The following is a 56,463-nucleotide window of genomic DNA, read 5'->3' as shown; positions in this document are numbered from 1 at the left end:
TCCGGGCCGCCACGGACACGTCCGGTTCCGCACACACCCGCGTTGGGGAAGAGCGTCCGACAATGGTTAAATTCATCGGCGGTCTTCCGTCACCAGCGACGACGCGCCGGGAACCGGCGGCCGGTGGTCGCCGGTGCCGAGGCCCACCGACTCCGACGAAGGGGATAGAAGCAGCGTGCTCCCGTCCAACAAGCGCACCCGCACCCAGCGCCGTCCCAGCACCCGCCGGGGCGCGGCCGCCTCGGCCGCGCTGGCCGGACTTCTGCTCGCGTCCACCGCCTGCGGCAGCGACGACGCCGTCCAGGGGGCGGGGCCCGAGGTCCCCGACGACCTGGAGTGCTTCTCGGGGAGCCTGCACGGTTCCGGGTCCAGTGCCCAGGAGAACGCGATGACGACGTGGATCGCGGGCTTCCAGTCGGCCTGTGAGGACGCTCGCATCTACTACGACTCGATCGGCTCGGGCGGCGGCCGCAACCAGTTCATCGACGGCGCGGTGACCTTCGCCGGGACCGACGCGGCGATGGACCCCGAGGAGAACGCGGACGCCGTGTCGCGCTGCGGGGGGTCCGACACCATCAACCTGCCCGCGTACGTGGTGGCGATCGCGGTGGTGTTCAACCTGGACGGGATCGAGCACCTCAACCTGTCCCCGGACACCCTGGCGATGATCTTCAACCAGGACATCACGCGCTGGGACGACCCGCGGATCGCTCAGGACAACCCCGACCTCGATCTGCCGGACCTGGCGATCACGCAGGTCAACCGGGCCGACGACTCCGGTACGACGGAGAACTTCACCCGTTACCTCGCCAAGGCGGCCCCCGACGCGTGGCCGCACGAGGCGGGCGGCCAGTGGCCGATCACCCCGCGCGAGTCCGCGCAGGGCAACAGCGGCATCGCCGACACGGTCTCGCGCGCGAACGGCGCGATCGGGTACGTGGAGATGTCCCACCTGCACGGACTCCCCGCCGCGAGCATCGGCGTGGGCGACGAGTTCGTGGACATCGCGCCGGAGGCGGCCGCCAAGGTCGTGGCGGACTCCCCGCGCCGCGAGGACAACACCAGTGAGTTCGACCTGGCCCTGGACCTGGACTACGGCACCACGGAACCGGGCAGCTACCCGTTGGTGCTGGTGAGCTACGAGACGGTGTGCCTGGACTACCCGGACGCGGGCGAGGCCGAGCGGGTCAGGGCGTTCCTGCGGTACGTGGTGAGCCCCGAGGGCCAGGAGGCGGCCTCGGAGGAGACGGACTCGACTCCGGTCAACGACGCGCTGCGCGAGGACCTGCTGGCGTCCATCGACGCGATCGGCTCCTAGCGGGGGCGGTGGCCCCCGGGCGCGTCACCGAGGTGGCGCGCCCGTCTACGTGCCCCCGTCCGGGTCGTCGTCGGGCATCTGGCGGCCGCACGCCCGGCAGGCGCGGTGCCAGAGCCCGCGCAGCCGGGCGCGTACCGACCCGCGCGGGCGGGGGCGGCGCCAGCGGCGTCGGGTACGCCCTGTCCCAGTGCCGTCGTCCCCCTCTTCGGCCGGTCCGTCGGGTTCGGGGTCGGCGGGCACGGGCAGGAGGGTGTCCGCGGCGGCCCGGGGCGGTGGCGGGACGGACCGGTGCAGGGTCAGATCGGTGAGCGTGCCCTCGCCTCCGTGGATGCGGTAACGGCCGTGGAGCTCGGCGACCACGTCGGCGAGGTCCTCGTCCTCGCCGCACACCCGCATGGCCCGGGCGAGCGCGCGGGTCCGCCAGAGCCGCACCCCCGCGTCGCGGGTGGGCGAGGCGGCCAGGAACAGTTCGGTGAGTCCGGCGCGGGCGCGCTCGGCGCTGGCCAGCAGCCGCGACAGGGCGAGCTCGCCCAGCCCCCACGCCACGGGTACCTGGAGCAGGAACGGCGAGGGGAATCCGGTCCTGGGAGCGGAGGCGGCGAAGGAGATGCGCGGCTCGCGCAGGTAGTTGGCCTGGATCAGGCGCAGGTCGAGCTGGGGCCCCTCGAAGGTGCCCGGGGCCGCCCCGACGCCCTCCCAGTCGGCGACCAGGGTGACCGCGAGGTCGGTCTCGGTACCGCCGAGCAGCCGGTCCACGCACCCCCGGACCAGGTCGTAGGGGGCGCCTGCGACGTCCACCACGGCGTGGACCAGCGGGGTGCGGCGTCGGGCCTCGGGGACCCGTTCCCGGTAGGCGTGCGGGTGGGGCATGAGCTCCGCGAGGACCTCGGTGCGGAAGCGCTCGGAGGGCAGGCGGGTGCGCGCGGTGGAGGCCGCGCCCACGTGCCAGGCGGTGGCGGCGCGTTCGGGGACCATGACGGCTCCGGCCTGCCAGAGCCGGTAGCCGAACTCGGTGTCCTGGCCGAGGTCGAGGTCGGGGTCGACCCCGCCCGCGGCTTCGTAGAGGCTGCGCCGGACCCCGGCGGCGGCACCCAGGTAGGCGTGGAATCCGAGGTGGTCGGCGTCGCGCAGGTCGTCGCTCTGGTCGAGCAGGTGCTCGATCCAGTCGTGGCGGCCGCCGGTGTCCGGGGCTCCTTGCGCGTCCGCGGCGCGTGCCGTGGCCAGGACCGCGTCGGGTTCGTGCGGGTCGGTGTCGCTGAAACGGACGCGGCCGAGGGTGACGCACTCCGCGTGGGCGTGGTGCCAGCGCGCCTGGGCCTCGACGAACTCGGGGCAGACGACCATGTCGGCGTCCATCCACATGAGGACGTCGCCGGTGCTGGCGTGGGCTCCGTAGGCGCGTGCGTATCCGGCGCCCCAGCCGCCGTCGGGCGCGGCCACCACGCGGCAGCGGCGGGGCCGGACGTCGGGGAGCGTGAGCGGTGGCGCGGAGTGGTCGTCCACGACCACGACCTCGAAGAGGTGTTCGGGATAGGTCTGGTCGGAGAGCGAGGCCAGTGCCAGGTCGAGCCGTTCCTGGCCGCCCCGCGCGGGGATGATGACACTGACGGTGAGTTCGGGTGTCCAGCGGCCGGTGGCGGGGGGTGTCAGCGCGCTCCAGTCGTTGCGGAACACACGGGTGGCGACCCGTTCCACCCGGCCGCGGTGGGACACCCCGTCAACATGAGACCCTACGTGCTTATTCAGTGACACAGAGTCACTATAGCGATGTTTCCCCACACAGAGTGAGTGTCACCCCGCGTCGCTGTGTCACCGGCCCTGTGCCTGGGACCTGAGCATCCGTACGCCCAACAGGACGACACCGGCGACCAGGGCGATCATGACGCCCCACACCAGCAGGCCGACGATCACCGACAGCAACCAGAAGAGGGCGACGACGACCGCGACACCGGCGGCGACCCTGAGAACGAGACGACCCATGCGCGGAAGAATACGCGGCCGCCGCCTCCGGCGGAACCCCGGTCCGCCCTCCGGGAGGGGGCGGACCGGGGAGCCAGCGCGGGAGCGCCCTAGCCGGGGCGGACGGCGCTGGTGAAGACACCGTCCCAGTAGGCGGCCAGGGAGACCTCCTCCAGAGGCTTCGACGGGTTCGATCCGTGGATCATCTTGCCGTTTCCGGAGTAGATGCCCACGTGGCTCGGCGCCGAGACGCTGTAGAAGAACATCAGGTCGCCCGGCTGGAGCTGGTCGCGCGAGACCGGGGTCCCCGCGTTGACCTGGTCGTAGGTGGTCCGCGGCAGGTTCACGCCCGCCTGGGCCCAGGCGGCCTGGGTCAGGCCGGAGCAGTCGTAGCCGTTGGGACCGGTACCGCCCCAGACGTAGGGCTTGCCGATCTGCGCGCGGGCGAAGTCGAGCACGGCCTGGACGTCGCCGGAGACGGCGACCGCGGCTCCGGCGGAACCGCCGTCCGTGCCCGTCCCGGAGTCCTCGCCCACGGTCGGGTCGACACCTCCCAGACTCTCCAGCACCTCGGCCTGCTCCTCCAGTGCGGCCTCCCCCTGGGCCACCGCCTCCTCGGCGGCCGCCAGGGACTGGGCCGCGGCCTCCTCGGTCGCCTCAGCCGCGTTGAACAGCTCCTCGGCGTTCTCGACCTCGGTCACGTAGTCGGCCAGGGTCGCCTGCTGCCCCTCGGACAGGTAGTCGAGGTCGGCGATGTTCTGGAGCGCGTTGTCGGCGTCGCCGCCGAACAGCACTCCCATGGAACTGTGGGTGGCGCCGGTGTAGGCGCCCTGCACGATCACCGAGACCTGGCCGGACTTGGCGTCCAGTTCCTCCTGGGCCTGGTCGAGCCGTTCCTGGAGGTCCTCCAGCTCGGCCTCGGTCGCGGCGTGGTCCTCCTTGGCCTCGTTGTAGTCCGCGTTCAGCCCGGAGAGCTCCTCCTGGAGTTCCTCGTAGCGTTCACGGGCCTCGGACTCGGTCTGGTCGGCCAGGGCCACGCCGGAGGACAGGACCACGGCGCCGAGGGCGACGAAGCCGACCGTCGTCAGGCGGCGGGTGGGTTCGGGGTTGCGAGTCACAGCACCGACTGCCTTTCTCCCACACCCGTTTACCGGCACGCGGGCATCCCGAAGGCGCGCCGAGGGACGGCGCGGGGATGCGTGGCGGAGGGGTACCGGCGGCGACGGGAAGGGTCGCGTGAAGACGCCGGGCGTCGTGACGGCCCCCGCTCCTGGGAAGAGGACAGCTGCTGAGCGGGGCGCAACGGCAGGCCGTACGCTGTCACCCTGGTGGTGACGAACCGGGGCGTTCCGACCTGGGGGAACACTAATTCATCCCTCGGACCGGACGCGACCCGTCCGTGACCTCCCGTTGGGCGACCCGCCCCCGCCGCCCCGGGGGCGGACCGGCCCGGAACCCCGCCGGGCGCGAGGGTGGCGTCGGGTCGATCCCGGATCGGGCGGTTCACGAACGGGTCGAGCGCGGACGTGACCGTGGCGCGTCTCACACCGCCAGCGGGAAGGGGTCGGACACCGGTGCCCGACCCCCGACGTCACAGGTGGCGGGCCCACCATTCGAGGATCGCCTCGAACCGGGCCACCCGGTGGCTGGGCAGCCCCGTACGCGACAGTTCGTGGCCCTCCCCCGGGAACAGCAGCATCTCGGTCTCGTGCCCGCGCCGCTTGAGCGACACGAACAGGCGCTGGGCCTGTTCCACCGGGCAGCGCCAGTCCTGCTCGGAGTGGATGATGAGAAACGGCCGGTCGATCCGGTCGGCGTGGCTGAGCGGGCTCTCCTTCGCCCAGGTCTCCGGCGGCCCGTACAGCGGCTCGGGGAAGTAGGGCCCGATGTCGGACGACCCGTGGAAGCTGTCGATCGCGTTGACGGCGCGCTCGCTGATGGCCGCCCGGAAGCGGTCGCCGTGGTGGGCCGCGATCCACGTGGTCATGAACCCGCCGTGCGAACCTCCCATGACGCCCACCCGTGAGGCGTCCAACCGCTCGTCGGTCAGTGCCTCGTCCAGGAGGGCGAGGACGTCGGTCGAGGTGACCGCGCCCACCGACCCGATGACCGCCCGCCCGTGTTCCTGGCCGTAGCCCGAGGAGCCGCGCGGGTTGCAGTAGACCACCGCGTACCCGGCCGCCGCGTACACCTGGGTCTCGTCGAAGAGCTGCCAACCGTACTGCGCGAAGGGTCCGCCGTGGATCATCAGCACCACGGGGTGCGGCCCCTCCCCCTCGGGCACCGCCACCCAGCCGTGCACCTCGGTGCCGTCGACGGTGCGGGCGGTCAGCTCGGTGACCGCGACGGGGTCCAGCTCGGGGTCGCCGAAGGAGGTCAGCCTCCGGGGCCCGTCGCCGGTGACCGCGTACAGTTCCCCGCTGTCGCGCTCCCCGGACGACGCCACCACCGTGACCCCGCCCGCGTGGTCGAAGGAGGTGACCTGGACGTGTCCGCCGTGGACCACGGAGCGCACGCCGCCGGGGGTGACCCGGTACAGCTCGACCGCGCCCCGGTTCTCTCCGGTGACCAGGACGCCCTCGTCGGTCACCCGGGGAGTCTGGACCATGCGGGGGTCCTCGGTCCCGGTCAGCCTCCGGGGAGGCTCGGTGCCGTCGAGCGGGACCGACCACAGGCCCGTCACCCGGCCCACGAAGTCGCCGAGGTCCGGGCCGAGCTCGTCGGCGAGGAAGTACACGGTGGCGCCGTCGTCGGCCAGGGCCGCCGCCCGCGCGCCCAGGTCGCCCCGGGTGATTCGGCGCGGCTCGGCGCCCGCCTCGGGGGCGCAGACCCACAGGTCGCGGACGAGGTCGGTGTCCCGGGTCGCGTGCAGGGCGGCGTCGAACACCAGCCCGGTACCGTCCGGGGTCCACAGCGGCCGTCCGTGGTCGGTGTCGCCGACCGTGACCTGGACCGGCTCGCCCGCCTCCCCCGCCGGGTCGACGGGGGCGCTCACGAACACCTGCTGGCGCCGGTCGTTGGTGAACCCGAAGTCGTCGTGACGGTACTTGAGCGCGGTCAGGCGCCGCGGCGGTTCCTTGTCGGGAGTGCCGTCCACGTACCGGCCCTCCTCGGGCACGCGCGCGTTGTAGGCCAGTCGGGTGGAGTCGGGGCTCCAGGTGAAGGCTCCGGCGCCGAGGGGGTGTCCGGTGATCCTCCACGGCTCTCCGCCGTCCGAGGGCAGCACGTGGATCTGCGGGCGCCGGTCCTCGTCGGGGCGCAGGAAGGCGATCCACCGGCCGTCGGGGGAGAAGAGCGGGGAGGCGTCGCGCTGCCCCCGGGTGAGTCTGCGGGCGGGCGCGGACCCGTCCGTGGGCACGGTCCACAGAGAGCCGAGGTAGGCGTCCTCCTCGAGGTCCGGGCGGGTCACGGCGAGGACCGCCCGGGCGCCGTCCGGGGACAGGGACGGTGCGCCGAGGGTGTGCAGGCGTGCGATGTCAACGGGTTTCATAGACGAGTGGCGGCCGCGCGGGGGCGCGATCCGCCGTCTCCTTCCCTTGGGTACGGGGATGCCGGTGACCGAAGGCGCCCCCCGGTCAGGGGGTCATCCCACCCCGGACCCTATCGACGCGCTATGGGTCGCATCCATAGGTCCTGTCCCCTTTGTGTGACGCGTTCGTCGGGGACGGCCCGCGACGCCGGGGCCGTACCGCGCCGCCCGGGCCCGGGGCCCACCGCCCAGCCCGCCGCTGGCGTGTGCGCTCCGTGCCCGGGGACGGCGGCCCTCACAGGGAGCCGTCGGTCTCCAGACGGGTGCAGACCCAGCGGGTCCCCTCCCGGCGCAGGCGGAAGGCGAAGACGCGGGAACGGCTGTCGCAGGAGATCACCGCGCTGGCCTCCACCCCGCCCGCCCCGAGCGGCTGGTGGAACACCCGGGTCAGCCGGGGCGCCATCGCGCAGTCCACCGTGCCGCGCAGTCGGCGCAGTTCCTCGCGGACGGGCACGGTCACGTGGTCGCGCAGCACCTCGGGGGCCCGCCTGCCCACCAGCACCTCGGCCATCTGCTGCGCCAACCTGCGGACGTCTCCCGGGGTGCGGTGACCGGCCAGGGGGGCCGACGCGCACCGTCCCGCGGTCATGCCCCGGCGCGGGGTCCGGGCGGGGGTGCGCACCGGCCGCCAGGGGTGGGCGGCGGCGCGGGCGCAGAGGTGGCGCCGACAGGGGTGACCGGGAGTGGCGTGCGACATGAACGATTCCCTTCCGGGGAGGAACGAGGACCCGACACCCTTCAAGGAGCACGGCCCCGGGTTCCCGTGCCACCTGGCATTCCAGCTTTCGCGCGACCGTCGACACGGCTCACCCTCGACGAGCGGCCCCCACCTGAGAACCGTCATACTTCAGGTGTGACTCACGCTTACCTTTCCTCCCCCGTGCCCGTCGCCCTCGCCCACCGGGGCGGTTGGCTCACCGACGACCAGGGCGTGCGCCGCACCGAGCTGGAGAACACGGCCATGGCCTTCCAACACGCCGTCGACCTGGGCTACGCGTACCTGGAGACGGACGTGCACGCCACCAGCGACGGCGTGCTCATGGCCTTCCACGACCGCACCCTGGACCGCACCACCGACCGGGCGGGCGCCATCGCCGCGCTGCCCCACCGCGAGGTGGCCCGGGCCCGGGTCGCGGGCAAGGAACCGGTCCCCCTGCTGGAGGACCTGCTCGGCGCCTGGCCCGGCACCCGCTTCAACATCGACCTCAAGGCGGACGGCGCCGTCGTGCCGCTCCTGGAGGTGATCCGCCGCACCAACGCCTGGGATCGCGTGTGCGTCGGTTCCTTCAACCAGAACCGCCTGGAGCGGGCCCGGCGGCTCTACGGCCCCCGGGTGGCCACCTCGTGCGGGCCCGCGGACGTGGCGCGGCTCCGCCTGGCGTCGCTGTCCCCGGTCCTGCGCCCCTTCGCCAGCCGCACCCCCGACTGCGCCCAGATCCCGTTGAGGCACGCCGGTTTCCCGGTCCTCAGCCGCGACGTGATCCGCACCGCCCACCGGATCGGCATGCAGGTCCACGTGTGGACCGTCAACGACACCGGGGTGATGGAGCGGCTGCTCGACGCGGGCGTGGACGGCATCATCACCGACAACACCGCCGGGCTGCGCGAGGTGCTCGTCCGGCGGGGCCGTTGGAACCCGCACGACCCCAGAACCGCGTAGAACGGATAGCCCCCTCCATGGCCACGACCACCGCGGACAACTCCCCCGCGTCCGACCCCGCGCAGCGCAGACGCGAACAGCGCGGCTGGTACACCTACGACTGGGCCAACCAGGTGTTCATCACCTCGGTGGTCACCGTCCTCATCGGCCCCTACCTGTCCGGGCTGGCCTGCTCGGAGGCGGGCGCGGCCGGGGACTGCTCCCAGCCCGGTCTCGTGCTGTACCCGCTCGGCGTCGAGTGGTTCGGCATGCACCCGAACTCGCTGCACCCGATGGTGACCACCCTCGCCGGGATCATCCTGCTGGTGATGCTGCCGGTCGTGGGAGCGCTCGCCGACCACACCCAGCACAAGAAGCGGTGGCTGTTCTGGCTGGCCGCCGCCGGGTCGCTGTGTGTCAGCGCGCTGTACCTCACCAGCGACTACCAGACGGCCGCGCTGCTGTTCGTCGCGGGCAACACCTTCTACGGCATGTCCCTGGTGGTGTTCAACGCCTTCCTGCCGGAGATCGCCACCGCCGACGAGCGCAACCGGGTGTCGGTGACGGGGTGGGCGCTGGCCTACCTGGGCGGCGGCCTGCTGCTCGCCGCGCACATGGGCCTGCTGGCCTCCGCCGAGTCCCTGGGGGTCTCCGAGGGGGACGCGGTCCGCATCGCCTTCGCGTCGGTGGGCCTGTGGTGGTTCCTCTTCTCCGTCATCGGCATTCGCCTGCTGCGCAACCGCTACGGCGGGCTCGCGGCGGAGCCCGGCCCGCCCAGGCTCGGCTCCTCGCTGCGACAGTACGGGCGCACCCTGCGGGAGATGCGCCACTTCCCGAACACGTTGACCTTCCTCCTCGCGTTCGTGCTGTTCAACAACGGCATCCAGGCGGTCATCTACTTCGCGGGCAGCTTCGCCAGCCAGGACCTCAACCTGTCCCTGGCGGTCCTGAGCGCCACCATCCTGCTCATCCAGTTCGTCGCCTTCGGGGGCGCGCTGCTCATGGGGTGGATCGGCCGCCGGTTCGGCACCAAGAACACGGTGCTGGCGAGCCTGGTCGCGTGGTGCGCCCTGGTCACCTGCGGCTACTTCCTGCCTCCCGACGACCCGGCGCTGTTCCTGCTGCTCGGGGCAGGCATCGGCCTGGTGCTGGGCGGCACCCAGTCGCTGGCCAGGGCCCTGTACTCGCTGCTCATCCCGCGCGGACGCGAAGCGGAGTACTTCAGCCTGTTCCAGCTGGCCGACCGGGGTTCGGTACTGCTGGGGGCGGCCTCGATCACGCTGGTCGTCAACCTCACCGGAGGCTTCCGCACCGCCATCTTCTCCTTGGTGGTGTTCTTCGTCATCGGCGGCGTGCTGCTGTGGCGCACGGACCTGAGGAAGGGCATCGAGGCGGTGGGCAACACCGTGCCGAACAACCTCTGACCCGTCACGGAACGTCGTCGGTCCCGGTGATACTGGGGGCCGACGACGTTCGTGTTCGGTACGGGGGGTGCGGTGCGGGTTCTGCACGGGGTGTGGTCCAGGGACGCGCTGGTGCTGTGGGGCGAGGGCGAGCCGCACGCCCGCCCCCGGGGCCCGCGGGCGGGGGCGCACCCCAGCGCGGCCGGGGTCGAGGAGCTGCGCGCGGTGGCCGCCAAGGCCGGGATCGACCCCGACGCGCCCGCCGCCGTCGCTCCGGTACTGCGGCTGCCGGGGAGCGCGGCGGCCCCCGCCCCCTCCGACACCCCGGACGAGGCCCCCGCCGAGTTCGGCGACTGGTCGGTGCCGGGTCTGGAGCTGTCCGCGGCCGGCGCCCACCTCCTGCTCTCGGCGCTGGGCGACCTCCCCGTGGCGGTCGGCCCGGCCCTGGCCCACCTGCGCGCGGTACACACCCTGGCCGAGCGGCTGGTCCGAGCCGGGTGCGTGCTGCCCGACCTGGTCGGCGACCCGCCCCGGGCGCGGTGGCGGCCCGCGCCCCTGGACACCGCCGAGGAACACCTGGCGGCGCTCACCCGGGCGCTCCCTCCCTCGGCCAAGGCGCACCTGCGCCCGGAGGAACACGGTGACGCGGCCCGCCTGTGCGTACTGGCTCCGCTCGAACTGCTCACCGACGCCGTCGCCCGGAGCCGGTCCGCCCCCGGGCGCGCGGGTCCGCCCGCCGAGGAGGACGCCCCGCCCGCCGCGCGGCTGGCGGCGGCGCTCACCGGCGACCGCGCCGGAGTGGACGCGGGCACCGCGCGAACCCTGCGCGGTCCCCTGCGGGAGTGGCGCTCCCGCGTGCGCGGCGGCGGTCGGGCACAGCTCCTGTTCGTCCTGCGTGAACCCGAGCCCGAGGGACCGCACGGCGGTCCCCGCCCCTGGACCCTGGAGTTCTGGGTGCGCTCCACCACCGACCCCGGCCTGCGCCTGCCGCTGGAGAGGGTGTGGCGGGGCGAGGGAGCCGCGTGGCTCCCGGAGGACGTGGGCACCACCGCCCTGGCCGACCTGCGCGGGGCCGCGCGCCACCTGCCCGGCCTCCACCGCTGTTTGCGCGAGCTCGCCCCGGCCCGGCTGGTCATGGACACCGCACGGGCACAGGACTTCGTGGGCGGGGCCGCCGCCCGGCTCACCTCGGCGGGGTTCGGCGTGGTCCTGCCCGAGTGGAGCGGACGCGCGGCCCTGTCCCTGCGGATGACGGTGCGGGAGGAGCCCCAGCGGCGCGGACGCGGCGGTGTGGGCCCGAACGAGCTCGTTGACGTGTCCTTCGAGGCCCTGCTGGGCGGTCCGGGGTCGCGGGAGCCGCTGGACGGCGCCGAGTTGGAGGAGCTCGCCGAGCTGGCCCGGCTCAAGCGCTCCCTGGTCCAGGTGCGCGGCCGGTGGATGGAGATGGACCCCGAACGGGTCGGGGCCGCCCTGGACCTCATGCGGCGCGGCGGGCGCGTGCCCCGCGAGGCGGCGCTGCGGACCGCGATCGGCGCGGAGCCGACCCCGCTGCCGGTGGCGGACGTGGTGGCGGAGGGGCCGCTGGGGGCGCTGCTGGACGGCGGGGTCGAGGCGGTGCCGCGCCCGATGGGCAGCCCGGCCGGGTTCGAGGGGACGCTCCGCCCCTACCAGGACCGGGGTGCGGCCTGGTTGCGGTTCCTGGGCGAGCTCGGGCTGGGGGCGGTGCTCGCCGACGACATGGGGCTCGGCAAAACCGTGCAGCTGCTGGCGCTGCTCACCGACGAGCGCGCCGGGGGCCCCGCCCCCGGCCCGACCCTGCTGGTGTGCCCGGTGTCGCTGGTCGGCAACTGGCGCAAGGAGGCGGCGCGGTTCGCGCCGGGGCTACGGGTGCACGTCCAGCACGGCCCGGACCGGCCCGGCGGCAACGCGCTCGCCCGGCTCGTGGGCGGCTGCGACCTGGTGGTCACCACCTACGGGGTGGTGGCGCGCGACGCCGAGGAGCTGGCGGGCCTGCCCTGGCACCGGGTGGTCTGCGACGAGGCCCAGGCGCTCAAGAACCACGCCACCCGGCAGGCCCGGGCGGTGCGGTCGCTGCCCGCCGCGACCCGGATCGCCCTCACGGGCACCCCGGTGGAGAACAACCTGGGCGAACTGTGGTCGGTGATGGAGTTCGCCAATCCCGGTCTGCTGGGTACGGCGGCCGGGTTCCAGCGCGCGGTGGGCGCCCGCGCCGAGGCCGAGGAGGGCTCGGGTGAGGGCACGGACCTGGTGCGGCGCCTGACCGGGCCGTTCGTGCTGCGACGGCTCAAGACCGACCGATCCGTCATCGCGGACCTGCCGGACAAGCACGAGATGCGGACCTGGTGCACGCTCACCCCCGAACAGGCCTCCCTGTACAAGGCGGTGGCGGACGACCTGGCCGAGCGGATGGCCGAGGCCGACGAGAAGGAGCGCAGGGGGCTGGTGCTGTCGGCGATGTCACGGCTCAAACAGATCTGCAACCACCCCGCGCAGTTCCTCGGGGACGGTTCGGCGCTGGCGGGGCGTTCGGGCAAGCTCGACCGCCTGGAGTCGATCCTGGGCGAGGCGGTGGCCGAGGGTGACAAGGCGCTGTGCTTCACGCAGTACGCGCGTTGGGGCGAACGGTTGGCCCCCTACCTGCGCTCGCGACTGGGGGTGCCCGTGCTGTGGCTGCACGGCGGCACCTCCCGCGCGGAGCGCGAGCGGATGACCGAGCACTTCCAGACGGTGGCGGGACCAGTGGTGTTCCTGCTCTCGCTCAAGGCGGCCGGGACCGGTTTGAACCTGACCGCGGCCAACCACGTGGTGCACGTGGACCGCTGGTGGAACCCCGCGGTGGAGAACCAGGCCACCGACCGGGCCTTCCGGATCGGCCAGCGCCGGAACGTACAGGTGCGCAAGCTGGTGTGCGTGGGCACCGTCGAGGAGCGGGTGGACGAGATGATCGAGCGCAAGAGCGTGCTGGCGGACGGCGCCGTGGCCACCGGGGAGGGCTGGCTGGGCGGATTGTCGGTGGAGGACCTGCGCGAGGTGGTGCGGCTGGCGCCCGAGGCGGTGTCGGGGTGAGCTGGGCGGAGCTGGTGCGCGACGCCCTGGGCCTCACCGGGGGCGGGGGCGGAGCGGTGGAGCGGCTCACGGTGGGCCCCGGTGAGGTCGGCGCGCGGACGCGGGGGCACGAGGTGAGCCTGATCCGGACCGTGTGGCCGGACCGCGAGTGGGAGAGGGCGGGCGCCGCGCTGGCCTCGCAGCCGCTGTTCCGTGCCCGTGTGCTCTCCGGTGAGCTGCCGGGGGCCGTGGCGCGGGTGTTCGCGCTGCTCGGCCTGGACCTGGTACCGGACGGCTGGGGCGACCTGGTCGCGACGTGCTCGTGCGACCACTGGCAGGGCCGGTGCGCACACGTGCTCGCGGTGGCCGACGCCCTGGCGGCCGAGGCCGATCGGGACCCCTTCGCCCTGGCCCGCTGGGCGGGCCGGGAGCGGCGCGCGCTGGTGGAACTCGTGCGTTCCTCGCCCACCGGTTCCCCGGCCCCTTCGAGTGAGGGAACGGAGTTCACCGGTGGCGGGGCCGAAGACCATTCCCGTGAACGGTGGGAAACGGGAAACGACGTTTTCGCCGCACAGGCACAAACGGCGTCCCCCCTTTCTCCGGCGGGATTTTGGGCCTTCCCCGTGATGCCCGCGCCACCAGCGCTGCCGGACGGTGCCGGGGATCGTGTCAGGGCCGCGGCGCCAGGGCATGTCGCCGACCACCTGCCCGGTTTCGACCGTTCCGCGAAGGGCCGCTCGGAGACCGGCGAAGGGCTCTGAGGCAACGCGTCGACCTTCTTACGGAAAACGCCGGTGGGGGCGCCCGGTCACGGTTACGATTCGCCTGGAGACGACCCCGCACGACGAGTCCTGATTGGTACCTCTCTCTTATGGCCGATCGCTTCCCTCCGCACATCGACATGGACACCCCGAGCATCGCGCGGATGTACGACTACCTGCTCGGCGGAAAGGACAACTTCGAAGCGGACCGCAAGGCGTGCGAGGCGCTGGCCGAGCACATGCCCGAGCTCGTCGCCTGCGCCAACGACAACCGGGCCTTCCTCGGCCGCGCCGTGGACCACGTCGTCTCCACCGGGGTGGACCAGTTCCTCGACCTCGGCGCGGGTCTGCCCACCACGGAGAACACCCATCAGGTCGCCCAGCGCACCAACCCGGCCGCGCGTGTGCTCTACGTCGACAACGACCCCATCGTGCTCGCCCACGGCCGCGCGCTCCTGGGCGACAGCGGGACGACCGCCTTCCTGATGTCCGACGTCCGCGACACCGACGACATCCTCGCCTCCCCCGAGGCCGCCAAGCTGATCGACCTCGACCGACCGGTCTGCGTCATGCTGGTCTCCGTGCTGCACTGCCTGCCGGACGAGAGCGACCCCTTCGGGCTGGTGCGTTCCCTCATGGACCGGGTCGCCCCCGGTTCCGCCGTCATCTACTCGCACGTGGTCTCCGACGACCCGGCGGCCGCCGCCTGGATGAACGGCATGATGGCGGAGTTCGGCACGTCCTGGGGCCGGGTGCGCACCCCCGAGGAGGCCGCCAGCGCGTTCGCGGGCCTGGCACCGGTCAGCCCCTGGGTGGACGGGAGGGACGAAGGCCCCCCGGCGGTGGACTGCGCCAGCTGGCGCCACCCCGACCACGACCCTCGTCCCCGCCCGCTCGACGCCGACGTCAAGCGGTGGGAGACGGCCGGGGTGGCCTTCAAGCTCTGACCCCGACGCCGCCCCCGCTCACAGCAGGTCGTCGATCTCCGACATGGAGGTCGCCGACGACATCCGCCCGAAGGTTCCCCGCTCCGCGACCTCGCCCGCGGCCGCCAGCGCTCCGGCCAACGCCGACCTCGACAGCCCCGAACCCAGGCTGATCCGCCGGGCTCCCAGGGCCCCCAGCTCGGCCACGGACATCCGGGCGGCCGCCCCGGCGGCGAGCACGTTGACCGGTCGCCCCACCGAGGAGCACACGGCGCGGACGGCGTCGGCGTCCGGCAGCCCCGGGGCGAACAGAACGTCGGCCCCGGCCTCCTCGAAGGCCCGCAGTCGGCGGATGGTGTCGTCGAGGTCGGGGCGGCCGTACAGGAAGTTCTCCGCCCGAGCGGTGAGCGTGAACGGGAAGGGCAGGGTCCGGGCCGCCTCCACGGCCGCCCGGACCCGGTCCACCGCCAGCGCGAGGTCGTGGACCGGCGCGTCGGGGTCGGCCGTGGAGTCCTCGACGGAGCCGCCGACGACCCCCGTGGCACCGGCCTCCACGACGGTGCGGGCCACCTCGTCGGGAGTGGCGCCGAACCCGTTCTCCAGGTCCGCCGACACCGGCAGGTCGGTGGCGGCGGCGATCTGCCCGGCGTTGTGCAGGGTCTCCTCACGCGAGACCAGCCCGGCGCCGTCCCTGCGGCCCAGGGAGTGCGCGAGACCGGCGCTGGTGGTGGCCAGGGCGGCGAACCCGAGCCCGCCCAGGAGCCGGGCGGACCCGGCGTCCCAGGCGTTGGCGATCACGAAGGGCTCCGGCCCGCGGTGCAGTGCGCGAAGTCGTTCGGCACGCCTGGTCACGTCCTGTGCGGTGTGGTCGTCCATGCCGCTCGTTGTACACCGGCCCGACGACAGAACGGCGTCGGCGCGCACGCGGACCCGAGGTCAGTCAACGGCGTCCTCGTCGAGGACCTCCTGGGCGATCGCGAACGCCTTGTTGGCGGCCGGGACCCCGCAGTAGACGGCCGCCTGGAGGAAGACCTCGCCGATCTCGTCCGGGGTGAGCCCGTTGCGGCGGGCGGCCCGCACGTGCATGGCCAGCTCGCCCCAGTGCCCCTTGGCCACCAGGGCGGTGAGCACCATGCAGCTGCGGGTGCGCCGGTCCAGGCCGGGGCGGGTCCACACCTCGCCCCAGGCGTAGCGGGTGATGAGGTCCTGGAAGGGTTCGGTGAAGGCGGTGGTGCGGGCCCGGGCCCGGTCCACGTGGGCGTCGCCGAGCACGCTCCGGCGCACCAGGGTTCCGGCGCCCCGTCGGTCGGCCTCGGCCAGGTGCTGGGTGATGAGCGTGTTGACACGGGGCGCGTGCGACCACGACAACAGGTGGGCGGCTCCCTCCAGCACCACCAACCGCGCACCGGGCACCAGCTCGGCGATGAGCGCGCCGTGCTCGCCGGGCGGGGTGGAGGGGTCGTCGGCCCCGGCCACGACCAGGGTGGGGGCGGTGACGCGGTGCAGGTCGTCGCGGACGTCGTGCCCCTCGATGGCACCGCAGCAGCCCGCGTACCCCTCGTCGGGGGTGGCCACGATCTGGTCGCGCAGGACCGTCACGTCATGGGGGTGCTCGGCGGCGTAGCCGGGGGTGAACCAGCGCTCCACGACCGCGTCGGCCAGCGCGGCGGTGCCCGCGTCGCGGGCCAGCGCGGCCCGGTCGCGCCAGGTGCTCGCCGGACCCATGTGGGGCGAGGTCGCCAACAGGACCAGGCTTCCGACGCGCTCGGGGGCGTGGACCGCCAGCCACTGCCCGACCATCCCCCCGATGGACAGGCCCACGAAGTGGGCGCGTGCGACACCCAGCCGGTCGAGCAGGGCCAGGACGTCCCCGCCGAGGTCGGCCATGCTGTAGGGCCCCTCGGGGGCGGGTGAGCGCCCGTGCCCGCGCAGGTCCACGCGGATCACCCGGAAGACGGCGGAGAGCGCGTCGACCTGCGGCTCCCACATCCGCCCGGTGGTGCCGAGCGATCCGGCCAGCACCAGCGGCGGCGCATCGGCCGGTCCGCTCACGTCGTGGTGGAGGTCAACGCTCATCGGTTCCTTCTTCGTTGTCGTCGGGGTCCGTCCGGCCGGTCCTACCCGTGACCCGGTCGGTGAACACCGGTGCGGCGCCGAGGTAGTCGGCCGGGTCGAGCAGGGCGGCGATCCGGTCGCGGGTGCGCCGTCCGTCCAGGTGTTCGGCGAGGACGGTGACGGGGTCGCGGCCCTCGTCCGACGCGGCCCGGCACGCGTCGGTGACGCGCCGGTGGGCCTCCAGTCGGCCGAGTTCGGGGGTGAGGTCGGCGGTGAGGCGCTCGGTGAGCGCCAGGCCGCCGGTGAGGCGGAGGTTGGCGGCCATGCGGTCGGGGTGCACGCGCAGCCGCGCGGTGCTCACCCGCAGCCAGGAGGCGGCGGAGCCGGTACGCCGGAGCAGGTCGGTCAGGGGCAGCCACTCGGCGTGCCAGGCCCCGGCGGCGCGCTGGTGCTCCTGGATCTGCGCCGCGAACAGGGCGGCCACCAGACCGGGCACCTGCCGCGCGGCGGCCAGGGCGCTGACGGCCGCGACCGGATTGCGTTTGTGCGGCATGGTGGAGGAACCCCCGGTTCCGCTCCCGCCCTCCTCGGTGACCTCGCCGACCTCGGTCTGGGCGAGGAGGACGACGTCCTGGGCGACCTTCCCGGCCGCGCCGCCCACCCGTCCGAGGACGGCGGCGACCTCGGTGATCCGTCCGCGATCGGTGTGCCACGGCAGGCGGGGTTCGGGGAGGTCGAGCCGGGCGGCGAACGCGGCGGCAACGGCGGGTCCGTGCGGGTGCAGGGAGGCCAGGGTGCCCACGGCGCCGCCGAGTTGCGCGGCCAGGCGGTGGTCCAGTACCTCGCCGAGACGCTCGTCGGCGTCGGACAGCCCGGCCGCCCACCCGGCGGCGACGGCGCCGAAGGTGGTGGGCAGCGCCTGCTGGAGCAGGGTGCGTCCGGCCATGGGCGTGGCTCGGTGGCGGTCGGCCAGGTCGCGCAGCTCCTCGGTGAGGCCGGCCAGTTCGGCGCGTAGGGCGTGACCGGCCCGGCGGACCAGGAGCATCGCCGCGGTGTCCATGACGTCCTGGCTGGTGGCGCCCTGGTGGACATGGCGCGCGGCCTCGGGGTCGCGCTCCCGCACGTGCGCGGTGAGCCGTTGGACGAGCGGGATGACGGGATTGCCTCCGCCGGCGGCGGCCCGGCCCAGTTCGGCCGGGTCGTGGCGGTCGGCGGCGCATGCGGCGGCGATGCCCTCGGCGCGGGTGGACGCGATGAGCCCGGTGTCGGCGAGGGCGCGTGCCAGGGCGGCCTCGGTGTCGAGCAGGGCCCGCAGCCACGCGGTGTCGTCGGTGAGCGGTGCGAGGGGGCCGTGGTTGAGGACACCGTCGAACAGGCCGGTCATGGGTGGTCCCTCACTGGTCGGGCGGGCCGGTGGCCCGGCGGGGCCGGCGGGTCGGGCGCGGGTCACACGTCGAAGAAGACGGTCTCGCCCTCTCCCTGGAGGCGGATGTCGAAACGGTAGCCGTCCTCCTCGCGGACGGAGACCAGGGTGGCGCGGGCGGCCGGGTCGCCGATGGAGTTCAGCACCGGGTCGGCCGCGTTGGAGGTCTCCTCATCGGGAAAGTACAGGCGGGTGACGACGCGGTGCAGCATGCCGCGCGCGAAGACGGAGACGTCGACATGGGGTGCCTGCTCCCCGGTGGGCCCGGGGACGGGCCCTGGCTTGAGGGTGAGGACCTCGTAGGCACCGGCGGCGTCGGTGGGGCAGCGACCGAAGCCGCGGAAGCCGGGTAGGGAGCGCGCCCCGCGCGGGTCGTCGGGGTGGTCGAAGCGGCCGTCGGGGTCGGCCTGCCAGGTCTCGACGAGCGCGTCGGTGACCGGGGCACCCGCGCCGTCGTAGACGGTGCCGCGCAGCCGGACGGCACCGGGTGTGCCCTCGGCCACGGCGAGGGGGCCGTCCGGCCAGGGCAGTCCGATGTGCAGGTAGGGGCCGACCGTCTGGGACGGGGTGGTGGGTACCCCGGGTTCGGTGGCAGGTGTGGGGCGGGTGCTCATTCGTCGTCCTCCAGGACCTCTTCCTCGGACTCGAACGGGGTCTGTTCCCGTCCGCGCAGCACGATGTCCCACTGGTAGGCCAGGGCCCACTCCGGCTGGGTGGCGTCGTGGTCGTAGCGGGCCAGCATGCGGGCGCGGGCCCGCTCGTCGGGGACCGACTGCCACATGGGGTCCTGGAAGAACAGGGGGTCGTCGGGGAAGTACATCTGGGTGACCAGGCGCTGGGTGAAGGCCCGACCGAACAGTGAGAAGTGGATGTGTGCGGGGCGCCAGGCGTTCTGGTGGTTCTTCCAGGGGTAGGCCCCGGGACGTACGGTGACGAACCGGTAGCGGCCCTCTGCGTCGGTGAGGGTCCGGCCGACGCCGGTGAAGTTCGGGTCGAGCGGGGCGGGCCAGGTGTCCCCGGTGTGGCGGTAGCGTCCGGCGGCGTTGGCCTGCCACACCTCCACGAGGGTGTGCGGGACGGCGCGGCCGTCGCTGTCGCGCACCTGGCCGTGCACGATGACGCGCTGCCCCTGGGGCTCGCCCTCGTGCTGGCGGGTGAGGTCGTGGTCGTGGTCGCCGAGCCGGTCCTGCCCGAGGACGGGGGAGGTGATCTCGGTGAGGGTGTGCGGTAGCAGGGTGAGCGGGCGCCGGGGGTGGCGCAGGGCGGTGCTCCGGTATCCGGGATAGTCCAGCGGCGGGTGGGAGCCGTGGTCGCGGACGTAGCCGGGCACGTGGAGCCCGGTGCCGTCGGAGGTGGTGGACATGCGGTCCTTCCTTTCGGAGCGGGCCCCGGTGGGCGGCGGCGCCCGGGGGCTTCAGGCGTGCAGCACGACGGCGATCCCCTGGCCGACCCCGACGCACAGGGCGGCCAGGCCCCATCCTCCCCCACGTCGGCGCAGCTCGTGGGCGAGCGAGCCGACCAGGCGGGCGCCGGAGGCGCCGAGCGGGTGGCCGAGGGCGATGGCGCCGCCGTGGGGGTTGACGATCGCCGGGTCCAGCGCCGGCCAGGCGCGCAGACACACCAGCGCCTGGGCGGCGAAGGCCTCGTTGAGTTCGACGGCGGTCAGGTCGCCCCAGCCGATTCCGGCGCGCTGGAGCGCGATCTCGGCGGCGCGGACCGGACCGACCCCGAACACGTCGGGGTCCACCCCGGCCACGCCCCGGCTGACCAGCCGGGCCAGGGGTTCCAGGCCGGTGGCGCGGACGGCGGCGTCGTCGCCCAGGAGGAGGGCGGCGGCACCGTCGCTGAGGGGAGAGGCGTTGCCCGCGGTGATGGTGCCGTCGTCGCTGAAGGCGGGCTTGAGGGCGGCGAGCTGTTCACGCGAGGTGTCGCGGATGCCCTCGTCGCGGTCCAGGTGGGCTCCCTCGACCTGGACGGTCTCGGCGTCGAACACACCGTCGGCCCAGGCTCGGGCGGCCTTCTCGTGGCTGGCCAGGGCGAACGCGTCCTGGTCGGCGCGGTCGACGCCGTGCCGTCCCGCGAGCCCCTCGGTGCTCTCTCCGAGGGAGACCGTCCACCTCCGTGGCATGCGCGGGTTGACCATGCGCCAGCCCAGGGTGGTGGAGTGCAGGGTCGCGTCGGTGGCGGGGAAGCCCCGGGCGGGTTTGGGCAGCACCCAGGGGGCTCTGCTCATGGATTCCACTCCCCCGGCCAGGACCAGCGAGGCGTCGCCGGTCTGGACGGCGCGGGCCCCCTGGACGGCGGCCTCCATACCGGACCCGCAGAGGCGGTTGACGGTGGCCCCGGGGACGCTGGTGGGGAGCCCCGCCAGGAGGGAGGCCATGCGGGCGACGTTGCGGTTCTCCTCGCCCGCGCCGTTGGCGTTGCCGAACAGCACCTCGTCGACGGCCGCGGGTTCCAGGCGGGGGGCGCGTTCGACGAGCGCGCCGACGACGCGGGCGGCCAGGTCGTCGGGGCGGGTCCCGGCGAGGGCTCCGCCGTACCTGCCGAAGGGGGTGCGGACGGCGTCGAGCACGTGGACTGCGGTCACCGGGGCCTCCAGGGTGGGGTGGGTCCGTCGGGGCGGTTCAGGCCGCGCCGGTCAGGGAGCGGACGACGGCGAGCTCGGTGTCGGTGGGGGCGGGGGTGCGCGCGAGGTCGTCGGAGACGCGCAGGTCCCAGCCGGTGGCCTCGCGCACGGTGGCGACCTCCACTCCGGGGTGCAGGCCCACGAGGGTGAGTTCGCGGGTGCGGGGGTCGGGTTCGAGGACTCCGAGGTCGGTGATGACCCGGACGGGTCCGGAGCCGGTCAGGCCGAGCCGTTCGCGGTCGCCGGGCCCCGACCCGTGGCCGACCGAGGTCACGAAGTCGACCCTCTCGACGAACGCGCGGCTGTTGTGGCGCATGATGACGATGACCTCGCGGCAGGAGGCGGCGATCTCGGGGGCGCCCCCCGCCCCGGGCAGTCGCACCCGTGGTGCGTCGTAGTCGCCGATGACGGTGGTGTTGATGTTGGCGTACCGGTCGATCTGGGCGGCGCCGAGGAACCCGGCGTCGATGCGTCCGGCCTGGAGCCAGTAGTTGAAGACCTCGGGAACCGACACCACGGTGTCGGCGGTGTCGGCCAGGACGCCGTCGCCGATGGACAGCGGCAGGTGGTCGGGCGCGGCGCCCAGGGTCCCGGACTCGTAGATCATCCACAGGTCGGGGGCGTGCGTGCGGCTGGCCACGTTGGCCGCGGTGCTCGGCAGGCCGATGCCGACGAAGCAGGCCATCCCGTCGCGCAGCGAGCGCGCCGCGGTGACGGTCATGATCTCGTCGGACGTCCAGGTCACGGTGGTCACGCGCCTCTCCCTACGGGTCGGGGGTCGGCACCGGGGTCGGTGGGCGCCGAGGGGGTCTGGGGGGCGGTGCCGCAGGTGAGGTCGGCGAGCCAGGCGGTGAAGGCGTCCCGGTCGCGCCCGATCGCGTCCCAGGCGCGGTAGGCGGCGTTGTCCCGCTCGTAGTAGCCGTGCGCGTAGGAGGGCGCGGCGCCGCCGGGAGCGACGCTGACGGCGTCGACGACCCGGCTGGGCAGGATCACCTGCCCGGGGACGGGGTCGAGGGCGTCCACGACCTCCTCCACAGTGACCAGGACGCGCGTGGAGGCCAGGGCGGCCTCCTTCTGGATGCCGGTGATGCCCCACAGCTGGACGTTGCCTCGGGTGTCGGCCCGCTGGGCGTGGATGACGGCGACGTCGGGGTTGAGGGCGGGGACCGCGGCCAGCTCCTGTCCGGTGAAGGGACAGGTGACGGCCCGGATGTGGTCGTTGTGCTCGACGAGGTCGGTGCCGCTGTATCCGCGCAGCACCGCGAAGGGGAGCCCGGAGGCGCCGGCGACGTAGCGGTTGGCCATCCCGGCGTGGCTGTGTTCCTCGATCTCCAGGGGGGCGGGCCAGCCGTGGGTGACCGCGTCGCGGAAGCGGTGCAGGGAGCCCACACCGGGGTTGCCGCCCCAGGAGAAGACCAGTCGGCGGGCGCACCCGGCGCCGATGAGCTGGTCGTAGACGATGTCGGGCGTCATGCGGACCAGGGTGAGGTCCCGCAGGCCCTGGCGGATGATCTCGTGCCCGGCGGCCACGGGGATGAGGTGGGTGAACCCCTCCAGGGCGACGGTGTCGCCGTCGTGGATGAGCTGCCGGACCGCCTCGTCCAGGGGCACGGCCATGGTGACCCTCCCGTTCGTATAGCGAATTAATGTTCACACTGCGAACAACTGGGTATGACGGTAGCGCCGATCACAGGACGGGTCAAGGTTCGGCCCCCCTGTTCGGTATGAGAACATCGCGGTGACCGTGACCCCGCGCCGCGCGAACGTGCCCCCGTACCCGAACCGGAAGGCCCCATGACCACCGAAGACGCCCCCGAACGCGGCGCCCACTTCGTGCAGTCCCTGGAGCGGGGACTCATGGTCGTCCGCGCCTTCTCGGCCGAGCGCCCCGCCATGACCCTCAGCGAGGTGGCCCGCGCCACCGACCTCACCCGCGCCGCGGCCCGGCGCTTCCTGTTGACCCTGGTGGACCTCGGGTACGTGCGCACCGACGGCCGGATGTTCGCGCTGACCCCGCGCGTACTCGAGCTCGGATACGCCTACGTGGCCTCCGCCGGACTGCCCGACGTGGCCCAACCGCACCTGGAGGACCTCTCCGCCCGGGTGCGCGAGTCGGCCTCGGTGTCGGTCCTGGACGGCGACGACGTCCTCTACGTCGCGCGCGTGGCCACCTCGCGCATCATGGCCGTGTCCATCGCCGTCGGCACCCGCTTCCCCGCCTCCACCACCTCGATGGGCCGCGTGCTGCTCGCCGGGTACGGCGACGACGAACTCGACGCCTACCTGGGGCGGGTCACCCTGAGGCCGCTGACCCGGTTCACCCTCACCGACCCCGCCGACCTGCGGGCCGAGATCCTGCGGGTGCGCGAACAGGGGTACGCGATCGTCGACCAGGAGCTGGAGGAGGGCCTGCGCTCACTGGCCGCGCCGGTCCGCGACGCCGACGGGCGGGTCATCGCCGCGACCAACGTCTCCGCGCACGCCAACCGCTCCTCCATCGACGACGTGCGCCGCGACCTGCTCCCCGCCCTCCTGGAGACCACCGCGCGCATCGAGGCCGACCTGGCCTCCGTCGCCCGCCGCGACACCGCGCGCTGACCCCGGACACGGCTGCGCGGCCCGACCAGGACGGGGTCGGGCCGCGCGGCGTCCTCGGGTGGGGGCGGCTCAGGCCGCCAGGGCGAGCAGCTGGGGCACAGTCAGGACCGCGACGTAGAAGCCCATGAACTGCACGCCGCTGTGCATGTTGAACATCTTTCCGAAGAGACCTCCGACCAGGCCCACGGTCAGGGTCACGCCCACCGCGAGCAGGCCGCCCTCGTACAGGCAGATCACCAGGATCAGCCCGGCGAAGGCGCCGATGATCGCCTCGTGCGAGATCCGGCGCATGACGAACGAGGCCGCCCGGTGCGCGTAGGTCATCGCGAACGGGTAGGCGATCACCGAGGCGATGACCACGCCCAGCAGACCGTAGACCAGGAACTCACCGCTGGACAGCAGGTCGTGCAGGTTGTGGGTCTCCCCGGTCTCGGTGTTGACGGTGTGCACCGGCGGGGCGTTGAACAGCGGCGCGGCCGGGCCCGCGGCCATCGGGGAGAGCGGCAGACCCAGCGCGATCAGCGGAATCAGCGTCTCGGCGATGTAGGTGGACTCGGTGGTGCCGTTGCGCACCGACATCACGGTGGTGAGCCGGTGGTACCCGTTCTTGATCCGGGCACCGACGATCTCGCCCATGAGGACCGTCATGGCCACCGGGGAGAACACGAACGTCGCGCTGGAGACTCCGGCGGCGGCGCTCGTGTACGCGACCTGTTTGCGGTCCAGTACCTTGAGCGGGTTGGGCAGCCGCCCGGACCAGGTCCGGGTGTCGGGTGCCAGGTCGAAGCGGCGACGCGCCCGGCGCCGCAGCGCGTCCCGGCCCGAGGGAGCCAGCGACAGGAACAGGTCCGCGATGAGCGGCCCCGTGGCGATGCCGAGGAAGAAGCTGATGGTCAGCGTCCCCCCGGTGGTCTGGGACACGAAGGCCTGCATGCCCACGACCAGTAGAACGAACGGCACCAGGGCGAGCACCGCTGCCAGCTTGCCCTTCGAGGTGTAGGCGATCAGGACCGCCGCGACCACGAAGATCCACGGCGCCGCCTCGCCGATGGCGTCGGCGAAGGGACTCAACGCCCAGGCGAAGAGCACGGCCAGGGGCACCGACAGGAAGGCGGCGATCACACCGCCCGAGATCGCCTTGCGCAGGGCGATGTGCGGCACCCCGAGCTCACGGAGCAGTTGGGCGTCCCTGAGCATGGGGACGGCCAGGGTGTCGCCGGGGATGCCCAGCAGGGCCGTGGGGATGGCGTGGGTGATGTGCTTGGCGACGATCCCCGCCATGAAGAAGGTGAACACGCCGGCGGGCGGGACGCCGAGCAGCACCACCAGCAGGGTCAGCGGCGCGATGGTGGCCGTCTCGTCCGTGTAGGACGCGAGGCCGATGAAGGCGAAGACCACGGCGCCGATCAGGCCCATGCCCAGGGCCCAGGAGGCGTCGGTCAGCAGTTCGGGACTCACGGTTCTCGCTCCTCGCCGCGGCGCCGGTGCTGCGCCAGCAGGTCGTCGAAGAGTCCGAGCGCGCGCAGTTCCCTCCGCACGGGTTCGGACAGTTCGGTGGGGTCGCCGAGCGGGCCGTAGTCGGCCTCGACGGCGTCCATCGCGGCCCGCCTGCTCTGCTCGGTGGGCGCGTGCTCGGTGACCACGCGCTTGGGCGGGAACAGCAGGGCTCCGCCGAACCCGGCCAGCAGACAGCCGACCAGGCCGACCAGGAGCGCGTAGGTCCCCGCGACGGTGGCGTCGTCGACCAGCCGGGAGAACAACAGCTCCGAGCCCAGGTACAGGGGCACGGTCACGCCGACTCCCAGGGCGATCGCCCAGACGGTGTGGCGGGAGTCGACGGTGTCGCCCCAGATCTCCAGGAGGCGGCCGCCGTCCTCCTCCCGATCCGTCGTCGGTTCGGTCATCATCGTCCCCTCAGCTGGTCGAGGACGGCCTCGGCACGGTCCTGCCGGATGGCCTTCTCCTGGATGAGCACCGCCACGACGCGGTCCACCTCGTCGCCGCGGGCTCCCGCGGTGACGGCGATGTTCCTGGCGTGCAGCGACATGTGGCCGCGCTGGATGCCCTCTCCCGCGAGGGCCCGCACGGCCGCGATGTTCTGGGCCAGCCCCACGGCGGTGACGAGTTCGCCGAGCGCGGTGGCGTCGGTGATCCCGGTGAGCGCCACAGCGGCCTGGGCGGCCGGGTGGGTGCGGGTCGCGCCGCCGACCAGGCCCACCGGGGTCGGCAGTTCCAGGGTGGCCACGACGTTGCCGTCCGTGTCGCGCTCGAAGGTCGACAGCGAGGTGTAGCGCCCCTCGGCGTCGACAGCGTGGGAGTGCGCCCCGGCCTCCACGGCCCTGGTGTCGTTGCCGGTGGCCAGCACGACCGCGGAAACGCCGTTCATGATGCCCTTGTTGTGGGTGGCGGCACGGTAGGGATCGGCGGCGGCCAGGCGGTAGGCGTGGACCATGTCGGTGGCGACGGCCTCGCCGCCGAGCGCCTCGGTGTCCAGGACGGCCCGGGCGCGGCTGAGCCGCAGGTCGGCCTTGTTGGTGAGGATGCGCAGCACGGGGCGCCCCCCGGCGATCCCGGCCAGGCGCGGTGCCACGGCCTCCGCCATCGTGTTGACCGCGTTGGCGCCCATGGCGTCGCGTACGTCGACGACCAGGTGGGCCACCACGTAGGTCTCGTCGAAGGCGCGGACGGTGCGCACGGTGAGGTCGCGCACCCCTCCGCCGACCTCGACGAGCCGGGGGTCCTGGGCGTTGGCCAGGGCGACGAGCTCGTCCCGGGCCTCCAGGACGCGCAGCCGGGCGGACTCGGGGTCGGTCACGTCGACGACCTGGACCTGTGCCTGCATGACCGGCCCGGTCGAGCTGGTGTGGAAACCGCCCCGGACACGGGCGATGCGGGCGGCGTTGCTGGCGGCCGCCACCACGGAGGGCTCCTCCGTGGCCATCGGCACCAGGACGTCGTGCCCGTTGACGGTGAAGTTGGTGGCGACCCCGACCGGGACGCCCATGACGCCGACGGCGTTCTCGATCATGTGGTCGGCGGCGGCCACGCTCAGACCGTGCTGGTCGAGGGCGTCGAACACGGTCTCGTCCAGACCGGCCGCGGAGGCCAGGCGCGTGCGCCGCTCCGCCACGGTGAGGGATCGGAGACCGGACAACCTGCTGGTGTGCACCACGTGTGGATTCACTCCTGAGGGAAAGGGCGCCCCCGGTGTGGGGTACGTCACTTGAGGATTGGTCCATCCAAGCAGCGCCGTTCACCCCGGCGACATGTCCGAAACGGACAGGAAACACGGGCTCGACGTGTCACTTTCCGTTCTGTCTGAGCAGGTGGAGGCGGGTGGCGACGGTGACCCGGAACAGTGATTCGGCCGACCTCCAGTCCTCGCCCAGGAGCGAGGTCACCCGCTCCAACCGCTGTTTGACGGTGTTGGGGTGGACGTAGAGGACCCGCGCGGCCCGGGTCACGCTCCCACCGCTCCCGGCGAGCGCGGTGATGGTGCCGGTCAGGTCGGAGTGGTGCCGGGCGTCCCACTCCACGACGGGGCCGATCACCCGGTCCACGAAGGCGAGCGCGCGGCCGCCGTCGGTGCCGAACATCGCCAGGTAGGGGGCGTAGTCGTCCACCTCGTGGGCTCCCTCGCACACGCCCAGGGAGGGCAGGAAGGCGGCGCACTCCCAGGCCTCGGCGAGCACGGCGGGCAGGCCGGGGAGGTCGGGGACGGCGGCGCCCACCGCCAGGGCGGGGGCGTCCGTGACCGCACCGACCCGCTGGGCCACCAGGGTGGCGGCCGAGGTGGGGTCCCGACCGGGGACGAGGACGCTGACGCCCTCGCCCTGCGGTGCGGACATCCACCCCGGGTGGACGGCCAGGGCGCGGTGCAGGGCGTGCCGGTGGCGGTCGGGGACGGGGACGACGACCACGGTCCAGGGCTGGTCGAGGACGATGCCGCGTGCCGAGGCCCGGCGGCGGAGGGTGTCGGTGTCGGCCGCGCCGGAGAACAGGTCGAGGGCGAGCTCTCCGCGCACCCGCTCCTCGGCATGGGTGACGGCCTCGCTCTGCATGGTGAGCAGGGCGAGGATCTGCCCGCAGCGTTCGACGGTGCGGCGCTCCACGTCGCTCAGCGGTCCGTCGCCCTCCCCCACGAGCAGGAGCCCCAGCAGGTCGGACCCGGCCGAGACCGCGACCACCACCTCCGGTCCGGGGCCCTCCACCCGGGCGCAGTGCCCCGACTCACGACTGCGCGCCAGGGCCCGCGCGACCCCGGGGGCGAGCCGCCCGCCCGGCCACCACCCCTCCGAGGCCCCGCGGGTACGGGTGACCGGGCGCAGGTCGCGGTCGGCGATGGCGACCGGACGGCTCAGGGACTCCGCCAGGGTGAGGGCCACCTCGTGCGGGCCGTGGCCGGACAGGACCAGCGCGGTCAGCCGTTCGTGCACGCGCGCCGCGGCGTTCATGGCCTCGGCGTGCCGTTCGGCCCGGTCGGCGGCCTCCGTGGCGGCGGCGAAGAGGCGGGCCGTGTGGAGGATGACCGCCGCCTGGTCGGCGAAGGCCGAGAGCAGGGCGATCTCCTCTCGGGCGAAGGGACGGGAGGCGCGGTCGGCGGCGAACAGGACTCCGAGGATCTCCCCGTTGGCGGACATCGGCACGCCGACGAGGGAGCGCAACTGTTCTTCGGCGATGGCGGCGTCGATCCCGGGGTCGCGGTCGAAGTCGTCGCGTTCCCCGTAGTCCGAGGTCCACTGCGGCGCGTTGGCGCGCACGACGCGGCTGGCGATCCCGGCCCCGGCGGGCACGCGCAGGCCCGGGAAGCGGGGAGAGACGGTGCCGCGGCTGGCCCGGACGAAGAGTTCGTCGGTGTCCTTGTCGTAGACCGACAAGTAGGTGACGTCGGTGCCGACAAGGTCGTGCGCGCGGTCGACCAGCCTCCTGAGCAAGGGCTCGACGTCCCTGACCTCGACCAGGTCGCGGGTGCTGGCGATCAGTGCCGAGAGTTCGCCCTCGCGGCGGCTGAGGCGGCGCAGGCGCGCGGACAGCTCCCTGATCCGGTCCACCAGGGCGGCGTCGACGGCGCCCAGGAGACCGGTGACGTCCTGGGCGGAGGGGTGACGGCCCTCCGCCAGCCGAGCCAGCAGGTCCATGAGGGCGCGCTGGCTGCTCGCGTCGAGGCGCGGGAGACCTTCTTCCATCGCACCAGTCTCACATCCTCGCTGGTCGGGCGGGGGCTCAGGGTGTGGCGTCGGCCCCCTCCCCGTGCTCGGCGGACCGGGCCCGGTGGCGTCGGACGGCGTCGCGGTTGCCGCACGCGGGCGAGCAGTAGCGCTGTCGGCCGTTGCGGGAGAAGTCGGCGTACACGAGCGCGCAGCCGCCCGCGGCGCACCGCCCCAGGCGGTGCATGCCCCGGCCGGTCAGGTGCAGGGCGGTGCCGACCGCGATCAGGGACGCGATCTGCCGGTGGGCGGGCAGGTCGTCGGGGCGGTAGTGCAGGTGCCAGCCGGTCCCCGCGTGGTTGGTGAGCCTCGGCGGCCCCGAGTACTCGGTGAGCAGGTCGTTGAGGCGCGTGGCCCGGCTCCGCGGGTCGGCGCTGTCGACGACGGCCGCCCACCCGTCGAGGAAGGAGCGGACCCGGGCGAGGTCGTCGCGCCCCACCGGGCGCTCCAGCAGGAATCCGGCCTGCGCACAGCGTCGTTCGAGGTCGGCGGTGTCGGCGCAGGGGCGGTTGGCCAGATCCACCGCCAGGGTGAGCGGACCCTGTCCGTAAGGGTTGAGATGCATAATGCCATTACATCAGACTGGGGCCATGACCGAACACGAACACCGCTGGACCACCGACTCCACCCACACGACCAGCGAGGGCGTGGTCATCTACCAGCGCTGCCGCTGCGGCGAGCACCGCGTGGCGCTGGCCGCGCCCACCCTCCAGGCGCGCGCGGCCGCCCCCGCCGGGCGCGGCCGCTGAACGGCCGCCCCCACGCCGACCCCGCCTCCGGCCCCCGCCCCCTCAGGCGCCGACCCCCCGCTCCAGGACGCGCACGACAGCGGGAGTCACCGCGTGCCGCGGCATCCGCCCGCGACCGACCTGCTCGAGACCGGTGAAGATCAGCGCCCACAGGACCTGGACCACCCAGGCGGGGTCGGCCTCGGGGTCGAAGACCCCCTCCTCCTGACCCCGGCGCACCAGGTCCGTGAGGATCTCCGGTTCGGGGTCGGCGGCGTCGGGCGCGTCGTCGAAGACCTCGTTGGCGGTGTCACCGAAGGCGAACACCACCCAGTCGCCCACCTCCACGTGCGCGGCGACCACCCGGCGCAGGGCCTGCGCCGCGGGCCCCTCCTGTGCGCGCGCCTCGTCCATCACCCGGCCGATCTCCGACAGCGCCTCCTCGTAGGTGGCGGCCAACAACACGTCGCGGTCCGGGAAGTAGCGGTGCAGCGTACTGCGCCCCACCCGCGCCCTCTCGGCCACCTCCGAGAGCGGCGCGGCGCGGTCGTGTGCCAGGACGGCGGCGGCCGCGCGCAGGATCGCCCCCCGGGTCCGGGCGCGCACCCCCGTCCTCGGGTTCTCGGTGCTCGTCATGGCGCCAACCTATCGGCCGCACCAGAAAGGGATGCCACAACCCTTTTATGAGACACTGGTGTCCCATTATGATTCCAAGGAGTTCCATATCCCCCACGGAAAGGACCCTGCCATGCGCGTCCTGGTGACCGGAGCCAGCGGAACCGTCGGCTCCCTGGTGGTCCCGCGCCTCCTCGAACGCGGCGCCGCCGTCCGTGCGCTCAGCCGCGACCCCGCCCGCCGCGTCTTCCCCGAGGGGGTCGAGCCCGTCGCGGGCGACCTGGAGGCCCCCACGACCCTGGACGGCGTCTTCGACGGCGTCGACGCGGTCATGCTCTACCCCCACCCCGAGACCGCCGAGGAGGTGGTGCGGCGGGCCCGCGCCGCCGGAGTGTGGCGGATCGTCCTGATGTCCTCCGCCTCGGTCGAGACCGATCCCGGCGCCGACACCGACCACAACTACGGGCACCTGCACCACCGCCCCGTGGAGGAGGCGGTCGAGCGCTCCGGCCTGGAGTGGACCCACCTGCGCGGGGGCGAGTTCATGGTCAACGACCTCGACTCGCTCCCCGACTCCGTCCGCTCCGAGGGTGTGGTGCGCGCCCCCCGGGGTGACGAACCCGCCGCACCCGTGCACGAGGCCGACATGGCGGACGTCGCGGCGGCCGCGCTGGTGGAGGGGGGACACCACGGCCGGGCGTACGTGATCACCGGCCCCGAGCCCGTCACCCCGGCCGAGCGCACCGCCGTGATCTCCCGCGCCCTGGGCCGCGAGATCACCTTCGTACCGCTCACCCTGGCCCAGGCGCGGGAGCTGTGGCTCGCGCGAGGGGTCCCTCCCGAGCTCTGCGACTGGCTGTTGTGGGAACCCGCGACGGACGAGGAGACGGGCACCGGCTCCGACCCTCAGGAGTGCGTGTCCCCCGACTACGAGCGGGTCATGGGGCGCCCCGGTCGCACCTACGCCCGGTGGGTCGCCGACCACCTCGACGCCTTCCGGTAGCGGCACGCCTCTCCCCCCTGCCCCGGGGACGGGCGGCGACACGGGGGCCGCGGACACGGCCGTGTCCGCGCCGACCTGGCAGCATGGCACGCACCCGGCCGCCGTGCCGCAGAAGGAGGAACACCGTGACCGACGCCCACAGCACACCCCCCGTCGCGGAGCGGGCGGGCACGCTCCTCCTCGGAGGGGACCTGCCCGTCCACCGCCTCGGATTCGGGGCCATGCGCATCGTCGGCGAGGGCGTGTGGGGACCGCCCCGCGACCGGGAGGAGGCCCTGGCCGTCCTGCGCCGCGCCGTCGAGCTGGGCGTGGACTTCATCGACACCGCCGACTCCTACGGCCCCCAGATCAGCGAACAGTTGATCCGCGAGGCGCTCCACCCGTACCCCGAGGGCCTGGTCATCGGCACCAAGGCCGGGTTCGTCCGCACCGGGCCCGCGCAGTGGCACCGGCTGGGCCGCCCGGAGTACCTGCGCCAGCAGGTCGAGCTGAGCCTGCGCCACCTGGGGGTGGAGCGCATCGACCTCATGCAGCTGCACCGGATCGACCCCGAGGTGCCCCTGGCCGACCAGTTGGGCGCGCTCGCCGAACTCCGGAGTGAAGGCAAGATCCGGCACATCGGGCTGAGCGAGGTGAGCGTGGACGAGCTGTCGGCGGCCCGCGCGATCACGCCGGTCGCGTCGGTGCAGAACCAGTACGCGCCGTCCTTCCGCCAGTCCGAGGACGTCCTCGAACAGTGCGAGCGGGACGGGATCGCCTTCCTGCCGTGGGCGCCGGTGGGCCGGGGCGAGATGGCGGCGGCCGACTCCCCGCTCGCCGGGCTCGCCGCCCGCCACGGGGTGAGCCCCGTCCAGCTGGCGCTGGCCTGGCTGCTGCACCGCTCCCCCGTGATGGTGCCGATCCCCGGGACCTCACGGGTGGCGCACCTGGAGGAGAACACGGCCGCGGCCGCGATGCGGCTGTCGGAGGAGGAGGTCGATCGGATCAGCCAGCTCCTGTCCTGACGGGCGGCCCTCCCGCGCCGCCCGCACGGGCGCGGCCCAGCGGAGCCGAACTCCGACGGGCCGCGCCGGGGCCTTCCACGCGCCACGGATCAACCGGGACGCATGCGGAACACCTGGAGTCGCATGTCGTAGTACTTCTCGGTCTCGCCGACCCACTCCATGCCGAGCCTGCGGGCCACGGCGAGCGCGCGCTCGTTGTGGGGGCGGGCGACCGCGAACACCTCCTCGATCCCCTGTTGGAACGCCCAGTCGATGATGGCGCGGCTCGCCTCGGTGGCGTAGCCCCGCCCCCACACGTCCGGGCGCAGCGCCCAGGACAGCTCGAAGTCCTCCTCGAACGGCGGAAGAAGCTTCAGGGAGAGCCCTCCCACCAGTTGGCCGTCCTGCCTGTCGACGATCGCCCAGCGCCCCGCGGGTGGGATGAGGTTCGGCCCCGCCTCGATCCACGCGTGGAGCACCGAGCGCATCGCGCTGATGTCGGTCACCGGGCGCCACTCCGGTGTCAGCCAGTGCGCGACCTCCTCGGCCCCGTAGATCTGGAGGGCCGCGTCGGCATCGCCCAGCTCCCACTCCCTGATCAGGAGTCTTTCGGTTGGCAGCTCAAGGCTCATGCACCCACGGTAACTCGGAAGGGTGCGGCGGGACAGGGGGGCGGAGGCGCGGACTCGCCCGGTTCGCGCCCCGCGTGGGTGCCTGATGCCGGGAGGCGCTGGGGGAACGCACCACGTGCCTCACCACGCCCGCAAGAAGAGCGCGTAAAAACTTTCTCACCAATGACGTTTTCTTGCCATGATGTGACGTGAAATTTCCTTACCGCTCCTGGAGTCCCACATGCTCTTCAGCCACGACCCCCACCACGACGGCTCACCCGACTACGTGAGCCTCGACGGGGGCCGCGCGCGACTCCGGGTCCGGGTGCCCGGCGGCGCCGACTCCGTCTACGCGTACGTGGTCGAGGACGGTGAGGCGGGCCTGGTCGAGGCCGCGCTGGAGCGCTCGGAACACGGTGTGGACTGGTACGCCGTGGAGATCCCCCTCCAGCCCGTGGCCACCCCCTACCGCTTCGCGATCGTGCGCGACCGCCGCTACACGTGGCTCAACCAGGCGGGCGCCCACGACCACGAGGTCACCGACGACGCCGACTTCCGTCTGGTGAACGCCCCCGAACCGCCCTCCTGGGTACCCGCCACCACCCTCTACCAGGTCTTCCCCGACCGCTTCGCCCGCGACGACGACTCGGTGGAACCCCTCGCCGACCACCCCGCGTGGGCGGTCCCCCGCGCCTGGGACGACGAGCCCTCCGGATTCGGACCCGACGCTCCCGGCGAGTACTACGGAGGCACGCTGGAGGGAGTGCGCCGCCACCTGGACCACCTGGTGTCGGTGGGCGCCGAGGTGGTGTACCTGACCCCGTTCTTCCCGGCCCGTTCCACGCACCGCTACGACGCCTCCGACTTCGACAGGGTGGACCCGCTGCTGGGCGGGGACGAGGCCCTGGCCGCACTGGTCCGCGAGGCGCACGCGCGGGGACTGCGGGTGATGGGCGACCTCACCACCAACCACACCGGTGACGAGCACGTCTGGTTCCGGGCGGCCCAGGCCGACCCCGGTTCGGAGGAGGCCGGCTACTACTACTTCGAGGAGCATCCCGACTCCTACGTGAGTTGGCTGGGCGTACGGTCTCTGCCCAAGCTCGACTACTCCTCGAAGGCCCTGCGCGAACGCGTGTACGGTGCGCACGACTCGGTCCTGGTGGACCGCCTGCGCGGCGAGGACGGCCTGGACGGATGGCGCGTCGACGTGGCGAACATGACCGGCCGGCTCGGCGCCCAGGACCTCAACCACGAGGTGTCCGGCGAGATCGCCGCCCGGATGCGCGAGGCGGCGCCGGACGCGTGGCTGCTGGCCGAGCACTTCTACGACGCCGGGCCCGACACCCGCCACGACGGCTGGCACGGCGTGATGAACTACGCGGGGTTCACCCGGCCGGTGTGGGCCTGGCTGAACACCGGCCCGGAGGGGGTCCGCTTCGCGGCGACCCACACGTCGGCCCCGCTGCCCCGCAGCGGCGCCGCCGAGGCCGTTCGCGCGATGCGGGTCACCAACGCCGGGCTGCCCTGGCGGGTGCGCACCCACAGCGTCAACGCCCTGAGCACCCACGACTCGGCGCGGTTTCGCACGGTGACGGGCGATCCGCTGCTCCAGGCGGTGGGGGTGGCCGCCCAGGCCGCGCTTCCGGGTGTGCCGTTCGTGTTCGCGGGTGACGAGATCGGCCTGGAGGGGCGCGACGGGGAGAACTCCCGGCGCACGATGCCCTGGCACCGTCCCGGGGACTGGGACCGCCGGGTGCTGGACTCCCACCGTCGTCTGCTCGCCCTGCACCGGGGCCTGCCCGCGCTCCACGGCGGGGGCCTGCGCTGGTTGGACGCGGGCGAGCACCACATGACGTTCCTGAGGACACTCGGTGAGCAGGTGGTGCTGGTGCACCTGACGGACGGCCCGCACGAGGAGCGCACGGCCTCCGAGGTCGAGCTGGACGCGAGAGGTCTGGAGGTCGTGGAGAGCGACGGCGGGGTCCGGGCCCGGTTGGGGGGCGGGGTGGCGCTGTCCGCGGACGGCCCCGGCTACGTGTTCGCGGTCGGGACGCGTTCGGGGGGCTGACGCCCCTCCCGCTCCTGGGGTGGGGCGCCCGGGCACTCACCCCAGGAGCGGCTCCACGTCCCTGGTAATACGGGCGACCACGTCGGCGGTGCGCCCGGAGAAGTAGAAGTGGTCTCCGGGCAGGGTGTGGTGGGTGAGGCCGCCCTCGACGTGGTCGACCCATCCGGCGAGGCGCCGGGGGGTCATGCCACGGTCGTCGGCTCCCCCGAAGACCGACACCGGGACCCGCAGGGGCGGGGTGCGGGGGTCGGGGCTCCAGGTGTCGACCAGCTCCAGGTCGGCGCGGACGAGCGGTTCCACGGTCGACCACAGGTCGGGGTCGTCCAGAGCGCGGCGGGGGGTGCCGCCCATGCGGGCGATGGTCTCCCGTAGGCGGTCCTCGGAGACCAGGTGGCGGGGCTTGGTCCGTTCGGGACCGGGGGCGGGGCTCCACGCCGAGGCGCCGAGCCAGCGCGGCGGGGTCCCGTCACCGGCGAGGCGCAGGGTGAGCTCGTAGGCGACCAGGGCCCCCATGCTGTGCCCGAAGAGGCCGAAGGGGAGGTCGAGCTCGGGGCGGACCACCTCGTGCATACGCGCGGCCAGGTCCCGGGCGTCGCGCAGCGGCGGCTGGTCGGCGCTGTGGACCCGGCCCGGCGCGTCGAGCAGGCAGATCTCCCAGTCCGGGGGGAAGTGGCGCACCCAGCCCCGGTAGCCCAGGTGGGAGCCGCCCGCGTGGTGGAGGACGAAGAGCCGGAATCGACCGCCGGGAACGGGCCTGAGCCGGTTCAGCGCTCCCTCGTGCACGACTCCCCCACCTTTCTACTCTCGAGTAACCCAGCGAACCTACCAGTCGGTAATAGACGTTGGGCAACTCGGAGCACCCGCACCGCTCCCGCGCGTGAGCACCGCCACACCACGCCGATCCTCACCCGCGATCCGCTCGCGACCCGCGCACCGCGCCGTGACCGGCGAACCCCGCCTCTTCCGGATGCCCGGGACCGTGGCGGGTACGAACCACGCGCACCGCCCCCATCCCCCGAGAGGTCCGCATGGAGCACACCCACGTCGTCGACGGACTCGACCGCCCGGTGGAGGTGGTGTACGACCCCTGGGGCGTCCCGCACGTGCGCGCCCGAAGCGCCCACGACGCGTTCGTCGCCCAGGGCTTCACCGCGGCCCGCGATCGCCTGTTCCAGCTCGACCTGTGGCGCCGACGCGGCCTCGGCCTGCTCTCCGAGGTCCTCGGGGAGCGGTACCTGGAGCGTGACCGCGCCGCGCGGCTGTTCCTCTACCGGGGCGACATGGCGGCCGAGTGGGCCTCCTACGGCGAGGACGTCCACGCCACCGCCGTCTCCTTCACGGCCGGGATCAACGCCTACGTCGCCCTCACCGAACGCGAGCCCGGACTGCTCGGCCCCGAGTTCGGCGCGCTCGGGTACCGGCCGAGCCGCTGGCGGCCCGAGGACCTCGCCCGGGTCCGCTCCCACGGGCTCTACGCCAACGTGGAGAAGGAGCTGGCCCGGGCACTCACCCTGCGCGACCTGGGCCCCGAGGCAGAGGACCTGCGCGCGGTCCGCGAACCGGAGGGGCCCCTGAGGGTGCCCGAGGGCCTGGACCTGGACGTGCTCCACCCCGGGGTCCTCGACGTGTACCGGCTGGCGTGCGCCCCGGTGGACCTGTCCGGGTCCGCGACCGTGCCCGTCCCACCCGAACCCGACGGCAGCAACAACTGGGTGATCGGCGGCGAGCGCACCGCCACCGGGCGCCCCATCCTGGCCAACGACCCCCACCGCGCGGTGGGCAGCCCCGCACTGCGCTACCTCACCCACCTGACCTGCCCGGAGTTCGACGTGATCGGCGCGGGCGAGCCCGCCCTGCCCGGGGTGTCCATCGGCCACAACGGGCACGTGGCGTTCGGTCTGACCATCTTCCCGATCGATCAGGAGGACCTGTACGTCTACGAGCTGCACCCCGACGACCCGGGACGGTACCGCCACGGCGGCGGGTGGAGTTCCGTGGAGACCGTCACCGAACGCGTTCCGGTGCGCGGCGGGCCCGACCGCGAGGTAGGGCTGGAGTTCACCGTGCACGGCCCGTTGGTGCGCTCCGACCCCGAAAGCGGCGCCGCCTTCGCGGTGCGCGCCGCCTGGCTGGAACCCGGAATGGCCCCCTACCTGGGCAGTGTCCGGTACATGCGGGCGCCGGACCACCAGGCCTTCCGCGACGCGCTGCGGGTGTGGGGCTCCCCCGGTGAGAACCAGGTGTACGCCGACGCGCGGGGCTACGGCTGGGTCGCCGCGGGCCGGGTGCCCGTGCGCCCGAACTGGGACGGCACCCTGCCCGTGCCCGGCGACGGGAGCCACGAGTGGGCGGGGTACCGCTCGGGAACGGACCTGCCCGCCGTTCACCGGCCGGAACAGGGGTGGTTCGCCTCCGCCAACGAGTACAACACCCACCGCGCGCCCGGCTGGAAGCCGTTCACCGTCACCCGGGACTGGGCGGCTCCGCAACGCTACGAACGCCTCGCCGACGAGCTGTCCGCGCGCTCCGACTGGACCGTGGAGGCCGTCGCCCGCCTCCAGCACGACCACGTGAGCCCGGTCGCCCGCGCCACGCTGGCAGTGCTGGCCGACCTGCGCGCGGACGACCCCTGGGCGGCGCGGGCCCTGCGGCTGCTGGGAGACGGCGCCTGGGACGGGACGATGGCGGTCGACCTGTCCCAGCCCACCCTGTTCGAGCACTGGTTCTCCCAGCGGTTGCGCCCGGCGCTGCTGCGCGAGCGCCTGCGGGACCTGGTCGGCCCCGAACGCGTCGGGGAGGCGGTGCGGGCGCTCCTGCCGGACCCGGACCGGGCCGCCGACCCGCGCGTGACGCTGCGGCTGCTGGAGGAGGCGGCCCGCGACCGACGGGGGCGGGCCCTCGTGGCGCGCTCACTCGGCGCCGCCTACCAGGACCTGGACGGGCGGTTCGGTCCGCCCGGGCCCGCCTGGCACTGGGGCGAGCACCACTTCGCCCGGTTGGACCACCCCCTCGCCGCGCTCCCCGACCCACCGGCGTGGGCCCGGGGACGGCGCGTGCCCCGTCCCGGCAGCGGGGACACCGTGGACCTGACCGCCGCGGACTCCACCGGGCGCCAGTACCACGGGGCGTCCTTCCGGATCGTGGTGGACGTCGGCGACTGGGACCGTTCCCTGGCGGTCAACGCGCCCGGTCAGTCCGGCGACCCCCGCAGCCCCCACCACGACGACCTCACCGACCTGTGGGCGAGCGGCGGCCACTTCCCCCTGCTGTACTCGCGGGCGGCCGTGGACCGCCACCGCGCCCTGACCCTGCGCCTGTTCCCGCCCGCGCGGTGACGAGGGGGACGCGCCCGTCACGCCGTGCCCTCACCCGGCGGCCGCCCGCCCCAGCCGGCCGGCGAGTTCGGCCGCGTGGGCCCGGAACCCCTCCGGCCCCTCCACGGTGAACTCCAGGCCGGTCATCGCCAGCACCAGGGAGATCCACGCGTAGGAGTCCACCCGCGCCGTGTACCGGCTGCGGTCGGGGCCGAGCGCCTCCAGGGAGCCGTCGACCCGGGTCAGACACGCGGCCACCCGGGCCGCATCCGCGTGGAACACCACCGTCACGGTGTGCCGCTCCGGCCCCGCGCCGAACCCCTCCTCCAGGTACGCGGCCAGGTCCTCGGCGGGCAGCTCCCTCGGATCGAAGACGGCACGGGTCGGGGTGACCCCGGTGATCCGGTCCAGCCGGAAGGATCGCCAGTCCTCGCGGTCGCGGTCCCAGGCGAACAGGTACCAGCGCCCCCGCAGCAGGACCAACCGGTAGGGGTCCACCTCCCGGCGCAGCTCCCGCCCGTCGCGGCCCCGGTGCGTCATCCTGATCCGGTGCCCGGCGGCGACCGCCTCCCCCAGCCCGGTGAGCACGTCCACCGGCGTTCCCGGCCACACCCTGCGCCCCGGGTCGACCGCGGCGGCCAGGGTCACGGTCCGGCGGGCCAGGCGCGGGGGCAGCACGCGCTCGATCTTGCCCAGGGCCCGCTCGGCACCCTCCTCGGCCCCCAGCACGCCGCTGAGACCGCCCGCGACCATCCGCAGCCCCAGAGCGACGGTCACCACCTCGTCGTCCTCGAACATCAGCGGCGGCACGGCGTTGCCCGCCACCATGCGGTAGTGGCCCCCGGGGCCGCGCAGGCTCTCGACGGGGTAGCCGAGCGCGCGCAGTCGGTCGACGTCGCGGCGCAGGGACCTCGGGCTGGTGCCCAGGGCGGCGGTCAGGTCCGAGCCGGACCACGCCCGTCCGTTCTGGAGCAGGGAGAGCAGGCGCAGCATGCGCTGACTGGTGTCGGCCATGCCGACATTCTTCCCGACGCCGGGCCAATTGTGGCCGGAAACTGACCACAATGCCTCCTAGCGTGGGCCGCATGGACACCACACCCTCCAACCGACCCGGGATCACCGTGACCGGCGCCCGAGAGAACAACCTCCGAGACGTCGACCTGACCCTGCCCCGCGAACGGCTCACCGTGTTCACCGGGGTGTCCGGTTCGGGCAAGTCGTCCCTGGTGTACGACACCATCGCCGCCGAGTCCCAGCGCCAGCTCAACGAGGCCCACGACAGCTTCACCCGGAGCCGCATGGCGCACCTGGGCGTGCCCGACGCGGACCGACTGGAGAACCTCACCGTGACCGTGGCGGTGGACCAGCGCAGGTTCGGCGGCAACGCCCGCTCGACCCTGGCCACCGCCACCGACCTCGCGCCGCTGATGCGGCTGCTGTTCTCCCGGATCGGTCGTCCCCGAGCGGGCTACTCCCCCGCCTTCTCGTTCAACGACCCGAGCGGCATGTGCCCGGAGTGCGAGGGGCTCGGCCGTGTCCGGCGCGTGGACGCCGACGCCCTGCTGGACGACGCCCTCTCCCTGGACGAGGGCGCCATCCGGCTGCGGACCTTCGCCCCGGGGACCTGGCGGTGGAAGCGCTACGTGCACTCCGGGTTGTTCGACCGCACACTGCCGGTGGGCCGCTTCACCCCCGACGAACGCCGCCTGCTCCTGCACGCGGAGGGGGTGAAGGCACCCCGCGCCGACCCCGAGTTCCCGGTCTCCGGGGTGTTCGAGGGGGTGGTCCCCCGTATCACCCGCAGCCTGCTGGACGCCCCGCTCAAGCCGGGCGACCGCGAGGAGCTGGAACGCGTGGTCCGGCGGGGCCCCTGCCCCGCGTGTGACGGCGCCCGCCTCAACCCGGCCGCCCTGGCCTGCCGGATCGGCCCGCACAACATCGCCGACCTCTACGCTCTGCCGGTGTCCGGCCTGCGCCCGCTCATCGGCGACATCGACGACCCCGAGGTGGCCCCGGTGACCGGGGCACTGCTGGAGCGGCTGCGCGGCCTGGAGGAGGTGGGGCTGGGCTATCTCAGCCTGGACCGGCACTCGGCCACGCTGTCCGGGGGAGAGGCCCAACGGGTACGGCTCGTGCGCCACCTGGGCGGCGCGCTCACCGGACTCACCTACGTGCTCGACGAACCCAGTGCCGGGCTGCACCCGGCCGACGTCCACCGACTCACCGGGCTGTTGCGACGCCTGCGCGACAAGGGCAACACGGTGCTGGTGGTGGAACACGACCCCAACGTGATCGCCGTCGCCGACCACGTGGTGGACCTGGGGCCCGGGGCCGGGGCCGAAGGCGGACGCGTGGTGTACCAGGGGTCGGTGGCGGGGCTGCGGCGCGCCGCCACCCCCACCGGACGCTACCTGCGCCGGCCCCGCGCGGTACGGGCCCGCACCCGTGTCCCGGACGGCGCCGTGTGGGTGCGCGACGCCCGGCTGAACAACCTGCGCGGCATCGACGTGCGCGTGCCCACCGGGGTGCTGACGGCCGTCACCGGCGTCGCGGGGTCGGGCAAGAGCTCACTCGCGCACGGGGAGCTGCCCCGCGCACGACCGGACGCCGTGGTGCTCACACAGAACTCACTACACAGCGGCCCCCGGTCCACACCGGTGACCTACCTGGGGGTCCAGGACGCCCTGAGGTCGCGGTTCGCCCGCGCCAACGGGGTGGGACCGGGCTGGTTCAGCGCCAACTCCACCGGAGCGTGCCCCACCTGCCGGGGGCGCGGGGTCGTCGTCACCGACCTCGCCTTCCTCGACGACGTCGAGACGGAGTGCGAGGGCTGCCACGGACAGAGGTTCAACGACCGCGCGCTGTCGTACACGCTCGACGGTCGCACCATCGCCCAGGTGCTGGAGCTGACGGCGGCCGGAGCCCGGGAGCTGTTCGACGGGGCGCTGCGCGACGCCGCGGAGCGGATGGAACGGGTCGGCCTCGGCTACCTGCGGCTGGGGCAGTCTCTGGACACGCTCTCGGGAGGCGAGCGCCAACGGCTCCGGCTGGCACGGAAGCTGGAGGAGCCCGCGCGGCTGTACGTGCTGGACGAGCCGACGACCGGCCTGCACGGCGGTGACGTGGCCGGGCTGGTCGCCCTGTTCGACCGCATGGTGGACGCCGGGGGCTCGGTGGTGGTCGTGGAGCACCGGATGGACGTCGTGGCCGCCGCCGACCACGTGATCGACCTGGGTCCGGGCGCCGGACACGAGGGCGGCCGGGTGGTGTTCGAGGGGACGCCGGCGCGGCTGGCGGAGGTGGGAAGTGGCGCGACCGCTGACGCCCTGCGCGCCCACCTGGCCGGTTGAGACCGGCGCGGGCGGGACCGCCGGGCGGCGGCGACCGGTCAGCGGAAGGACGCCTCGTGGTCGCGTACCCACTCGGCCAGGCCGCGCGGAGCGTGCCCGGTCACCCGTCCGACCGTGTCCCACACCGGTCGCGGTGCCCGGGACATCGCCGCGTAGGCGGTGACCATGCCCTCGAAGTCGGCCTCGGTCCAGCCCTCGCCCCGCATGTGGGCGCGGAGCTCGTCCGCCGAAACCTCCTCGAAGAGCACCGTACGGCCGAGCGCCTCACCGATGATCCGCACCTGTTCCACCTGGGTGTGCGGCTGCGGACCGCTCAGGTACAGGCGCTCGCCCCGGTGCGAACCGTCCAGCAGCACCCGGACGGTACGCACCGGGGCGATGTCGCGTTCGTGGACCAGGGTGCGGCTCGCGTCGCCGAAGGCCTCGCGCACCACGTCCTCCCGGACCTGGTCGCCCCACTCCAGCAGCGAGGCGGCGAAGCTGGTGCGGCGCAGGAGGGTCCACGCCGCCGCGTGCGGCGAGGCGCTGCCGACGATCACGCGTTCGACGTCGGCGTGCATCTGGTTGACGGGGTCGGCCTGGACCGGCCGGGCGTCGTCGATCCCGGCCGAGGACAGGTACACCAGGTACCGGGCGCGCTCCACCACGGCTTCGATCACCGCTGGGGCGTGCGCGGTGTCCACCCCCGGCCAGACCAGGAACACCGTGTCCACACCGCGCAGGGCCGCCCCGACGCTCACCGGGTCCGTGAGGTCTCCGCGCAGCGCCTCAGCCTCGGGCGGGAGGTCGCGGGCCGCCCCTGGGTCCCGGCGATCATCGCGGTGGCCACCGTGCAGGCTCCCGCCACACTGGCCCCCGGGTTCGTGCTGCTGCCGATCGTGGTAGCCGACGCCTACGCCCCGCACGTGTACGGTCTGGCATTGTCGTGCATGGCCGCGGGCCAACTCCTGGGCGGGGTCCTGGCCGCCCGGTGGACCCCGGCCCGCCCCGGGGCGGTGTCCCTGGCCGGGGTGCTCTGCTTCCCGCTCACGCTGCTGGGGTTGGCGCTGGCCGTGCCAGAGCCCGTGCTGCTGGCGGGCTACTCGGTGACCGGAGCGGGTTTCATGCTCCTCGGCGTGTACTGGTACACCGCCCTGCAACGGGTGATCCCACAGGACCGGCTCAGCGTGGTGATCAGCGTCGACCAGGTGGGCAGCTTCGGCCTCGAACCGCTGGGGTACGCGGTGGCCGGGGCCCTCGCGGAGGCCGTCGGGGCCCGCCCCGTCCTGCTCGGAGCGGCCGCCGTGGGGTTGGTCACCAGCCTGCTACCGCTGTGCGTGCCCGGCGTGAGCCGCCTGGCCGGCCCCCTCCCCCGGACTGACCGCGCCTCCCCGGGAACTCAACGGGCCCCACGGACGACGTGAGTGTCGACCGGGACGGCGACGGCAGGGAGACCCATGGAACCGGCGACCACGACCACACCCCCCACCGGGGCCGGGGCACCCCCCACGAAGAGGGGCGTGTGGGCCCAACTCAGGCCGCTGCTCCTGCGGCTGCACTTCTACGCGGGCGTGCTGGTGGCCCCCTTCGTCCTGGTGGCGACGGTCTCCGGGCTGTTGTACGTGTGGACGCCCCAGCTCGAACAGGCGCTCTACGCCGACCTGCTGCGGGTGCCCGCCGCAGAGGAGTCCCTCCCCCTGGCCGAACAGGTGCGGATCGCCCGGGCCGAGCTGCCCGACGCCAGCGTGCACTCGGTGCGCCCGGCCACCACCCCGGAGGACTCCACGTGGGTGCTCATGGACCTGGCCCGGAACGGTACCGGGGCCCGCACGACGGTCTTCGTCGACCCGCACGCGGGCGAGGTGCTCGGAGTGTCGGAGAGCTACGGAACCAGCGGGGCGCTTCCGGTCCGCACCTGGATCGACCTGCTGCACCGTGAGCTCCACCTGGGCGGGGTGGGACGCCTCTACAGCGAACTCGCGGCGAGCTGGCTGGGGGTGGTCGCGCTGGGCGGCCTGGCCCTGTGGGTGGCGCGTGTGAGGAGCGGCCGCACGCGCCCCGGGCGGGCTGGATCGGGGCGTTCCCGATCAGTCTCCGCACACGCCCTCACCGGCACGTGGATTCTCGTGGGGCTGCTGTTCCTGTCCGCCACCGGTCTGACCTGGTCGCAGTACGCGGGGGCGAACGTCTCCGACCTACGCGAGCGGATGGCGTGGACCACCCCCGCGGTGTCCACGCAGACGGTCTCCGAGAGCCCGGGGGTGGACGTCGGGCCGGACGCGGTTCTGGCCAGCGCCCGGTCCGCCGGGCTCGACGGCCGGGTCACCGTGGACCTGCCCGCCGACCACACCTCCCCCTACGTGGTCACCCAGCTCGAACGCTCCTGGCCCACCCGGGCGGACTCGGTGGCGGTCGCCCAGGACACCGGGGAGGTGGTCGACGTGGTCCGGTTCGAGGACCACCCCCTGATGGCGAAGCTGAGCCGCTGGGGCGTGGACGGACACATGGGCCTGCTCTTCGGGGTCCCCAACCAGCTCGTGCTCACCGCGCTGTGCGGTGCGCTGCTGTGGGTGATCGTCCTGGGCTACCGGATGTGGTGGCGGCGTGGATCTCGGCCCGGCGGGGTACGGGGCCCGGGCAGGCCCTACCCGCGCGGCTCGTTCCCCGCGCTGTCCTGGCCGCTGCGCGCGGCGGTGGCCGTGGTGTGCGCGGCCCTCGGGGCGGCCATGCCCGTGCTGGGGGTCTCGCTGGCGGCCTTCCTCGTAATCGACGCCCTGGTCGCCCTGGTGCGTGGTCGCCTGGGGGCGGGGGGCGGCCGGGTGCGCTGAGGCGGGGTCGGCGCTCGCCCCCTCCCCTGCCGCCCGCGCCCCCGGCTCGGAGAGGCCACCCGCCGGGGCAGCCGCCCGGTGAGGCCCCCGAAGGCGACGACGTGGGCGAACCCCAGGGCTGACTCGCGCGAGGCGGACGCGGTCCGGATCGAGGGCCGGGCGATCCGAGGTCCGCTGGTCGTGGCTGTCCGGGGCCTCCGGGTTCCACCAAGGCGCCGATGCGCTTAGAATGAACATATGTTCATTCTGAAGATCGGGAGTTGAGGCACCGTGCCACGGAGTCCCGAGCAGCACGAGGCGATGCGCGCCGCCACCCGGGAACGCGTGCGGTCCGCCGCCGTGCGCCTGTTCGCGCGCCAGGGGTACGCCGCGGTCAACATGCGGGGCATCGCGGCGGAGGCCGGGATCAGCACCGGCTCCATCTACCGCCACCACGCCACCAAGGAGGAGCTGTTCGACTCGCTGGTCGCCGAGGCGGCCGCCGGGATGGGCGCCGTCGTGGACCTGTTCCGGGGACCGGGCGACCCGGTGGACGCGCTGCGCGCGTTCACCGGAGAGTTCCTGTCGGACCTGTCCGGCGACGGTGACTTCGTCGAGTTCTTCCAGCTGATGCACCAGGCCTTCACACAGGCGAACGGTGCCCCGGCCACCGGCGCCCTGGTCGAGCGCAACACCGAGTTGCTCGCCGCGACCGTCGCGCTCGTCGAGCGGGGTCAGGCCGGGGGCTCCGTTCGGGACGGCTCCGCCGACGAGCTGGCCTCCTGCTACTTCGCCCTGCTGGACGGCCTCGTGTCGATGCGCTCGGCCCTGGGTGAGCGGTGCGTGCTGCCGAGCGCCTCCACGGTGATGGGACTGTTCCTCAGGGAGGGCGACGATGGGTGAGGCGACCGGAGAGACGCGGATCGAGGTCAGGCGCGGCGACGCGTTGGGCGAGGCGTACCGGAGGGCGATCACGGAGGTGTTCGTCGAGGGGTTCGGCGATGACCTGGCGTACTTCTCCAAGGACACGGTCCGCCTCACCGGGGCCGTGGAGCACATGCTGGTTCTGGAACGCTTCCACGTGGCGCTGATCGACGGCCGCCCGGCCGCCCTGGCCAGTCTCACCGAGAGCGGCCAGGAGGCGATCGACCACGACGCGCGCACGCTGCGCCGGCACCTCGGGCCGGTGAAGGGCACCATCGCCGACCGGGTGTTTCGCACCCACTTCCAGGGCGGTTCCGGCGCGGACCGGCCCGGTCGCGCCGAGATCGGGTTCGTCGCCAGCGCCCGGCGCTTCCGCGGCCGGGGCGCGGCCAGGGCCGTGCTCCACCACATCGTCTCCCTTCCCGGCCACGACGAGTTCACGTTGGAGGACATCAAGGACACCAACGCGCCCGCGCTCGGGCTCTACGAGAGCGTCGGCTTCCGCGAGTACCGCAGGCGCCCGGTCCGGCACACGCGGTGGAGCGGTTTCCACGCGTACGTGTCCATGATCCGCGCCCGGGACTGACCCACCGGTTCAGCGGACGGTGACGGCCACGCTACGACCGTCCGGGTCGGTCAGCAGGTGTTCTCCCCGGGCGAGCGGCGGGTCGGTCTCGGCGGCGTCCAGGGCCAGGCGCAGCCCGAGGCCCGCCGTCCGCGTCCCCTCCGCGACCGGGCGGATCTCCAGGACCGGTCCCAGGGGCAGTCGGGTGGTGTAGCGCCCGGCTCCGTGTGAGAGGGCGACGGGCTCCTCACCGAAGGCCAGCCCGAGCGCGTTGTAGAAGTCGCGGCACTCCGTGGCCCGGGACGAGTACAGGACGAGGGCGTCGAGGCTGGCGTGGGTGTCGAAGAGGGGTTCCAGCATGGGCCGTCCCTACGGTTCGAAAGGTGGGGAGAGGGGTGTCCTCGGTTCCAGTCTGGGCGCGGGGCCGGGCGGCCACAAGCGGGGGCCGCCCGGCTGTGGACAACTCCCGCGTCGCCCCCGCGGAGCCCCCGGATGTCACGCATCAGCGCCCCGGCCCCGGGCCCGCCCGCCGGTACCCGCGGCTCCACGCGCCCTCTCCGGAGGGGCGCCATCCCGCCGTCCGCCCCTCCTCCCGCGCACCCGGCGAGCGGTCCGGACGCGGACCGGCGCCGCCGACCGCGCGTAGACCAGGGCGGTCCACGTCAGGAGCACCATCACGGCGACCCCGGCCACCGCGTGGTACCGAGTCCAGTCGGCGCCGACCCCGAAGAACCCTCCGGCGACGATCATCACCACTCCGAATCCGAACGCCACCAGGGTCACGCCCAGCGCCCCCAGCATCAGCGGGCGCGGAACCAGACGGCCCGCCGGAACCACCGTCGCCAGCACCAGCGCGGCGGCGGCCAGTCCCGTGGCCACCGCGCACCACTGCGCCGTCGCCACGTCCATCACGTGTTCGGCGTACCACGCGTGCTCGCTCGCGGAGGGGACCGGCCCGCCCGGGAACCCGAGCCTTCCCTGCACGGCGCGGACCGCCTTGCCCAGCGCGTACCCGAGGAACAGCGCCGCCATGGTGATGGCAGGCCAGCGCGGCCGTGTCTCCGAGGCCCCCGGCATGTCCGATCCCTCCTGGTCGTCCGATGAGGAACTCCAGGATAACCGGCCCCGCCCCGGCTCGGCCTCCCCCGTCAGCGGGAGACGGCTCCCTCCGCCGGGGGACCGCACCCGCGCCGGGTCAGGGCGGGACGACCAGACCGCTGTCGTAGGCCGCGATGACCAGCTGGGCCCGGTCCCGGGCCCCCAGTTTGGCGAGCAGGTTGCCGATGTGGGTCTTGACCGTCCTGACGGAGATGGTGCACTCCTGGGCGATCTCGGTGTTCGACAACCCCCGCGCCACCAGCGCGAGGACCTCGATCTCCCTGCTGGTGAGGTGGTCGAGCCCGTGTACGGGCCCGGTCCCGGGGCTGTACAGGAAGTGCTCCACCACACGGGTGAGGATGCTCGGCGCCAGCAGGGACTCCCCCGCGTGCGTGCGCCGGACCGCCTCGACCAGCTGGTCGGGGTGGGCGTCCTTCAGCAGGAAGCCGCTGGCCCCGGCCCTCAGGGCGGCGTGGACGTACTCGTCGAGCTCGAACATGCTCAGTACCAGCACCCGGGTACGGGTCCGCCCCGCGGCCGCGGTGATCGACCGGGTGGCCTCGATCCCGTCCCCGTCGGGCATGCGGATGTCCATGAGCACGACGTCCGGGTGCAGCGCACCGGTGAGCGCGACCGCCTCGCGTCCGGTCGCCGCCTGACCGACCACGGCCACCCCCGGCGCCGCGTCGATGAGCAGGGAGAGGCTGTGGCGCAGCAGGGGCTGGTCGTCCGCGACGAGCACACGCACGTCGGCGGAGGTCGAACCGGGCGTCACGCGGGCGCCGGGAGCGGTGTCGGGCACCGGGCCCGTCCCGGTCACGCCGTTTCCGGGTCGGGGAGTCGCGCGGTGACCGCGAACCCGGGCCCCTCCGGCCCCGTGCTGAGGGTCCCATCGAGGGCACGGACGCGTTCGCGCAGACCGACCAGGCCGAATCCGGCTCCGGGGCGCGGCACCCACCCCCGGGCCGGGCCGTCGTCGACCACCGTGACCATGACGGAACGGTCCTCGCGACGCACGGCCACGCGAGCGGCGGTGGGACCCGCGTGCCGGGCCGAGTTGTCCAGGGCCTCCCGGACGACGGAGCACACGGTGAGCTGGACACCGGGCGACACGGTACCGGTGCCGGGCGGGTCCGGTGTCACGTCCAGCGCGGCGTCCAGTCCCCGTTCCCGTGCGGCCAGGATGATCCCGGGAAGGGCGTCAAGTGTCTCGGCGGGTCGCACCGGAGCCGCGGGGTCGGTGGAGCGCAGCACGGTGAGCATGCGCCTGAGCTCGGTGGTGGTGCGACGGCTAACCTCCTCGATATCGGCCAACGCGCCGACCCGCTCCCGTTCACCGGAAGGCCCCTCCGTCCTGGCAGCCGCGGCCGCCCGCACTGTGACGGTCCCCAGTCCGTGGGAGACCAGGTCGTGCAGGTCGTGGGCGATGCGAAGGCGCTCCCGCTGCACCACTCGCTCACCCGCCCAGAGTTCGAGGCGCCGTTCGTGCTCCCGACGTTCGCGCCGTGAGCGCGACACCGTCCACACCGTCACTCCGGTGGCCAGGGCGGCGACGGCGGACATGAGGGAGAGCACCGCGGTGCCGCCGACGGACAGGGCGGGGAGCAGCCACGTGCGGGGGGTTCGGGGCGGTCCGGGGATATCCACCGTCCCGATTATAGGAACGGGCGCCGCGGACGGCATCGGCCCGTGGTCCGAGGGACCCGGGGCCGACCCGCGACTCGGGGTCCGGTCCCCGGACCGATGACCGCGGGCCGGGCGCGCTGCTTGCATGGCGGTCATGCTCACCCTGGAGAACATCACCAAGCGGCGCGGGAACCGCGTCATCCTGTCCGACGTGACCTTCCGTGCCGGACCGGGCCGGGTCACCGCCCTGCTCGGCCCCAATGGCGCGGGTAAGTCCTCGTCGCTGCGCATCCTGCTGGGCCTCGACCGGCCCACCTCCGGCACCGCGCTGGTCGACGGACGCCCCTACGCCTCGCTGCGGGCGCCGCTGCACACCGTGGGCGCCCTGCTCGACGGCGCGTCGGCGGTACCCGAGCGCCGGGGCGTGGACCACCTGCGGTGGCTGGCGCACTCCCACCGCCTCCCGGCCCGACACGTCGACGAGGCGCTGGCCACGGTCGGGCTCACCGACGCGGCCCGCAGGAGGGTGGGACGGTACTCGCTGGGGATGCGGCAACGGCTCGGTCTGGCGGCCGCGCTGCTGGGGCGGCAGCGCGCGCTGGTGCTGGACGAACCGGTGAACGGACTCGATCCGGAGGGCATCCGCACCGTCCGCACGTACCTGCGCGACTACGCCGCCCAAGGGAACACCGTGCTGGTCTCCAGTCACCTCATGAACGAGGTGGAGGAGGTCGCGGACGACGTGGTGATCATCGACCGGGGCCAGGTCATCGCCGACGGACCGCTGGCCGAGGTCAGCGCCGGGCACGGCTCACTGGAGGAGGCGTTCTTCGCGCTCACCGGCGGATCGTCCGGGAGGAAGTGGTGAGCGTCGTGTCCGTCGTCCGTTCGGAGCTGACCAAGACCGTCACCCTGCCCAGCGTCCTCGGGGTCACCGGTGCCCTGGCCGTCCTCGCCGTCCTCTTCCAGTTTCAGGCGCTGGCGTCCATGCGGGAGGTCCTGGAGACCGTGGACGGTCACGGCGACCACTGGTGGTACGGCAGACCGGTCCCCGCCGACCTCGACATCCTCGCGTCCATGGGCGCCGGTGTGTTCAACCCCGGCATCTTCTTCCCCGTCCTGGGCGCGGCCGTCGCGGGTGCCGAATTCCGCTCAGGACACCTGGGACTGAGTGTGCTGGCCGTGCCCTCTCGGGTGCGCCTGGCCCTGGCCAAGTGCGCGGCCACCGGCCTGTACGCCCTCGCGTGCGCGCTGGTCATCGCCGCGCTCTCCCTGATCTTCGCCCACCTCGCCGTGCGGGACTGGCAGCCGGACCTCGTCTGGCGGGCGGAGTCGCTGGCCTGGATCGGCGGGGCGGTGCTGTTGCTCGTCGTCATCACGACGGTCGCGTTCGCCGTCACCCTGATCGCCCGCCGGATGCTGTTCGGCGTGCTCCTCATGGGCGGCTTCCTCGTCCTCACCCTCACACAGGCGCTTTCGGCCGTCGCCCCGGGCCTGGACGCCCTCACCCCGTTCAGTGCGGGGCGCAACCTCCTGCTCCAGAGCGAGGGGCTGGACCTGGGAGGACCGCCGTTCAGCTCGTCGCCGTCGACGGGCGGGGTCGTCCTGCTCGCCTGGCTGGTCGTGACCGTCGCGGCCGCCGCGCTGGTCCTGTACAGGAGGGACGCCCGATGAGCGCACCGCCCGAGACGCTCCCCCCTCGTCTGCGCGACGCGGTGCGAGCGGAGACCACCAAGATCCTCCCGGTCACCTGGCTCGCGCTGTCCGGGACCCTGGCCGCCAACACCCTCTTCGCGGTGCTGGCCACCGTCGACGGGCTGCGGTTCGGCATCGGTGACGACGTGGCGCCGCTGTCGGCGTTCGCCGTGGTGATGTTCGCGCCCGTCCACGTGTTCCTCCTCCTGCCGCTGCACGCCGTGGGGAGCGAGTTCCGGGAGGGGCAGCTGCGCACGACCCTGGCCGCCGTACCGTGGCGCGGCCGACTCGCCCTCGCCAAGTTCCTAGCCACGGGTGCGGTCGTCGTCCCGGCGGCGGTCGCGGTCCTGCTGCCCGGCCGGACGGTCCTCGCCCTCGCGCAGGACGCGGGCGCGGGCGCGGTCCTGGCGGACACCGGCCGCTGGGTGCTCGCCTACGCCATGGTGTCGGCCGTCGCCCTCGGGCTGGCCGCCCTCATGCGCGGGACCGCCGCGCCGCTGACCGTCCTGGTGGGGGTCTCCGTGTTCGCGGGCGGCGGCTTCCTCCAGTGGCCGGAGGGGGTCCGCCTGCTGCCGGACCAGGCCGCCATGAGCCTGCTGGGCACACCCGCGTTCGAGGTCACCGAGCTCGCGCCCGGGGTCGCCGCCGTGGTGCTGGTGGTGTGGGCGGCGGTGTCCTGCGCGGTGTACGCGGGCTGCGTCGTCCGGCGCGACGCGTGAGGGGCCCGAACGGAGCCAGCGGATGCCGGGGCCCGGTTCGCGGCTACCCCCGGCCGGGCAGCCGGTAGACCGACACGTGTGAGCGGGAGTCACCGGTGAACGGGGTTCCGTGCCAGTCGGCGTGCCTGGACTCCAGCGCGAAACCGGCCATCCGGGCCATCAGGTCGAGCTCGGCGGGCCAGACGTAGCGCTGTCGCACACGGATCACGGAGGGCTCGCGATCGGCTCCGAACCTGATGTGGTGCGAGACCAGGTGCTGGTGTTCGAGGTCGAAGGTGTCCAGCCCCACGTACCCCTCATCGCGGGCGAACACCAGTCCGTCCTGGCCGGGAGGGAGCCGCCGCAGTTCGGGCACGCCGAGCTCCACCACGAACCGGCCGCCGGACCCCAGGTGTGCGGCAGCGTTGGCGAAGCACCGGACCTGCTCGTCCTGGGTGAGCAGGTTGGAGATGGTGTTGTAGACCAGGTACACGAGGGTGAAGTCGCCGGGGACCCGGGTGGTGGCCATGTCGCCGACCAGTACCGGGACGGTGTCCTCGTCGGCCCTGGCGCGGAGCAGGTCGACCATCGCCGGAGAGAGTTCCACGCCGGTGACCGGAACCCCCCGGGCGGCCAGCGGCACCGCGATCCGCCCGGTACCCGCCGCGAACTCCAGCGCCTGGCCGCTCCCGGCGAGCGCGGCCAGGCGCGCCACCACCGGTTCGACCTCCTCGGGCGCGAACACGCCCTCGCCCGGGGTGTCGTAGGAACGGGCCATCTCGGCGTCCCACACCGCGGAGGGCTCGGACGCGTCTGGAGGGGCGGGTACCGCTGAGGAGTCCGTCATCCGGGCACCGTAGCCCGCCCCACCTCCCCGCGCCAGGGGATTCCTGGGGCCGGGTGGGTCGTCCGACGGCCCCGGGCCGGGGCGGGCGCGGACCCGCGACCGCTCGGGGACGCCCGCCCCGCAGGGGAGCACGCACGGAGTGAGGGGGCGCAGCCCCTCCCGGTACTGCCATCATGACGGTATGGACAAGGGACGCTGGGTCGTGGTGGTCACGTGTGCGGTCGTCGCGGTGCTCTGCGCGGCACTGGTCCTGCTCCAGTGGGAGCAGGCCAACCGTCTGGCCACGTCCGCCTCGGCGCTGGCCGGGCTGGCCGCCGTCGGGGTGGCGGTGTGGGCGGCGCTGCGTCCCGGTCAGGCGCGGACCACCGGGGGCGTCACGGTGCGGGACAGCGGGACGGCCCGGGCCGACGGAGGCGGCCGGGCGACCAGCGGGGTCCGACTCCCCGGCCGCCGGGAATCCCGTGACCTGCGGGTACGGGGCAGCGGCGACGCCATCGCCTCGGGTGACGGCGAGGCCGTGAGCGGCATCGACCAGCGCGGTCCGGCCGAAGACGAGCCGCGCACGTGACGGCGTGGTCCGGGAGGCGACGGGGACCCTCCGCGCGCGGGACCGGCGACGCCACGGCCTCCTCCGGTTCCTACGCCAACACCGGGATCCACGTCGGCGACGTCCACCAACAGGCCGCGCCGACGCCCTCCCCCTACCATTACCAGGTGCGCAGGATCCGCCCCGAGACGCTGGAGGACCGCGACGGGGAACTGCGGCAAATGGCGGACTTCTGCACGCGCGCGGTCCCCGCCGACGCACCCGAGCACGAGAGGTGGCTGTGGTGGCAGGGCCCGGCGTGGTCCGGCAAGACCGCCCTGATGTCCTGGTGCGCGCTCGATCCGCCCCCGGGCGTCACCGTCGTCTCGTTCTTCGTCACCGCGCGCTTCGAGGGACAGAGCGACCGGTCGGCCTTCGCGGAGGAGGTGCTGCACCAGCTGTCGGACATCGCGGGGGAACCGTTCCCCACCCACGTGAGGGCGGGGAACCGGGAGGCCTACCTGCACCAGTACCTGGACCTGGCCGCCCACCGCTGCCGGAGCCGGGGGGAACGCCTCGTCCTGGTTCTGGACGGCCTCGACGAGGACCGCGGGATGACCGCCGGTCCGGACGCCCACAGCATCGCGTCGGTCCTGCCGGCCCGGCTCCCGGTGGAGACCTGCGTGATCGTGTCGGGGCGGCTCAACCCGCCCCTCCCCGGGGACGTCCCGGACGACCATCCCTTGCGCGACGCCCGCGTGGTGCGGCCCCTGCGCCCCTCGCCGCGCGCCGAGGTGATCCGGAACGAGGCCAACCGCGAGCTCAAGTACCTGCTGGAGGGCGAGGCGGAGCGCGACCTCCTCGGGTTCGTCGCGGCCGCCGGTGGCGGCCTGTCCGAGGAGGACCTCGCGGAGCTGACCGACCTGGCCCCCGCGCGGCTGCGCGACCTGTTGTCCGCCGTGACCGGACGCTCCTTCTCCCGGCGCTCGCACTCCTACGTGCACCGCGCCGAACCCGAGGTGCTGATCCTGGGGCACGAGGAACTCCAGAGAGCGGTCGTCGACCACCTGGGGGCACGGAGGCTGGCCGACCACCGGCGGCGGCTCCACCTCTGGGCCGACCAGTGGCGCCGGAGGGGGTGGCCCGAGAGCACCCCCGGATATCTGCTGCGGGGCTACTTCCGGCTACTCGAGGCCACCGGTGACACGGAACGCGCGGTCGCCCTGGCGCTGGACCAGAAGCGGTCCGAGCGGCTGATCCAGGTGACCGGGGGAACCCACGAGGCGCGCACGGAGATCCTGGCCGCACAGCACCGGGTCGCGGGCGGTGACGCGGTCGACCTCGTGGCGATGCTCCGACTGACCCTCGCGTACCAGCAGGTCAGCCGACTTCTCTACGTTCCCGAAGGACTTCCCTGCCTCTGGGTGCGGCTCGGCGAACCCGAACGGGCCATCGCCCTGGCCCTGTCGGCGACGAGCGAGATGGAGCCGTCCCGGTTCCTCGCCGAGGTCGGCCACGCCCTAGTGGACCACGGCGACCGCGCACGGGCGGCGAGGGTCACCCGTCAGATCGAGAACACCGCCCGCACCGCGAGAAGCTCGCTCGACCGGCGGTTCTGTCTCATCGACGCGATCCACCTGCGCCTCCGTCTGGGCGATCCGGACCGGGCGCTCCCGCTTCTCGACGAGATCCGGGACCGGAAGGGAAGGGTGAAGGCCCTCGGACTCATCGCCTCGGCACTCGTCGAAAACGGAGAGGAGCGGCGCGGAGCACGGGTCATGGAACGAGCGCGGGCTCTGGTGGAGGCGGCGAGCACCACCACCGACCGCGTCGGCCTCATCACCGAACTGGCGGAGGCGCTCGTCGGCGTCGACGACCGGAACGACGTCCCCGACCCCGCCGGCCGCGAGCGCGCCATGGCGTTGGCCCGGGAGGCGGAGCACCTCGCCTGGGATCTGCCCCGCTCCGTCGCGCGCACCGCGTCGCTCTCCAATGTCCTCCGGCTCCACCTCACCCTCCGGGACCAGGACGCGGCCGACGCGCTGCACTCCCGCATGGGCAAGGCGGTGACTCCGTGGGCGCTGACCGCGATGGTGCGGTCCCGTATCTCGCGGCACGAACTGGAACACGCGGAGGCCACGGCACGCGCCTCCGAGGAGGACCGGCGCTCCGACCTCGTCCTGGTGGCCCTGGCGTACGTCCAAGAAGGCGATTGGCACTCAGCGGCGGCCGTGGCCCACGACGTGAAGGACGTCGAGGCCCAGGCCTTCGTCTGGCAGCTCCTGGCCGTCGTCGCCCACACCGGCGCCGCGGCCCCGGAGGCGTCGGCGTCCGCGCTCGCACGGTTGCGCGCCCTGGCGGACCGGGACGGCGGAGCCGATGGCCCCGGGACGTTCCTCCCGCTGCACACGGCCCTCGTCGCGCTCGACCTCCCCCTCCCCCGGGCTCCGCGGATCGCCGAGGCACAGGCCAGGGCCCCCGAGTCGCTGCACCTCATGGAAATCCTGGGGGCCCTGCTCGACCACCTGGTCGCACACGGCCTGGCCACGCGGGCCGAGAGCATCGTGGACCTGTTCGTCGACGACCTCGACCGGGCCTATCTCCTCGGCCGCGTCGCGGCGGAGCTCCACGGCAGGGGGGAGACACGGCGGGCCCGATCCGTGGCCGCCCGGGCCGAGAGCCTCGCCTGGTCGACCCTCACCCCCGTTCCGAGCACCCTGCGTCTCCTGGAACAGGTCGCGCGGGTGGCCGCGCCGGCCCCCGAACGGGCCTCCGCACTCGCCGACCACCTGGAGACCCTGCTGCACCGTATGGACGACGCCGGCGGGCTCCCCGCCGCGACATCGTTGGTGGAGCGGTGGAGGCAGCTCGCGCGAACCGGTCCGCGCGAGACGTCCGCCGAACCGCCGTCGGCCCGCACCGGTGAAGGATCCCCGACCACCGCGGAGGCCCTGGTGCCCGCACACCTCCGGCAAGCCCGGACGCACCTCGTGGAGGTCCTGCGGGCCTCCTCCGAAGCGGCGGATGCGCGTCGGGTGCGCGCGGTGCTCGCTGCCCTGGACTCGCTGGCGGTGTTCCCCGAGGCCCGGTTCCACTCCGGGGAGGAGGACCGGCTCCGCGTCGTCGCCCTCGCCCGCTCCGGCGATGTCGCCGGAGCGTACGCGCTGGCCTACCGCCAGGCCGACGAAACCCGTTCGAAGGCCCTGGGGCTGGAGGTCGCCCGCGCGGGCGACCTCGGCCCCCTCCGGGACCTTCCCTCAGACGGTGGCCACGCGCACGAGTGGCTCCACCTGCTCGCCTGTACCGCCAAGGGGCTGGCCGTGCTCGGTGAGAGGGAGCGGGCGGCGGACCTGGTCGAGGAGGTGGAGGAGAGGTGCGCGGAGGTCGACCACGGCTCCTGGCACGACCGGATCCTGGCGGTGGCGGCGGAGGCACTCGGCCATCTCGGTGAGACCGCCCGCGCCGAGGACGTCCTCTCCCGTGTCCCCGACTCCCGGGGCAAGGGCGAGGCGCTCCTGTCGATCTCCGCCGGTGCCCCGGCCGACCGACGGCGTCGGCTCGTCGCCCGGGCCCTGACCACCGAGAGCTGGGAGAAGGCCCTGCCAGCGACCCTGGAGCTGGAGCCGGAACTGGTGACCGCGCTCCTGGACGACCTCGTAGCCCACCTGGACGCGGCGGGTCCCTGAGCCCCGCCGCTCCCGAGCGCGCTGCGCGATCCTAGCGTCGTGCACTCCTTGTGGGGACGGATCACCACGCATAGCATCACCGCGACCCCACCGGGTCACGAAGATCATCAGCACCCTCACCCCCCAGGGAGACCCCATGCTGAGACGCGTCCTGACACCCCTCCTGGTCGCGCTGAGCGCGCTGGCGCTGACGCTGGTGGGCACCGCACCGGCCGGCGCGGCGTCCACCGAGCAGTCCCTCCGGCAGAACCCCACCGTCCTGTACTACGACGCCAGCCAGGCCGCCGAGTTCACCTCGGTCGTCGCCTCGGCCGCCGACGTGTGGAACTCCAGCGTCGACAACGTCCGTCTGGAGCCCGCCCCCGCCGGGCGGCGCGCCGAGATCCGCGTGATCACCGACGACGGCTGGCCGCGCGCCCACCTGGGGCCGGTCCGTCCGGGCGGTCAGGTCACCGTCTGGATGGGCCGCCAGGGCACCGCCGAGGGGCACGACCCGCTGCGGATCGCCGCGCACGAGCTCGGCCACAGCCTGGGGCTGCCCGACGCCAAGCCCGGCCCGTGCTCCTCCCTCATGTCGGGTTCGACCGGCGGTGTGGGCTGCGCCAACGCCCAGCCCAACGCCGCCGAGCGGGCCAGGGTCGAGGCCCTCTACGGTGGCGGCCCGGCCGGTCTGGTCGGCGCTGACGGACAGATCGTGGTCGACCGCCACTAGCGACGCGGGGGTCCGGGTCGACTTCCAGGTCAGCACCGGCCGTATGCCGTCGATGGACCCGGACAGCCAGATGCCGCGCAAGCCGATGGCCATGTCCGAACAGGATCTGGCG

General features: G+C 73.8%; 51 protein-coding genes and 1 pseudogene. 24 read left to right on the top strand and 28 right to left on the bottom strand.

Annotation, left to right across the window (positions count from 1 at the left end; all coding sequences use genetic code 11):
• The first annotated feature begins 175 nt into the window (after positions 1 to 175).
• Positions 176 to 1,318, top strand: coding sequence for a phosphate ABC transporter substrate-binding protein PstS (pstS, locus tag ABZ635_RS17760; protein ID WP_357766014.1), 1,143 nt, complete (start codon positions 176 to 178; stop codon positions 1,316 to 1,318).
• A gap of 45 nt (positions 1,319 to 1,363) precedes the next feature.
• Here pstS and ABZ635_RS17755 read toward each other — a convergent pair whose 3' ends face one another.
• From ABZ635_RS17755 to ABZ635_RS17735, 5 genes are all read right to left on the bottom strand, one after another.
• Complete coding sequence (locus ABZ635_RS17755; RefSeq protein WP_357766012.1) at positions 1,364 to 3,031, bottom strand: glycosyltransferase; 1,668 nt, start codon at positions 3,029 to 3,031, stop codon at positions 1,364 to 1,366.
• A 96-nt stretch (positions 3,032 to 3,127) separates the two neighbouring features.
• The gene (locus ABZ635_RS17750; RefSeq protein WP_357766009.1) at positions 3,128 to 3,298 is read right to left on the bottom strand and encodes a hypothetical protein; all 171 of its coding nucleotides are present in this window, start codon (positions 3,296 to 3,298) and stop codon (positions 3,128 to 3,130) included.
• Between the two features lie 89 nt (positions 3,299 to 3,387).
• A complete protein-coding gene (locus ABZ635_RS17745; RefSeq protein WP_357766007.1) occupies positions 3,388 to 4,395 on the bottom strand; it encodes an NlpC/P60 family protein in 1,008 nt (335 codons plus the stop codon).
• Between the two features lie 473 nt (positions 4,396 to 4,868).
• Positions 4,869 to 6,767: a S9 family peptidase gene (locus tag ABZ635_RS17740; RefSeq protein ID WP_357766004.1), complete on the bottom strand. Its 1,899-nt coding sequence runs from the start codon at positions 6,765 to 6,767 to the stop codon at positions 4,869 to 4,871.
• 274 nt (positions 6,768 to 7,041) lie between these two features.
• On the bottom strand, positions 7,042 to 7,503 hold the full coding sequence (locus ABZ635_RS17735) for an Rv3235 family protein (RefSeq protein WP_357766001.1): 462 nt from the start codon (positions 7,501 to 7,503) through the stop codon (positions 7,042 to 7,044).
• A 156-nt stretch (positions 7,504 to 7,659) separates the two neighbouring features.
• Here ABZ635_RS17735 and ABZ635_RS17730 point away from each other — a divergent pair, with 156 nt between their 5' ends.
• The 5 genes from ABZ635_RS17730 (at position 7,660) to ABZ635_RS17710 (ending at position 14,622) form a co-directional block, all read left to right on the top strand.
• Positions 7,660 to 8,466 carry a glycerophosphodiester phosphodiesterase gene (locus ABZ635_RS17730; RefSeq protein WP_357765998.1) on the top strand — a complete coding sequence of 269 codons (807 nt, stop codon included), beginning with the start codon at positions 7,660 to 7,662 and terminating at the stop codon, positions 8,464 to 8,466.
• A gap of 17 nt (positions 8,467 to 8,483) precedes the next feature.
• Positions 8,484 to 9,869 carry an MFS transporter gene (locus tag ABZ635_RS17725; RefSeq protein ID WP_357765995.1) on the top strand — a complete coding sequence of 462 codons (1,386 nt, stop codon included), beginning with the start codon at positions 8,484 to 8,486 and terminating at the stop codon, positions 9,867 to 9,869.
• 72 nt (positions 9,870 to 9,941) lie between these two features.
• Entirely contained in the window at positions 9,942 to 12,935 is a 2,994-nt protein-coding gene (locus ABZ635_RS17720; RefSeq protein ID WP_357765993.1) for an SNF2-related protein, read from the top strand.
• Complete coding sequence (locus ABZ635_RS17715) at positions 12,932 to 13,675, top strand: SWIM zinc finger family protein (protein ID WP_357765990.1); 744 nt, start codon at positions 12,932 to 12,934, stop codon at positions 13,673 to 13,675. The genes ABZ635_RS17720 and ABZ635_RS17715 overlap by 4 nt, the downstream gene beginning before the upstream one ends.
• 110 nt (positions 13,676 to 13,785) lie before the next feature.
• Positions 13,786 to 14,622: an SAM-dependent methyltransferase gene (locus ABZ635_RS17710; protein WP_357765987.1), complete on the top strand. Its 837-nt coding sequence runs from the start codon at positions 13,786 to 13,788 to the stop codon at positions 14,620 to 14,622.
• Between the two features lie 18 nt (positions 14,623 to 14,640).
• Here ABZ635_RS17710 and ABZ635_RS17705 read toward each other — a convergent pair whose 3' ends face one another.
• The 8 genes from ABZ635_RS17705 to ABZ635_RS17670 all read right to left on the bottom strand — a co-directional run bounded on the left by ABZ635_RS17705 (position 14,641) and on the right by ABZ635_RS17670 (position 22,325).
• Positions 14,641 to 15,477, bottom strand: coding sequence for an isocitrate lyase/phosphoenolpyruvate mutase family protein (locus tag ABZ635_RS17705; protein ID WP_357765984.1), 837 nt, complete (start codon positions 15,475 to 15,477; stop codon positions 14,641 to 14,643).
• 60 nt (positions 15,478 to 15,537) lie between these two features.
• Positions 15,538 to 16,677, bottom strand: a complete 1,140-nt coding sequence (gene pcaD / locus ABZ635_RS17700) for a 3-oxoadipate enol-lactonase (RefSeq protein ID WP_357765981.1) — start codon at positions 16,675 to 16,677, stop codon at positions 15,538 to 15,540.
• Entirely contained in the window at positions 16,667 to 18,040 is a 1,374-nt protein-coding gene (gene pcaB / locus ABZ635_RS17695; protein ID WP_357765978.1) for a 3-carboxy-cis,cis-muconate cycloisomerase, read from the bottom strand. The genes pcaD and pcaB overlap by 11 nt, the downstream gene beginning before the upstream one ends.
• A 62-nt stretch (positions 18,041 to 18,102) precedes the next feature.
• Positions 18,103 to 18,693, bottom strand: coding sequence for a protocatechuate 3,4-dioxygenase subunit alpha (gene pcaG / locus ABZ635_RS17690; RefSeq protein WP_357765975.1), 591 nt, complete (start codon positions 18,691 to 18,693; stop codon positions 18,103 to 18,105).
• A complete protein-coding gene (pcaH, locus tag ABZ635_RS17685) occupies positions 18,690 to 19,442 on the bottom strand; it encodes a protocatechuate 3,4-dioxygenase subunit beta (protein ID WP_357765973.1) in 753 nt (250 codons plus the stop codon). Before pcaH ends, pcaG begins: the two co-directional genes overlap by 4 nt.
• 51 nt (positions 19,443 to 19,493) lie before the next feature.
• Positions 19,494 to 20,669 (bottom strand): thiolase family protein, encoded by a 1,176-nt coding sequence (locus ABZ635_RS17680; protein WP_357765970.1) that lies wholly within the window; start codon positions 20,667 to 20,669, stop codon positions 19,494 to 19,496.
• Between the two features lie 37 nt (positions 20,670 to 20,706).
• Entirely contained in the window at positions 20,707 to 21,462 is a 756-nt protein-coding gene (locus ABZ635_RS17675; protein WP_357765967.1) for a CoA-transferase subunit beta, read from the bottom strand.
• Entirely contained in the window at positions 21,459 to 22,325 is an 867-nt protein-coding gene (locus ABZ635_RS17670) for a CoA-transferase (RefSeq protein ID WP_357765965.1), read from the bottom strand. Before ABZ635_RS17670 ends, ABZ635_RS17675 begins: the two co-directional genes overlap by 4 nt.
• A 177-nt stretch (positions 22,326 to 22,502) precedes the next feature.
• Here ABZ635_RS17670 and ABZ635_RS17665 point away from each other — a divergent pair, with 177 nt between their 5' ends.
• Entirely contained in the window at positions 22,503 to 23,306 is an 804-nt protein-coding gene (locus ABZ635_RS17665; protein ID WP_357765963.1) for an IclR family transcriptional regulator C-terminal domain-containing protein, read from the top strand.
• A gap of 69 nt (positions 23,307 to 23,375) precedes the next feature.
• On the opposite strand, the gene ABZ635_RS17660 is transcribed toward ABZ635_RS17665, so the two are convergent.
• The 5 genes from ABZ635_RS17660 to ABZ635_RS17640 all read right to left on the bottom strand — a co-directional run bounded on the left by ABZ635_RS17660 (position 23,376) and on the right by ABZ635_RS17640 (position 29,078).
• Positions 23,376 to 24,764 (bottom strand): tripartite tricarboxylate transporter permease, encoded by a 1,389-nt coding sequence (locus ABZ635_RS17660; protein ID WP_357765960.1) that lies wholly within the window; start codon positions 24,762 to 24,764, stop codon positions 23,376 to 23,378.
• Entirely contained in the window at positions 24,761 to 25,210 is a 450-nt protein-coding gene (locus ABZ635_RS17655; protein ID WP_357765957.1) for a hypothetical protein, read from the bottom strand. Before ABZ635_RS17655 ends, ABZ635_RS17660 begins: the two co-directional genes overlap by 4 nt.
• On the bottom strand, positions 25,210 to 26,478 hold the full coding sequence (locus ABZ635_RS17650; RefSeq protein WP_357765954.1) for a hydroxymethylglutaryl-CoA reductase, degradative: 1,269 nt from the start codon (positions 26,476 to 26,478) through the stop codon (positions 25,210 to 25,212). Before ABZ635_RS17650 ends, ABZ635_RS17655 begins: the two co-directional genes overlap by 1 nt.
• A 130-nt stretch (positions 26,479 to 26,608) precedes the next feature.
• Positions 26,609 to 28,492, bottom strand: coding sequence for a GAF domain-containing protein (locus tag ABZ635_RS17645; RefSeq protein WP_357765951.1), 1,884 nt, complete (start codon positions 28,490 to 28,492; stop codon positions 26,609 to 26,611).
• 37 nt (positions 28,493 to 28,529) lie between these two features.
• Complete coding sequence (locus ABZ635_RS17640) at positions 28,530 to 29,078, bottom strand: CGNR zinc finger domain-containing protein (protein WP_357765948.1); 549 nt, start codon at positions 29,076 to 29,078, stop codon at positions 28,530 to 28,532.
• Between the two features lie 25 nt (positions 29,079 to 29,103).
• Here ABZ635_RS17640 and ABZ635_RS17635 point away from each other — a divergent pair, with 25 nt between their 5' ends.
• Positions 29,104 to 29,262, top strand: coding sequence for a hypothetical protein (locus ABZ635_RS17635; RefSeq protein WP_357765946.1), 159 nt, complete (start codon positions 29,104 to 29,106; stop codon positions 29,260 to 29,262).
• Positions 29,263 to 29,304: 42 nt separating this feature from the next.
• Here ABZ635_RS17635 and ABZ635_RS17630 read toward each other — a convergent pair whose 3' ends face one another.
• The gene (locus tag ABZ635_RS17630; RefSeq protein WP_357765943.1) at positions 29,305 to 29,877 is read right to left on the bottom strand and encodes a TetR/AcrR family transcriptional regulator; all 573 of its coding nucleotides are present in this window, start codon (positions 29,875 to 29,877) and stop codon (positions 29,305 to 29,307) included.
• Between the two features lie 112 nt (positions 29,878 to 29,989).
• Here ABZ635_RS17630 and ABZ635_RS17625 point away from each other — a divergent pair, with 112 nt between their 5' ends.
• Together ABZ635_RS17625 and ABZ635_RS17620 are read left to right on the top strand one after the other, a co-directional pair.
• Positions 29,990 to 30,859 (top strand): NAD(P)H-binding protein, encoded by an 870-nt coding sequence (locus ABZ635_RS17625; protein WP_357765940.1) that lies wholly within the window; start codon positions 29,990 to 29,992, stop codon positions 30,857 to 30,859.
• Positions 30,860 to 30,984: 125 nt separating this feature from the next.
• The gene (locus tag ABZ635_RS17620) at positions 30,985 to 31,863 is read left to right on the top strand and encodes an aldo/keto reductase (RefSeq protein ID WP_357765938.1); all 879 of its coding nucleotides are present in this window, start codon (positions 30,985 to 30,987) and stop codon (positions 31,861 to 31,863) included.
• A gap of 89 nt (positions 31,864 to 31,952) precedes the next feature.
• On the opposite strand, the gene ABZ635_RS17615 is transcribed toward ABZ635_RS17620, so the two are convergent.
• Complete coding sequence (locus ABZ635_RS17615; RefSeq protein ID WP_357765936.1) at positions 31,953 to 32,474, bottom strand: GNAT family N-acetyltransferase; 522 nt, start codon at positions 32,472 to 32,474, stop codon at positions 31,953 to 31,955.
• Between the two features lie 220 nt (positions 32,475 to 32,694).
• On the opposite strand from ABZ635_RS17615, the gene ABZ635_RS17610 reads away from it, so the two are divergent.
• Complete coding sequence (locus ABZ635_RS17610) at positions 32,695 to 34,524, top strand: glycoside hydrolase family 13 protein (RefSeq protein WP_357765934.1); 1,830 nt, start codon at positions 32,695 to 32,697, stop codon at positions 34,522 to 34,524.
• 36 nt (positions 34,525 to 34,560) lie between these two features.
• Here the strand turns inward: ABZ635_RS17610 and ABZ635_RS17605 are convergent, their stop codons facing one another.
• The gene (locus tag ABZ635_RS17605; RefSeq protein ID WP_357765931.1) at positions 34,561 to 35,307 is read right to left on the bottom strand and encodes a thioesterase domain-containing protein; all 747 of its coding nucleotides are present in this window, start codon (positions 35,305 to 35,307) and stop codon (positions 34,561 to 34,563) included.
• A gap of 245 nt (positions 35,308 to 35,552) precedes the next feature.
• On the opposite strand from ABZ635_RS17605, the gene ABZ635_RS17600 reads away from it, so the two are divergent.
• Complete coding sequence (locus tag ABZ635_RS17600; protein ID WP_357765929.1) at positions 35,553 to 37,859, top strand: penicillin acylase family protein; 2,307 nt, start codon at positions 35,553 to 35,555, stop codon at positions 37,857 to 37,859.
• Positions 37,860 to 37,889: 30 nt separating this feature from the next.
• Here ABZ635_RS17600 and ABZ635_RS17595 read toward each other — a convergent pair whose 3' ends face one another.
• On the bottom strand, positions 37,890 to 38,852 hold the full coding sequence (locus tag ABZ635_RS17595) for a YafY family protein (RefSeq protein WP_357765926.1): 963 nt from the start codon (positions 38,850 to 38,852) through the stop codon (positions 37,890 to 37,892).
• Between the two features lie 71 nt (positions 38,853 to 38,923).
• Between ABZ635_RS17595 and ABZ635_RS17590 the strand changes: the two genes are divergently transcribed.
• On the top strand, positions 38,924 to 41,188 hold the full coding sequence (locus tag ABZ635_RS17590; RefSeq protein ID WP_357765923.1) for an ATP-binding cassette domain-containing protein: 2,265 nt from the start codon (positions 38,924 to 38,926) through the stop codon (positions 41,186 to 41,188).
• 38 nt (positions 41,189 to 41,226) lie between these two features.
• Here the strand turns inward: ABZ635_RS17590 and ABZ635_RS17585 are convergent, their stop codons facing one another.
• On the bottom strand, positions 41,227 to 42,093 hold the full coding sequence (locus ABZ635_RS17585) for an NAD(P)H-binding protein (RefSeq protein WP_357765920.1): 867 nt from the start codon (positions 42,091 to 42,093) through the stop codon (positions 41,227 to 41,229).
• Between ABZ635_RS17585 and ABZ635_RS17580 the strand changes: the two genes are divergently transcribed.
• The 4 genes from ABZ635_RS17580 (at position 42,010) to ABZ635_RS17565 (ending at position 45,484) form a co-directional block, all read left to right on the top strand.
• Positions 42,010 to 42,591 carry a hypothetical protein gene (locus tag ABZ635_RS17580; protein ID WP_357766039.1) on the top strand — a complete coding sequence of 194 codons (582 nt, stop codon included), beginning with the start codon at positions 42,010 to 42,012 and terminating at the stop codon, positions 42,589 to 42,591. The genes ABZ635_RS17585 and ABZ635_RS17580 overlap by 84 nt on opposite strands.
• 33 nt (positions 42,592 to 42,624) lie before the next feature.
• The gene (locus ABZ635_RS17575; RefSeq protein ID WP_357765917.1) at positions 42,625 to 43,995 is read left to right on the top strand and encodes a PepSY-associated TM helix domain-containing protein; all 1,371 of its coding nucleotides are present in this window, start codon (positions 42,625 to 42,627) and stop codon (positions 43,993 to 43,995) included.
• A gap of 270 nt (positions 43,996 to 44,265) precedes the next feature.
• Complete coding sequence (locus ABZ635_RS17570; protein WP_357765914.1) at positions 44,266 to 44,877, top strand: TetR/AcrR family transcriptional regulator; 612 nt, start codon at positions 44,266 to 44,268, stop codon at positions 44,875 to 44,877.
• Positions 44,870 to 45,484, top strand: a complete 615-nt coding sequence (locus tag ABZ635_RS17565; protein WP_357765912.1) for a GNAT family N-acetyltransferase — start codon at positions 44,870 to 44,872, stop codon at positions 45,482 to 45,484. Before ABZ635_RS17570 ends, ABZ635_RS17565 begins: the two co-directional genes overlap by 8 nt.
• Positions 45,485 to 45,493: 9 nt before the next feature.
• Here ABZ635_RS17565 and ABZ635_RS17560 read toward each other — a convergent pair whose 3' ends face one another.
• The 4 genes from ABZ635_RS17560 to ABZ635_RS17545 form a co-directional block, all read right to left on the bottom strand.
• Positions 45,494 to 45,823, bottom strand: a complete 330-nt coding sequence (locus ABZ635_RS17560) for a hypothetical protein (RefSeq protein ID WP_357765909.1) — start codon at positions 45,821 to 45,823, stop codon at positions 45,494 to 45,496.
• Between the two features lie 135 nt (positions 45,824 to 45,958).
• On the bottom strand, positions 45,959 to 46,540 hold the full coding sequence (locus ABZ635_RS17555) for a hypothetical protein (protein WP_357765906.1): 582 nt from the start codon (positions 46,538 to 46,540) through the stop codon (positions 45,959 to 45,961).
• A gap of 118 nt (positions 46,541 to 46,658) precedes the next feature.
• The gene (locus ABZ635_RS17550) at positions 46,659 to 47,336 is read right to left on the bottom strand and encodes a response regulator transcription factor (protein ID WP_357766033.1); all 678 of its coding nucleotides are present in this window, start codon (positions 47,334 to 47,336) and stop codon (positions 46,659 to 46,661) included.
• Positions 47,337 to 47,377: 41 nt separating this feature from the next.
• Complete coding sequence (locus tag ABZ635_RS17545) at positions 47,378 to 48,208, bottom strand: histidine kinase (RefSeq protein ID WP_357765904.1); 831 nt, start codon at positions 48,206 to 48,208, stop codon at positions 47,378 to 47,380.
• A 133-nt stretch (positions 48,209 to 48,341) separates the two neighbouring features.
• On the opposite strand from ABZ635_RS17545, the gene ABZ635_RS17540 reads away from it, so the two are divergent.
• From ABZ635_RS17540 to ABZ635_RS17530, 3 genes are read left to right on the top strand one after another with little or no spacing between them, the layout of a single operon-like run.
• Positions 48,342 to 49,055: an ATP-binding cassette domain-containing protein gene (locus ABZ635_RS17540; protein ID WP_357765902.1), complete on the top strand. Its 714-nt coding sequence runs from the start codon at positions 48,342 to 48,344 to the stop codon at positions 49,053 to 49,055.
• Positions 49,052 to 49,861: an ABC transporter permease gene (locus ABZ635_RS17535; RefSeq protein WP_357765899.1), complete on the top strand. Its 810-nt coding sequence runs from the start codon at positions 49,052 to 49,054 to the stop codon at positions 49,859 to 49,861. The genes ABZ635_RS17540 and ABZ635_RS17535 overlap by 4 nt, the downstream gene beginning before the upstream one ends.
• Entirely contained in the window at positions 49,858 to 50,601 is a 744-nt protein-coding gene (locus ABZ635_RS17530) for an ABC transporter (RefSeq protein WP_357765896.1), read from the top strand. The genes ABZ635_RS17535 and ABZ635_RS17530 overlap by 4 nt, the downstream gene beginning before the upstream one ends.
• Before the next feature lie 43 nt (positions 50,602 to 50,644).
• Here the strand turns inward: ABZ635_RS17530 and ABZ635_RS17525 are convergent, their stop codons facing one another.
• A complete protein-coding gene (locus tag ABZ635_RS17525; protein WP_357765893.1) occupies positions 50,645 to 51,427 on the bottom strand; it encodes a class I SAM-dependent methyltransferase in 783 nt (260 codons plus the stop codon).
• A 181-nt stretch (positions 51,428 to 51,608) separates the two neighbouring features.
• Here ABZ635_RS17525 and ABZ635_RS17520 point away from each other — a divergent pair, with 181 nt between their 5' ends.
• The 4 genes and pseudogenes from ABZ635_RS17520 to ABZ635_RS17505 all read left to right on the top strand — a co-directional run.
• On the top strand, positions 51,609 to 51,995 hold the full coding sequence (locus tag ABZ635_RS17520) for a hypothetical protein (RefSeq protein WP_357765890.1): 387 nt from the start codon (positions 51,609 to 51,611) through the stop codon (positions 51,993 to 51,995).
• Positions 51,996 to 52,141: 146 nt separating this feature from the next.
• The gene (locus ABZ635_RS17515) at positions 52,142 to 55,639 is read left to right on the top strand and encodes a hypothetical protein (RefSeq protein WP_357765886.1); all 3,498 of its coding nucleotides are present in this window, start codon (positions 52,142 to 52,144) and stop codon (positions 55,637 to 55,639) included.
• Positions 55,640 to 55,775: 136 nt separating this feature from the next.
• A complete protein-coding gene (locus ABZ635_RS17510) occupies positions 55,776 to 56,351 on the top strand; it encodes a snapalysin family zinc-dependent metalloprotease (protein WP_357765883.1) in 576 nt (191 codons plus the stop codon).
• Between the two features lie 16 nt (positions 56,352 to 56,367).
• Positions 56,368 to 56,463, top strand: a pseudogene (locus ABZ635_RS17505) (cytochrome C); the annotation flags it as partial.

Origin of the sequence: Nocardiopsis sp. NPDC007018, assembly GCF_040635075.1 — a bacterium.
Taxonomy (GTDB): domain Bacteria; phylum Actinomycetota; class Actinomycetes; order Streptosporangiales; family Streptosporangiaceae; genus Nocardiopsis.
This window is presented reverse-complemented; position numbering and strand designations above follow the sequence as displayed.

Bases quoted from the DNA above. Each gene is read 5' to 3' on its own strand.
- ABZ635_RS17750 (WP_357766009.1), bottom strand. From the start codon at position 3,298: ATGGGTCGTCTCGTTCTCAGGGTCGCCGCCGGTGTCGCGGTCGTCGTC.
- ABZ635_RS17740 (WP_357766004.1), bottom strand. From the start codon at position 6,767: ATGAAACCCGTTGACATCGCACGCCTGCACACCCTCGGCGCACCGTCC.
- ABZ635_RS17735 (WP_357766001.1), bottom strand. From the start codon at position 7,503: ATGTCGCACGCCACTCCCGGTCACCCCTGTCGGCGCCACCTCTGCGCC.
- ABZ635_RS17725 (WP_357765995.1), top strand. From the start codon at position 8,484: ATGGCCACGACCACCGCGGACAACTCCCCCGCGTCCGACCCCGCGCAG.
- ABZ635_RS17710 (WP_357765987.1), top strand. From the start codon at position 13,786: ATGGCCGATCGCTTCCCTCCGCACATCGACATGGACACCCCGAGCATC.
- ABZ635_RS17705 (WP_357765984.1), bottom strand. From the start codon at position 15,477: ATGGACGACCACACCGCACAGGACGTGACCAGGCGTGCCGAACGACTT.
- pcaD (WP_357765981.1), bottom strand. From the start codon at position 16,677: ATGAGCGTTGACCTCCACCACGACGTGAGCGGACCGGCCGATGCGCCG.
- pcaB (WP_357765978.1), bottom strand. From the start codon at position 18,040: ATGACCGGCCTGTTCGACGGTGTCCTCAACCACGGCCCCCTCGCACCG.
- pcaG (WP_357765975.1), bottom strand. From the start codon at position 18,693: ATGAGCACCCGCCCCACACCTGCCACCGAACCCGGGGTACCCACCACC.
- pcaH (WP_357765973.1), bottom strand. From the start codon at position 19,442: ATGTCCACCACCTCCGACGGCACCGGGCTCCACGTGCCCGGCTACGTC.
- ABZ635_RS17670 (WP_357765965.1), bottom strand. From the start codon at position 22,325: ATGGCCGTGCCCCTGGACGAGGCGGTCCGGCAGCTCATCCACGACGGC.
- ABZ635_RS17665 (WP_357765963.1), top strand. From the start codon at position 22,503: ATGACCACCGAAGACGCCCCCGAACGCGGCGCCCACTTCGTGCAGTCC.
- ABZ635_RS17655 (WP_357765957.1), bottom strand. From the start codon at position 25,210: ATGACCGAACCGACGACGGATCGGGAGGAGGACGGCGGCCGCCTCCTG.
- ABZ635_RS17645 (WP_357765951.1), bottom strand. From the start codon at position 28,492: ATGGAAGAAGGTCTCCCGCGCCTCGACGCGAGCAGCCAGCGCGCCCTC.
- ABZ635_RS17640 (WP_357765948.1), bottom strand. From the start codon at position 29,078: ATGCATCTCAACCCTTACGGACAGGGTCCGCTCACCCTGGCGGTGGAT.
- ABZ635_RS17635 (WP_357765946.1), top strand. From the start codon at position 29,104: ATGACCGAACACGAACACCGCTGGACCACCGACTCCACCCACACGACC.
- ABZ635_RS17630 (WP_357765943.1), bottom strand. From the start codon at position 29,877: ATGACGAGCACCGAGAACCCGAGGACGGGGGTGCGCGCCCGGACCCGG.
- ABZ635_RS17625 (WP_357765940.1), top strand. From the start codon at position 29,990: ATGCGCGTCCTGGTGACCGGAGCCAGCGGAACCGTCGGCTCCCTGGTG.
- ABZ635_RS17615 (WP_357765936.1), bottom strand. From the start codon at position 32,474: ATGAGCCTTGAGCTGCCAACCGAAAGACTCCTGATCAGGGAGTGGGAG.
- ABZ635_RS17610 (WP_357765934.1), top strand. From the start codon at position 32,695: ATGCTCTTCAGCCACGACCCCCACCACGACGGCTCACCCGACTACGTG.
- ABZ635_RS17600 (WP_357765929.1), top strand. From the start codon at position 35,553: ATGGAGCACACCCACGTCGTCGACGGACTCGACCGCCCGGTGGAGGTG.
- ABZ635_RS17595 (WP_357765926.1), bottom strand. From the start codon at position 38,852: ATGGCCGACACCAGTCAGCGCATGCTGCGCCTGCTCTCCCTGCTCCAG.
- ABZ635_RS17590 (WP_357765923.1), top strand. From the start codon at position 38,924: ATGGACACCACACCCTCCAACCGACCCGGGATCACCGTGACCGGCGCC.
- ABZ635_RS17575 (WP_357765917.1), top strand. From the start codon at position 42,625: ATGGAACCGGCGACCACGACCACACCCCCCACCGGGGCCGGGGCACCC.
- ABZ635_RS17565 (WP_357765912.1), top strand. From the start codon at position 44,870: ATGGGTGAGGCGACCGGAGAGACGCGGATCGAGGTCAGGCGCGGCGAC.
- ABZ635_RS17560 (WP_357765909.1), bottom strand. From the start codon at position 45,823: ATGCTGGAACCCCTCTTCGACACCCACGCCAGCCTCGACGCCCTCGTC.
- ABZ635_RS17555 (WP_357765906.1), bottom strand. From the start codon at position 46,540: ATGCCGGGGGCCTCGGAGACACGGCCGCGCTGGCCTGCCATCACCATG.
- ABZ635_RS17540 (WP_357765902.1), top strand. From the start codon at position 48,342: ATGCTCACCCTGGAGAACATCACCAAGCGGCGCGGGAACCGCGTCATC.
- ABZ635_RS17530 (WP_357765896.1), top strand. From the start codon at position 49,858: ATGAGCGCACCGCCCGAGACGCTCCCCCCTCGTCTGCGCGACGCGGTG.
- ABZ635_RS17525 (WP_357765893.1), bottom strand. From the start codon at position 51,427: ATGACGGACTCCTCAGCGGTACCCGCCCCTCCAGACGCGTCCGAGCCC.
- ABZ635_RS17520 (WP_357765890.1), top strand. From the start codon at position 51,609: ATGGACAAGGGACGCTGGGTCGTGGTGGTCACGTGTGCGGTCGTCGCG.
- ABZ635_RS17510 (WP_357765883.1), top strand. From the start codon at position 55,776: ATGCTGAGACGCGTCCTGACACCCCTCCTGGTCGCGCTGAGCGCGCTG.